Below are 51,520 nucleotides of genomic sequence, written 5' to 3' on the forward strand. Positions count from 1 at the left end.
AGGCATACCAAGGATTGTGCTCCCTGATATGCCTATAATATATTAATACGGTTCTACTCGTACCGTAAGCAGTTTCTCATATATGTATTCTGGTATCTTATCTCTGTATTTTGACACCGTAATTGCAATGTCATATTCTTTGAACTTCTTATAATCTGCAAATGCTTCTTCTATTGTATCCCTATATGGTAAATCAATTATATCTTCTGTACCAAAATAAGTAATCTGTCCGTAATATTTATTGACTTTACCATTATATCTTACTCCAAGAGGAAGCACATTGTTTGGTGTTTCCCCATCTTTATAATGCTTTTTACTGTTGGCAAGTAATGTATTTAAGCCTTGTGGCAGAATACAGATTGTCTCTGGAGAATATACCTTGCTTCCATTACCAAATAAATCCTTGTCTACAGCCATTGATTCGCCTGGTACTTTATAATATAATTCCAAGTATCTCTTGACAAATAACTGCGGATAATCTTTCCATTCTTGACACAATTCAACATCATCATAACACTTGTGCGCACTCTCACTGTTATTTTCACCTTTACATCGACTGGAAATAGAACCATACGCAATCATTGCTTGATTCTTGGCATTGTTGACATACTCAATATATTCCTGCTCATAGTTTAACTCCTGCCATGTAATCTTATCTGCTTTAAGATTTATGAAATCTTTGCCAGTAACATAAATCAGATTTTTATACCAATTATCATCAAAGTCACCATTCTTATGCCAGACCTTACCTCTGCCTCTATATTGTTTCAGAAAGCATTTTGCTACTAACTCTTCTGGACTGGTTTCTCTCTTAGTGGTTTCAACTATGATTTTGCCTGTTAGTTTCCCTCTGATTTTTTCTGGTGTTCGCCACACTTCATAAATAGTATAATGGCATTTTCCTTGCTTATGCTCATAGAATTTGTTCATATTTGGGTTTCTATGGTTATTTACACCTCTTCCGTAATTAGAAATCCAATAGTTTTCTGTCTGCGGTACTCTTACAAATACTTCAAATGCACTGATTAATTTACATTTAATCGGATGCTCTACAGGTAGCATATCTGTTAGTGGTATCTCTGCCAGATTTTTATTTTCATCAAGAATATACTGCATCTTCATTTCTGTATTGTTTGATTCCATTACTTCTCTAATCCTTTCCCATCTGTAATATTTTCAACAGCAGCAATTGTCCTATCAGCCATTGGACACCACTCAGGACTTGTCTCAGGTAAATTATCCTCGCCCAGTTTACCCATCAAATTTACTCTATTTCTATTATCACAATAATACATCTTCTTATTGACAGCATAGCATTTTACATATTCACAATCTTTACATCTCATTACTCTTCTTCTCCTTCTTCGTATTCATCATCTTTATTATTTGCTTCTTCTTTGAGATAATCTCCATACGCTTCGCAAGCACGATTTAACACAGTACCAGATTTAAACTTTGCCTTATATCTTTCTGGAATCTCATACACATTTTTTCCTGTTCTTTCCATTCCAGAACATGCTGTTCTTTCCTTATAAAATTTAGGCTTTACAGTGAAGTATCCTAATAATACCAGTTTATCTCCATTTTCTAAAATATCTGTCATAGTGCGAAGCATATAACGGATTGTCCAGTATGTATTCCAGTAATCTCCACCTATCCTATTTTTTGGTATTCTCTCATATACTTTGAATCTATTATCTTCTCTCATCTTATCATGCACCATTTTGGTAAATTCTGCTTCATATATTGTTTTGTTCATTGTCATTTCCTCCTTGTTTTTGTTCTATGAAATCACCATTTCTTTGACAATATTTTTAAGCACTAAAATAAGCCCACGTACCTGTTGTTATAAAAGTACATGGACTTATTCAGATGTTTAAATGTTCTGTTATTGTTATAGATGTAATGCTATATTCTGTGGTGTAAATTTGGTGTAGTTACACCTGTTTAACACCCGTTTTCCCTTGATTTTACGGGATAAAATCGTAAATGTGATATTATAGTGCATATTATTCAAAAACACAAGTGGTATTTACATTTTTTTGTGAAATTTTGTTGAAATTATAAAAATTATATGTTTTTACTGGATTTTTGGAGATATTTATCACTATGAGATATTTCTATTCTATTTCATAACTCTATGTATTTTCTTATATCTTCTTACATCTTGGTATGTGTTTGGTGTAAAATTGGTGTAGTAAAGCCCTTTTTGACCGTTTCAGAATCAATTTTGTAATCTCGATCATTTCTCCATCAATATTTGCGTAGTACTTTCCTTCATAAAAATATGGGTGTTGAATATACATATCCGTTCCTCCTGAATTTGAAATCTTGTTGCTCGTTTCAAATTCAGAAGGCGGACCTCTGTTTAGGATCATGCCTGCTCCACCTTTATCCTGCCGGGACATCCCCGCAGTTATTGGCCGAGAAATTCAGGCACGAAAAAAAGCCCCAGTAGTTTTTTTCTTAACTACTGAGGCTTTCGTCTCTTTCTTGTATTCAGTTATCTATGCCTTCTTTCATCAGCATAATCATTGTATCAGGATAAAGTTCACAAAGTATCCGCAATACGTTCCCATAAGTTCATGTCATTATTGAAATCGTACATATTTCAGTATAAAAAGTTCACTATTCAAATTCTGATTATTATTTCTCCATATACTCTTCTGCCATATGTACTGCCATAGCACCATCTGCCACTGCTGTTACTATCTGACGAAGTAACTTTGTTCTGACATCTCCTACAGCATAAACACCCGGAATACTCGTTTCAGTGTTTTCACCTGCCACAATATATCCTTTATTATCCAGTTCTATCTGATTATCTAAAAAATCTGTTGTCGGTTTTCTTCCTATACTCACAAACAGGCCGTCACATTCTATAATGTTTTCTTCTCCTGTAACTGTATCTTTCAACCGCACACCAGTCAATCGTTCTCCATAAATCAGTTCATTTACTGTATTGTTCCATCGAAACTCTATATTTTCAGTTTTCATCAGCTGGTCATGGTAGATTTTCGTTGCACGTAATGTATCTCTACGATGAACAATGATGACTTTCTTAGCAATTCGACTTAAAAGAGCAGCATCTGATACAGCAGAATTTCCACCACCAACCACCACCACGATCTTATCTTTATAAAACATGCCATCACAGGAGGCACAATAAGCAACCCCATGACCTATCAATTCTTTTTCTTTAGCGAGACCAAGTTCTCTTGGATTTGCTCCAGTAGCAATCACTACTGTTTTCCCAATATAAATTCCCGAACTAGTTTCTACTCTCTTAAGCTTTCCTGTTAAATCCATATTAAAAACTTCAGCATATTCACTTTTAGCGCCAAATTTTTCCGCCTGTTTTTGCATTTTCTCTGCCAATGAAAATCCGTCAATTCCATTTTCAAAACCAGGATAGTTATCAATCTGCCAGGTCAATGACATCTGACCACCTGCAGATAATTTTTCTAAAACAATTGTATCAAATCCTGCTCTGGCTGCGTATAATGCTGAAGTATACCCTCCAGGTCCTCCCCCCACGATAATCATATCGTAAACATGATTTTCATTCATACAGCAGTCCTCCTTTTATTTTTCCAATGCTTCATTAATAAAATTCTCTATCATTATTTTTGATTCAGGTGCAACAATAGAATCTATTGCCTTTCCATTTCGATATAAAACCAGCGTAGGAATTATCTCAATCTTTTCAGCTTCTGCAATCTGTGGTTCTTCATCAATATTTACTTTTCCAGCAATAAGAATATCGCTGTATTCTTCACTTATTTTTTCATAAGCCGCTCCAATTCTACGGCAATAACCACACCAAGGTGCCCAGAAATCAACCAAAACCGGTTTTTCCTTATGAATTAATTGTCCAAACTTTTCTTTATTTATATTTATAGATGTCATATTTTTCAACTCCTTCTCCTATTTGAACTTAATATACCCCAAATAAGTGCTTGCTTCCGTGATGATATCACAGAAAAGATAATTTACTTTATTACACTTCTTTTTATTTCTATTTATGGCATATGCCAGTTATATAATTGACGCATCTAAAAAAAGCAAGTATACTATGTTCGTAAAGGAGATAACGGTTATGAACTTCGAAAATTGTTTTCCACTATGGAATGACTTAAATACAGCACAGAAAAAAATAATTTCAGACAATTTAATCACACAGTATGTAAAAAAAGGGACAATCATTCACAATGGAAACCTGGATTGTACTGGATTATTACTGGTTAAATCCGGGCAGCTTCGAACTTACATACTTTCAGATGAAGGACGAGAGATTACACTTTACCGTCTGTTCGATATGGATATGTGTCTTTTATCCGCCTCATGTATCATACGCTCCATTCAATTTGAAGTAACCATTGAAGCAGAAAAAGATACTGATCTTTGGATCATCCCTGCTGAAATCTATAAGGGCATTATGAAGGAATCTGCTCCCGTCGCAAACTATACTAATGAGTTAATGGCCACCCGTTTTTCTGATGTCATGTGGCTGATTGAACAAATCATGTGGAAGAGTTTGGATAAGCGTGTTGCTTCATTTCTTTTAGAAGAGACCTCTATCGAAGGAACAAACGAGCTGAAAATCACTCATGAGACGATTGCTAATCATCTTGGTTCCCACAGGGAAGTTATCACTCGAATGCTTCGATACTTTCAAGGCGAGGGTCTCGTCAAACTCTCCCGCGGCAAAATCACAATCCTTGATCCAAAAAGACTGGAAACACTCCAAAGGTCATAAAATTGTTTTTCTGTAACATATAAAGAAGAATCCTCCATTTATCAGAATTATGAAAGTCATTCTAATAAATGGGGGATCTTTTTATATTACGAGAAAATTATAAAAATATTATGATTATTTTTAATAATCCATACCACATGCATATGCCTTTTCAATCAGCGCACGGTCATTGACAACTGCATCATAGAAGCGGAATCCGCCGGAGAAGTTGTATGTTTCATATCCATTTCCTTCCAGAATACGACTGGCAATATAACTTCGCAGCCCACTCTGGCATATCAGGTAAACAGGCTTTCCCTTCTCAATTTCATTGATACGTTCCCTTAGTTCATCTACAGGAATGTTTTTGAATCCATCCATATGCCCCCTGTTAAATTCACCTACAGTTCTCACATCCAGCAACACAACACTTTTATCTCTAGAAATCTTATCCATATCTTCCAGATGCCATTGTTTTAAGGTACCTTTTGCTATATTGTCTATCATGAATCCTGCCATATTTACAGGATCCTTGGCAGAGGAATAAGGCGGTGCATATGCGAGATCCAAATCCTTCAGCTGGGTTGCCTTCAGCCCTGCATGGATTGCTGTTGCCAGCACATCAATACGTTTATCAACTCCTTCATATCCAATAATCTGAGCACCAAGCAAACGATAGGTCTCTTTTTCAAAAACCACCTTCATGGTCATCACTTTTCCACCAGGATAGTAACCGGCATGACTCATAGGAGAAAGAATTACTGTATCTACCTCTAATCCTGACTTTTTGGCATTGGTTTCATTGATACCTGTAGTGGTTGCTGTCATATCAAACACTTTTATAACGGAGCTTCCCTGACTGCCCAGGTAACGACTATCACCGCCACAAATATTATCAGCGATGATCCTGCCCTGTTTATTGGCTGGTCCTGCCAAAGAAATCAGCGCATCATTACCCGTAACATAATGTTTTACCTGAACTGCATCACCTGCAGCATAAATATCCGGTACAGAGGTTTCCATTCTGTCATTCACTACAATACTTTCCTTGATGCCAAGTTCCAGACCGGCTTCTTTTGCTAATACTGTGTCTGGTGTGACTCCGATTGCCAGCACCACCATATCAGCCTGAAGAGATGGATTATCTTTCAACAGGACCTCCACTCCGTTGTCTTTTTCTTTAAATCCTTCTACTGTATAGCCCAGTACCAGTTTTATCCCATGCTTTCTCATTTCATTATGGATCATGGATGCCATATCCGGGTCAAAAGGGTTCATCAGCTGCTTAGGCCGCTGGACAATCGTAACATCCATGCCAAGCTCCCTCAAATTTTCTGCCAGTTCCAGACCAATAAAACCGCCACCTGCCAATACAGCCGATTTTGGATGATTCTTATTTATATATTCCTTTATCCGAAAAGTGTCTTCTACAGTACGAAGTGTAAAAAGTTTATCAATACCTACTCCGGGAAGTCTCGGCTGTGTTGGCTTTGCACCTGGAGAAAGGATCAGCTTATCATAGTTTTCTTCAAATATCTCACCATTCTCCAAATTTTTCACTGAAACCGTTTTACGTTCCGGATGTATGGAGATAACTTCATGATGAATTTTCATGTTAATACGGAAGCGTTTAAAAAAACTCTCTGGTGTCTGTAGTGTAAGTTCTTCCGGGTCTGTGATCACGTCTCCAATATAATATGGAAGTCCACAATTTGCATAGGATATGTATCCGGATCTTTCAAACACAGTAATTTCAGCATGTTCATTCAGTCTGCGTATTCTTGCTGCGGCTGTAGCTCCTCCGGCTACACCTCCTACAATTATTACCTTCATCTTATTTTTCCACCTTTCCTGAGTAAGCTGCAATGCCACCGATATTATTTACTTTAGAATATCCCATTCGTTGCAGTATCCCAGTTGCCTGGCGGCTTCGTGAACCGGAATAACAGTATACAAACAGTGGGATATCCTTATTCTTTGCTACAGAAGCAATATTGTCAAGTTGCTGCAACGGCACATTTTTACTTTCTGGTATATGTCCTTCCTGATATTCCTGCGGTGTACGTACATCCAGCAGAACTGCATCATCAGTCCTTTTATATTCTTCTATGCCTTGATTAATATTCGACTGTTTAAAGAGATCAAAAAATCCCATTAGCACACCTCCCTAAAGCATTTCTAAAATCGCATTCTTAGGTCTCGCCCCTGAAACCTGCTGTACAATCTTCCCATTCTTCATAACCACTAAAGTCGGAATGCTCATAATACTGAACTTATTTGCCAGTTCAGGCTCTTCATCTACATTAATCTTTCCAACTTTAATATCTCTACGCTCACTTGCAATCTCCTCTACAATAGGTACTACCATGCGGCAAGGTGCACACCAAGATGCCCAAAAATCTAAAAGAACGGGTTTATCGGAATTCAGTACTTCGTTCTGAAAATTATTTTTATTGATATTAATAGCAGACATTTTACAGTCCTCCTCATCTTTTTCTTTTTGTAGATTTATTATAGTCTTAATTTCATTTATTTTCCGTGATTACATCAGCATACCTCATTAACTTAACTTCTTGCCATACCATCTACACTTAATATAACACCTGTAATGTAACTCGCCTCATCTGAAGCAAGAAACACAAACGCATTGGCAATATCTTCTGGCTGTCCAAGACGACGCAATGGAATTCTTTCAATCATAGGTTCGATAACTTCCTTTGGCACGGCCTTCATCATATCAGTTTCTGTAATCCCAGGTGCAACTGCATTAACACGAATACCTTTAGGTCCTAGTTCTCTTGCTAATGATACAGTCAATCCGTTTACTGCAAACTTGGACGCAGGATAAGCAAACCCACTTGGCTGTCCAGAAATACTCACCATGGAAGAAGTTGAGAGAATGACCCCCTTGCCTCTTGCCACCATACATTCTGCAGCTACACGAGTAGTATTAAATACTCCTTTTACATTTAGATCCATGACTTTATCAAAAGTCTCCTCTGTATAATCCATAAAAGAGGTGTTTTCTGAAATCCCTGCATTATTTACCAGTATGTCGACACATCCATATTTTTCAGTTGCCTCTTTAAAAGCCTTTCTGACAGACTCCATGCTTGCCAGATTTGGACTAATTCCAGCAACTATTGCATTGGGATATTTTTCTTTTAATTTATCTACAGCAATATCTGCCGATTCCTGTGAACTTGCTGCCAACACAACTGAAGCACCTTCCTTCAAGAATTTATCAGCTGTAGCAAATCCTATACCACGGCTTCCACCCGTAATGATTGCAACTTTATCTTTTAATCTCATTTAGACTACCTCCTTACTTTGTTTGTAGTTACATTATAAGCAAAAGGTAAATCATTTTCTGTGATATCATCACAAACTATCGCAATAAAAAACCCTGTTGCTCACACGCACCAGGGTTTTTGTTTATCTATCCGTATTTAAATAATCAGAATTTTATTCAACTTCTGAAAACTGATCTTTTCCAACATTACATAATGGGCATTCAAAATCTTCTGGAACGTCCTCCCACTTTGTTCCTGGTGCAATACCACCTTCAGGATAACCTTCCTCTTCATCATATTCCCATCCGCAAACGTCACATACATCGATTATATTTAAGAAGATTCATCTACTCTGAGCTGAGCGCTAATTATATTTCTTACATAACTGTTTATTCTTATACATATAAGCATCTGCATCATCCAATAACATCTGCATTGTACACGCTATATCATCGGAGGATAATGCCCATCCGCATGCATAGTCGATTGGTAATTGATTTTCACAACTATTTAATCTCTCTTTTTCTCTTGACAATGATTTTAATATCTCCTTAATTTCCGCCTCGCTCGTATGATAAATAACTGCTATAAACTCATCTCCGCCATATCTTCCAACAAAATCCTTTTCTGGAATGACACTGCACAAAAGCTTTGCGAAATTCAATATCAACTGATCTCCTGCGGAATGTCCCATTGTATCATTTACAGTTTTTAGATTATTTAAATCAAACATTATGCATGCTGTAGAATCTGTAATTATATCTTTTTTATTAAGTAGCTCATTACAGGCATTTTTATTTGGCAGTCCAGTATGGGCATCTACGAATGCTTTTTGTTCCAGCAGTCTGTTTTGCATTGCCATCTGCATTGCCTTTAGAGTCTGCATAATAACCAATATCACCAGACTCAACATATCAAGTGCCGACAAAAGCTCTATGGTACGAATCTTTACAGCGATTTTTTCTGAATAACTTTCTGCGGCAGAGACAGTTTCATCTGCCATCGTAAAATATATTTCACTCATATTAACAATGTCTGTATTTTCGTATCCCTTGTTTCTTACTGCTTCAATTTCTGTTTTCAATTTATCCCAGTAATCACTCTGGATTTGCAATTTTTCCTGATACTCTTCGTCATTGAGTTTTACCAGGTCATAATGTCCATCCTGATATCTCAATCCAAGAAGAATATCATCCAAATATTTAATTAATTCGTCATTTTGGTTTCCTGTAATTTCTAATTTTATTTCGCGCTGCGTAGCTCCACGTACCAGACCGGCATAATTTATTACGCGTGCTGTTCCCTGCAGCCTACTAATCTGAATCATCATAAAAATAATAAGAACTACCAATATCAATATAAGGAAACTCTGTATAATACCTATTAAATTTTTACTTTTCTTGTTTGTCTTCATTTCATAATTTATCTCTAACCTTAAATAATATTCATTTCAATAACTATGCTATTCATTTACTTTCTCTATATTTTGGACAAATACCTTTAAATATAATATCATAATCGTTATGGTAATGATTTTTTAAGAAAAATCGAATTACTTTATTAAAAAAATACCCATAACAAGTATCTTTTTAACAAGATGTTATCTCTGTTTTCCGTTCAAAAACATATTCTGCATCTGATGATAAATCAGAGCGGAATGAATAGCCTAGTCTATCAAATTTCTTAATATCCTCAGGATTTTCAATTCTGTTTTCAGCCATGAACCTAACCATTTCACCACGGGCCATCTTAGCATATGTACCTTTTGTCACCAGTTTATCTCCTGATAACTCACAAAATGTAATCGTAATGTATCTATCCTGTCGTGTCAGATATTTTTCTATGCACTTAGAGTATTCTTTCGATGCCAGATTGATTATAATCCTGCTGTTATCAATCACTGAGCGGTATAATAAATCTCCCCAGTACTCATACAGATTTTTTGTTTCTCCTATTCCAACCTTCGCCTGCATTTCCAAACGATAAGGCGTCACACCATCCCTTGGTTTTAACACACCATAAAATGCAGATATTATTCTCAAATGATTTTGTACATACTCGAACTGACTGTCCTCAAACACAGATGGAGCCATATATTGAAAAGCAATTCCTTCATATGATAAGACAGCTGGGGTAAGTAAATGATAAAGATCCATGTTTTCCAATCTATTGAAGTTCTGTTCTGTAATTTTGTCATTACATTTCCAAATAGTCTTCAGTTCTTCTTTTGACTTACTTTTCAACCAACTTTGTATCTCTGTCGTCTTTTCAATAAATTCAGGCAATCCATCCGGCGCTATGCTGTCAGTATCTGTAATCATCTTTTTAGCAGGGGATAATATTATCTTCATTAATCTAATTCCTTGAGCATATTTTCAGGATCATCTGCAGCCTTGACTTTATCATTTGCCTTTATAATAATCCCCTGTTCATCAATAAGATATGTGGTTCTTACTACTCCCATAGAGACTTTGCCATAATTTTTCTTTTCTTTCCAGACATCATATGCTTCAATAACTTTACGCTCCGGATCTGCTAATAGCGTAAATGCCAGTCCGTATTTTTCTTCAAATCTCTTGTGAGACGCTACAGAGTCCTTGCTTACTCCGAGAATAACAGCTCCCTTCTCAGTAAACTGTGGATAACGCTCAGAAAAGCCACATGCCTGCTTCGTACATCCTGGCGTATTATCCTTTGGATAAAAATATAAGATCACTTTTTTCCTGCATAATCGCTTAATTTATGCACTTCTCCGTTCTGATCCGGCAATTCAAAATCCGGTGCTTTTATTCCTAACTCTAACATTTACTATTCCTCCGCTTTTGTATTTTTCACCTGTTTTCTTGTTCTTTTATTACCCGAAATCATTTTATGACCAGAATAGACTGCCATAATCATGCATATCAGAGAGCCAAATGCAAAGTATTTGTGTGCTGCTTTTAACCCTTTATATCCTGTATAAAAAGTTCCAATCATTGTGATCAATGCTCCTACTGACCAATATTTATGTGCTTTCATGTAATTCCTCCATTTTTTCAGTGTATTCAATTCTAATTATACGCTACCATATTCCTATGTCAATTTGATAATAGAGCATTCCTATAAAATTTTTCAAAATATCATTGTCAAAACTATGTATTGTTATCCTTTAATTTTTCTTTGAAATAATTGACAAAAAGCTTGCTTTCAGGAGATTACTATTTAATCTCTTTTCCATCTATATATAGTTGAAATTTATCAGGATTATTGACAATATCATAGTCCTTTCCGTATTCTACAGGTCTATATTCGGCTGTCATTACCGATTCCCCGTCTTCAATATCCTCTTTCCATAAATAGATGTGCATATCAATGCTCGTCGCATATCCTCTGTCTGTGGAGAATTTTGTCGAATGAAAAGAATCATCCTTGTACATCTGCAAAAGTTTTCTTGCAAACGCTTCTCTATCCTCAATATCTTCCCTATTTGCGACCACGGTTATATTTTCATCCCGATTTACAGAAAAAGTTCCAACTACATCTGGTTCGCCTTCTTTATGACTGGATTCAAATTTCCCATAAATACTTCCTGCAGCAATTATCAAGATTGCTGTTCCTGAAATTACTGCAATTATCTTTTTCTTCATATTTTTAATTTCCTTTTAATTTTTTTACTGCGTAATTGATTACTTCTTCCGGTGTGGGCCTGTCTCCTTTAAGTGTCATTTTCTTCCATTCTTCCTGCACAGCCGGGTCAGGATTATCAAATCCTGCATCTATGGCTATCTGCATTTCTCTGCGTACTTCTTCTGGTGTTGTGTTATACTTTTCTGCAATCTTCTCATATATAGTTTTCTCTCTCATTCATTTTCCTCCGATATATAAGTGGAATTATATCTTGTTCTATAAAATCAATTTAGCATATTTCTGTTGGCATGAAAAGAGACTTTACAACTTAAAATTGGATAAAAAGGACAAAAAAAGAAGAGCTACTTGCTCTTCCCATATAGTAGTAGTAAAATAATATGTCATGCCAGCGCAATATATTACCTAGAATATCGCTATAACAGGAAAGGGGCTGCATTGTGACAGCCCCTAGTTTACTTCATCACGTTGTCTACATTCTGAATGAACTCGTTCCCTGGTTTATTTTAGCATCGGTCTGGATTTTGTTTCATAAAGATAAATTTTGCCACAGAGCGGTCATATGTTTTAATGTGTCCAAACAGCCAGTCGATTACATTTTTCTGTACAAGTTCACTGAACCGATCTGTCGGTCCTTCATACTCCTGAAGGTATTCATACAGTTCCTGAATTGTCTTTCTAAACTCTTCATGTTTTTCATAATGTTTTTCACGCTCTGGATAACCGGATTTTTCCTGAAGCTTTTCCTCTTCTTTAAAATGAAAGTCAGTATATTCATCCAGATAATCCAGCATTTTGATTGCTTTTACTTTGCTGTCGCCATTTTGACAGGCAGTTACAAAGTTCTGGATACGGTCGATCAATTCTTTATGCTGGGTATCAATTGTTTCATTTCCTGTTACTAAATTGTCATCAAAGGTAATGTTTAAATCGTAAGTCATAATTTGACCTCCATTTCTTTTATATGTTCTCTTAGGATCTTTTAATGTCTGGCAGTTTTGTACCTGCATTTTCTGCTTAGTCTTCTACAGGAACGAAAACATCTTTTCCTAATCCGCAGATTGGGCATGTCCAGTCATCTGGAATATCCTCAAATGCAGTTTCTGGATCGATACCAGCGTCTGGATCTCCTACTGCCGGATCATAAATATATCCACATGGTTCACATTCATATTTTATCATAGTCATTTTCCCTTTTCAATGTCGATTTATTTTTGTTACCAAGTTCCTAGCAATTTTTCTAACACTTTGTTTCTTGTATATCTGTATTATACATGATAATTATTCTCTTATCAATAATAGTAATTATTATTATTGTACTTAGCATAAACTGATATTTGAATTGCAAATTTACATATTGTATATATCATGGGAATAGTTGAATAAAAAAATGAACTCTATTCATTAAAGACAGAGTTGCTGGAAATTATTTCTCTCCAACAACTTTTTTCGTCTTTAAGTCCTTGAAACACAATACTGTCCAATCAGATTCATCCAACTGTTATATTTATTCTTTTCACACACCTTTCGGCAAATTTCATTTTCCATCAATACACAGAACATCTTATCATAATCAAATGCCCAAACAGCACCATTCACATGGTTTTCCACTGCTTTTTGATCTATGTTCTTTAAACGTGTGACCATTTTTTCAATTTCTCCATTTCTCAAGTTACCGATATTTTTGCAGATAAACCGAAAGAAATTCAACGTTGCATATTCGTCATGCCAATGGAACTCTTCTGGATTGTTTTTAATTTTACTGACTCGCTGCTGTTCTTTGATTATCTGATCAGCTACACCTTTCATCGAATCTTCGTATCTCATATTACTCACCTACTCTTCCTCAACGCCCAGTGACGGTTTAAATCTTTTATCCTTTGCCTGCGGTACCACGATCTCATAAAAATAAAATCCTAAATACCCAAGTGTCTGCTTCTTCATTTTATAAAAAGAAGTCTTATAAAAAGAAGTCCTGCCTATTCCTAACTCCTGTTGTACTTCCACATCTGTCTTATTATAATGACTGCAAAAACAGGAATGAAGGATTTCGCTGAGCATCACACCATTCGGTGCATAGAACTTAACCAGTGTCATTCCACGATAGATCATATCTGACAAGCCATAAATGATCATCAGCTTATTCATTTCCCGATGCATCTTTGGCACATTCAGCTGATTGTTATAAATGCTCAGATAACTCAACGCATATGCCATATCTTCATTGATTTTCTCCTGGCACTCCATATCCAGTTCTTCTAACACAATCTGATTTTCCAAAATCAATTTTTGATAGCTTGTCATCAGTTCTTTGATATCTGTATAATGTCTCTCCATCGTTACTTCCAGATAATCCTGCGCATGGCTTGCCATCTGGAAGGTAATCTCTTTCATTGATTTAATTGCATAATCTCTGTCTGTCATCAGTTTCAAAATCTCCTTATCATCATCACACTAACTGGCGGTCTTTCAGACCAGTTCGCTTTCCCCATGATTTTGATGGGAAGCAATTACTTACTACAATTTGCAGAAGCGGATATCCAAAAGGCATTGTGGGAGTTGCCTTTGCTGACCGGAATCCATCTTCTTATGTAAAACCTGCAGGAATATAAAGGGAAAGTGACTATCCCTGCAGGTTAATAATCATTAATTTTCTAACAATACTGCATTGATTTTTTCCAATTTGCACACCATGAAGCATGTAATAATCTTTCTTTCTCCGAACTCACTATAAAATACCCTTTTCCAAGTCCACCTCCATATCCTCCAAGAACCTGATCCAGGTCTTTCAGTGCAGCTAAAACATAGCTTCTTGATCTATTTGTGATCTCACATAATTGTTTTAGCGTATGTGGCTCTCTTCTTATTATGAATAATATTTGTCTCTTTAGTAAATCAAACTCTAAGTCCGTTAATTGATTTTTCTTTTTTATTTCCTTTTTGTACTCAATAACACCCATATGGTAGCGTTAATTAAATCTTTTCCATACATCATCCGGATCACACAGCAAAAATTTTGATAATTCTTCTTTAAATGCTCTCCTAGACATATCATCTTTTTTTCTGATTACTGAAAAAGCTCCACAATCTTGATACAAATTTTTAATTTCACTTATTGAAGTTCCTTCATCTTTTAATTTCCTATAAGTCGTACTTCTTGACTGGAACATAATCGCCTGCATATCAATAGCTGTTTTCTTGCCTTTAATTAGTTCAAGTATCTGTTCTACTAAATCATTCATTGTGATTCCTCCTTTTATGACACTATTATAAGGCTAACGTTGAACCTTTTCTTTACGATTCTGTATCATCCTGTATTATTTTCTCTCCATAAACCATTTATCCACTTCATAAAACAAATGGCTTTCCTGCCCCTGTATCATACAGGTGTACATCATTCCTACACCGCCTGCCTTTCTGCTAGCACATCGCTCGATTTTCAAAATTCTGTCGATGTTATATTTTCTTCCATCTTCCCAGGTAAAGAATATAGGAACCAGTTTTCCATCTTTCCGAAACTCTGCCACTACATCTAATCTCAATGTTAGATTACTACACCGAAAAGTGTGTTACTTGTTAAGTTGATTGAACCGCCGTATACGGAACCGTACGTACGGTGGTGTGAGAGGTCGGAATTTCTCATTTAAGAGAAATTCCTCCTACTCGATTACCCTCAAAAGGGATGACGCGCTGACGCTGGCACTCACGGCGGCTTACAAGGAGGGAGCCGCACATGATACAACCTGACCGCCGACAAATTCTGACGATGTTCTCGCAACAGTCAAAAAAATCCAGACCGCCAAATGGGGACAGTCTAACTGTGGTTGCGAAAAAAGACCAGAAGCCACCTACACCAGTGACTTCCAGTCTTAACTTTTACCTATCTTACACCCCGATCAGCCCCTCTCTCCGGCTTATCTTTTCCCTGCTTTTCTTGAATAATCCTCTTATTAATCTCAAGCCGTTCATGAATGGATAATTTCTTCCTTTAATCCGTTTTCCTTTCCTAAAAGTTAACTATTTATTCTAATATACCTCTTACAAGCTCGATTCAAAAACTCATAGTCATGTGTTACAACTATAATAATATATTTTTCTTCTGACAATTGTTTCATCAATTTTTCCACCTGACACATATGCCTAAAATCCAACCCACTGGTAGGTTCATCGAAAATAAGCAGCTTTTTTCACCCATAACTGCCTGGCAAATAGCAAGCCTCTGTCTCTGTCCACCAGATAATATCATCGGATGATATTCTGCATACTCTTCCAAGTCAAATTTTTCAAGTAATTCCCTGATTTCTTGTTCAGAGGCTTCTTCATTTGCAAGCAGACATTCATTTTTCACACTATCTGAAAACAACTGATGATTGACTTCCTGCATGACCATCCCGAACAGTTTGGTCCGGGCCTTTTCCGACAGCTTTTTCCCTTGATACAGAATCTCGCCGCCTTTGGGCTTAAGCAGACCGCACAAGCAATTGCAAAAAGTAGATTTTCCGGCACCGTTTTTCCCTGTGATACCGATGATGTCTCCCGCTCTTGCAGATAAACTAATATTCTGAAAAATCATCTGTTTCTTTCTCTTACATGAAAGGTTACAAATCTGAAGTACTGCGTCTTCTGAGTTTCCTATAATCTCCGGGATCTGTATCTGTTCAGGAACGATACTTCTGAGCCCCATTTGTTTTCGTTTCAGATCAGACAAAGCCTTAAACTCATCTGATGTAAATTCTTGTTCTATACGTCCTTCTTTCATATAAATAATTCTGTCTGCGAATTTCTGGATCCATGCCAGACGATGCTCTGCCACAACTACAGTATGTCCCTTCTCCTTAATTACCTTCATTCTTTCACTCAGCTTTTCCATCGCTGCTATATCCAAATTCGCTGACGGCTCATCCAGCACATAAATCTGCGGATTCATAGCATATACTGATGCAAACGCAAGAAGCTGTTTCTCACCACCTGACATGGAAAATACATCCCGGTCTTCCAGCTTCTCTATATCTAATTCATTTATTGTATTCTTAATTCTTTTTCGTATATATTCCGGTTCCACGCCTCTGTTTTCCAGGCCAAATGCCATCTCAGCATTAGAATTCGTATAAAAAAACTGAGTTCTTGGATTCTGAAAAACAGACTCTACAAGCTCTGCAATCTCATACATAGGCATCTCTGCAACATTTTTCCCGCAAACCGTAATCGTTCCATCTACGCTGACATCCCTTACAAAATGCGGAATCAATCCATTAATCAGTTTTGTCATTGTGGTTTTTCCACATCCACTTTCCCCGCATATCAATACGAACTCCCCATCCTGTATCTCCAGATTTATATCTGACAGAATTCTTTTTCCTTGCATTGTTACATTTACATTTTCAAACTTTATCATTTTCTTTATCCCGCAATCACCACTATAAGTATTCCAAATGTTACCAAAATCATTATCAACCAGTCTGAAATTCCCATGTGAAGTGTTATTTCACTAGTCTTTTTTCCTGGATTCTCGATTCCTCTTGCCACTGCCGCCGCTGCTATTTCATCCGATGTATTGACTGCAGACACGATCAATGGAACTACCGTACACTCCAAGCGGGATGCCCATGAGATATTCTGAAGTTTCATAGCAGCATTTATATGTACGAACTCCTCTTTCAAAGCTGGAAAATATCGAAGTGTCGTAGACATTGCTATGATAAATCCTTGTGGTAGATGCAGTGTATACATGGCAGCGATCATTTTCTGTATGGACGATGTTCGAAGCAGCAACAAACCTGCCAAAACACACGGCAGCATACGCAATGAATAATTAACTAAAACTGGAAACACCATATTCATCCATGCGGGGCACTGCGGAAATACATACATTAGTAAAAGGTGGAAAGAAACAAGTAAAACGATACCTTTACCTGCCGCCTTATATAGTCCATGCACCAGAATAAGTTGGAGAAATATGCCTGAAAGCATACTCCCCTGCTCAGAAGTTTTCTGACAGAACATACCAATATTTGCCATTAAAAGCAGCCACAGCCCAGCTCTTGGATCAAGATGATTGATGACTGTTATCTTATTCATCAGACAATCCCTGCTTTCTTAAAATGTTTACGGAATAAACCTTTAGCAATCAACGCTCCAATCACGCCTCCTATGACTGGAGAGATACAAAGTATAATCAGCATTGGCGTAGAAATCAATCCCGATAAAGACCGGACATATTCTGCAGACATTCCATTTTGCTGAATCTGCGCCAAAAAACTGTCTTTATACACCCATATTGCCAGTGGAGAGCCAAGCATTCCATAACAGAAAAACACAAACGATATCATCATATGTGTAAAACTGTTATCATACTTTGTCACAGACCTGTACAGTTCCGACAATATACATGCAATAGCAAATGTAATCAGTAACAATACTGTAAACTGACCAGTCACGAAATAAAGCAATGCAGTAATTGTTCCCATAATAAATACTGCCCCTGGTTTTCTCACTTTAGCTGTCATAAGCAGGAATGGGATTCCGGTCACAATTCCTGTCACGCCCGGTAACAGCAGCCACAACACTGGCACAAATCCAGTAAACATAGCTGCTAGATTGAGCATAAAATAAATTGCAGAGAAGATTCCTATTGTAATAAGATCCTTTCCTGATAATTTTCTTGATTCTTCCATGTCTTTCGTTCCTCCTTAGCCGATTTTCCAGCCTTCCGACTGAATTCTGATATCTACAAAATCCTTATATTTTCCAGGAACAGCCACAAGCTCTTTGTGGGTTCCCCTCTGAATAATCTGCCCATCATCCACCACCAGAATCTGATCTGCCTGCTCAATTGTCGCCAGTCTGTGTGCGATTGTTACTATGGTTTTTCCTTTTGTAAGTTCCGATATAGCTGCCTGGATCAAATGTTCATTTTCCGGATCTACACTGGCTGTCGCTTCGTCAAGTATAATAATCGGTGCATCTTTTAGAATCGCTCTTGCGATGGAAATGCGCTGTTTTTCTCCACCGGACAGGCTCCCACCCCCTTCACCGATGACAGTATCGTAGCCTTCCGGTAATGCCATAATAAAATCATGGCAGCATGCTTTCTTTGCCGCTTCTACCATTTCTGCTTCTGTTGCATCCGGTTTTCCAAAGCAAATATTATTCCTCACTGTATCATGAAACAAATATACATTCTGAAATACCATGGAAATGTTGGATAACAGACTGTCACAAGTAAATTCTTTCACATCATGTCCTCCCACACGAACACTTCCACTGTCTGCATCATAAAACCGGGCAATCAGATTGCAGATCGTAGATTTTCCGCTTCCGGAAGGACCCACGATTGCTGTAACTGAATACTCCGGAATTTTCAGATTCACATTATGGAGCACCTGTCTTCTCTCCTTCCCTTCCCCGTAAGAAAAATCTACATTCTGAAATTCGATATCATAGTGTGCAATCTCTATCTGCTGTCCATCTGCATCAATGAAGGACTCTTTTGTCAATTCATCCAAATGCTCCAGGGCGTCATCAATGACAGCCAGTACATGAGCACAGTCTGTAATCGGCTCCAAAGAACCAAACACATGAAATGACAGCAGAATCACAAACATCATATAAGTAAAATCCAACTGTCCGGAAAATCCCAGATAAAACGTAGCAATTACGATACACACACTTGCTGTTTTTAACGCCAGCAGATGCAGTGCATTATAAGGAATATATCCCCATTCTATTTTCAGATTAATGTCACGGCTGTCCCTGCATGCTTTTTTCATTGACTCCATAGAAGCTCCTGCTTTTCCAAAGGATTTCACTACAGAAAGTCCTCTGGCATATTCCAGGATTGCTCCGGTCAGATCTCTGTTTGCCGCAGCAAGGATTGGTGCATTTCTTGTACTGTACTTTGAAATGATAAGCAGAAATATCAGAGAAACAGCAGCACCCGTCACTGCAATCAGCCCCACTCTCCAGTTCACACAGGTGAGCCACAAAAGGATGCAGATAAAATTCAGATAACCTCCTACAAAGTTATCAATCATACGGATTCCCATTCCTTCCAGTGTATGAAGGCCTGTCGTGATGGAATTAAGAATCGTACCTGTATTCATATTCTGGAAATATCCTAAAGATACACGTTTCAGTGCATCTCCTACTGCAAGTCTGTCTCTGGCAATCAATTCATAACTGATCGACTCCTGAAATCTTGCTCTCAGATAATCAAACAGAAAGCGCAGAAAAATGAAGAACAGCAGAATCACGATACTTTTCCCAATCCAAACCGTTGAGACAGCTTTTCCCTGTCCTTCGCATTCTACAAGCTTCCCGATCATATATGCAGCCCATACGACAGGCATTGCCGCAAACCAGCCTGAAAAAAAGGAAAAAATAAAACCAATATACAGATTCTTTTTAAAGCTTCCACACCAGTCAATGATTCTTTTTACAGTGCCAAACATGAGTCTTCACCTTCTTTCTGACTTCCCACTGCCCAGTGTCTTGCTCCCACATGAGCCTGCCACATTCGCTGATAAAGCTGACAATTCTGAAGCAGCTCTTCCTGGGTTCCCGCCCCTTCTATACAGCCATTTTTCAAAACAACGATTTTGTCTGCATCTGTGATTGTGGAAAGTCTGTGTGCAATGATCAGCAATGTCTTGCCTTTTGTCAGTTCTTCAATACTCTTCTGAATCTTGTTTTCATTTTCCGGATCCGTAAATGCAGTCGCTTCGTCAAGGATGACGATCGGTGCATTTTTTAATACCATTCTGGCAATAGCAATTCTCTGCTTTTCTCCACCGGACAGGCGTTTTCCTGCCTCCCTAGCCGGGGTATCATAGCCCTGCGGCAGCTTCTCTATAAACTCCTGGCAGCATGCCTTTCTTGCTGCTTCCCGTACCTCTTCATCCGATGCAGCCGGATTGCCGAGACGTATATTTTCCATGATAGAACACCGGAACAGGAAATTATCCTGTGTCACAAAACTGATCATTTCTGAAAGCTGTGACAATGGCATTTCCCTAATATTTACACCGCCTATGGTAATGTCGCCGGATGTCACATCCCAGAATCTTGAAATCAACCTTGCTACTGTAGATTTACCTCCCCCGCTCGGTCCGACCAATGCACTAAAACTTCCTGCCGGCATCGTCAGGTCAATTCCATGCAGCACCTCGTCCTTTTCCTCACCGGTATAAGAGAAATGCACATTTTCCAGTTTCACATCATAGCTGTTGATATTTGCATATACAGAAGGCTCCGGCAATTCTTTCATCGTAAGAAAATCCTGTATGCTTTCGATGTTATATTGCATTTCACGAAGATTTTCAGAGAATACCTCTATTTTTGCAAAAGATGTCACCATGGACATGGACAGCATGACTGCCAGCACAAGCTGTGATATGATCAACTGACCATGCATCGTCAGATACAGTCCCACAGGCAAAGTTCCAAGCAGTGTCGATGGAAACAGGGCGAATGTCATTTTCATGGTGATCCAGGTGGAAGACAGCCATTTCACAACGAATTTCTTATAATCCAGAATTGCTTTTGCATATTTCTCATAAGAGGTTCCTGCCCTGCCAAATGCCTTAATAACCTCTATGCCCTCTATGTATTCCACAATAGTACTGTTCATATGTGCATTGGATTCGTCGTACTGAGTGAAACTTTTTCCGCTGATAATCATGGTAAGTGTCATAAATACCAAAGACAATGGAACGGTTACAAGGGAAGCCAGTGCAATTCTCCAGTCCAGCGTAAGCAAAGCGATAAAGCTGATTACCGGAAGCAGGAGATGTCCGCTTCCTTCCGGAATCATATGAGCAATGGGGGGTTCCATATTTTCGATTTTTTCTACCATAATGCTCTTGATTTCACCAATACTGTGCCCTTCCACATCTCCTAATGGTGCTTTCAGAAACCGGTCTGTCAGGCGGAGCCTTAAACCCTCCAATATGTGATAGGCTGCTATATGTGATATCCATGTGGATGCGGAAAAGCTTACGATTTTTATAGTGTAAAAGAGTAAGGCATACAGACACCATCTTAAAATTTCCTGCATAGGAGCTTGATTCAGATTTCTTATATACAAATCGATTCCACGGTAAATGCAATAATATGGCATAAGTCCACTAATAATACTGATAACAGATAAAATAACAGATATTCCAAGCCTTTGCCCGCTTCCTTCGGTATAGCTCAGCAACACTTTCAGCCAGCTGTCCTTTTTTTCTGATACTTTTTTATTTTCCATCATATGTTTCCTTTTTGAATCGGTACTCTGCCGGAGACAGCCCCATCACACTTCGAAATGCAGATGAAAATTTTCCCGGATTTTCATATCCTACACTTGCGGCGATCTCCTGTACTTCTTTCTCTTTATCCTGTAACAGCATATTTGCAGCCAGATTCATGCGGTACCTCTTCTGATAAGAATAAATAGAATCTCCATAAACATCTTTGAAACATTTTTTCATAGTTGTCAGTGGAATCTCATACATAGAGGAAAGTTCTTCGATGGTAAACCGTGTCTGAGGATTCCCTGTGATCTGCGCATGAATCCCTTTGATTTTTTCCATCTGAGTTTTGTAATAATATGGTCTGACTTCTTTCCTGTCTTCTACGGTCATCGTGTTTAAGTACAACAACAATTCCACGACTTTTATCTGATAATATTCTTTTGCTTTTGCAAGTTCCGGATGTGCCATGTTTTTCTGGTAAAATCCTGAAAGAATTGACCCAAGCTCCTTATCTCCACGAATTACATAAGGTTTCTCTTCGGCACAATACCGGCTTCGAAGTTTCTCAATGGAAACGGAAAATCCATGATACAATTCATCAAGTACCTTCTGAACTTCCACAACTTCCATGAAAATACTGACTCCGTGATAATGCTTCAGCGGATAATAAGTTGTCCCTTTATGATTCTCTCTGTTATCCAGACGAAGTTCATTTTCCTGCATAATGCTGAACACGCCTGGCTTTACCTCCATCTCAATTCTTCCCTCCCGGCAATGGTCAATACAGAATATTTTTCTGTCATTCTTCAATTCAAATTCAGATACACACTGTTCCATATGCATGTCTGAAAAACAAATCATCACTCCGGGCAGTACTCGGTAAATCGTCATCACTCCTTCTCCTGTCGCATCATTCAGTATAAGAATCGAACAATTCTCATTCTGAATCACAGGTTTCACATTACTTCCAAGGCTTGCAATTTCATTCACATTCAAATTTCTTCTCATTCCCTTCATATAGCTATATTTTCTTCGTTAGTCATTTCTAACTTTTTATATCTTACCATGAGAATTAAGCTTTATCCATACCCGAATGGACCTTGGCAATCCATTTGGACAAAAAATAAAGTTCCAGACTTATTATCTGAAACTTTATTATAAATCCAGCATCATTGCATTACTTCACACAACGGAAATATACCATAGAACCGTCAACATGGATATCCGTTTCTTTATATAGTTTTTGAAGGATATCTCTCAGCTCTTTCTCCGTCTGAAATGGTGGAGAAAACCACCCTTTCTTTGCAAGAATATTTTTTACCAGCCAATCTGTCCGTTTCGAATTTCCCCTGATATAAAAACAGGCAATGAAATCGCCGCCTGGTTTCAAAATACGCCATATTTCATGAAATGCTTTTTGCTTATCAAGAAATGCATGAAAACCATTCATACTGACAACGGTATCAACAGATTCATTCTCCATTTGCAGATTTCCCACATCACCCTGAATACATTTGATATGTGCATGACTACCAAGTCTTTTTCTGGCTTGTTCAAGCATATCCATGCTGTAATCAATACAAGTAATATGTGTATTTTTCAGAGAACTCCATTTGTTTTCCGTAAATACAGCAATTCCAACCGGAACATCAAGAAGATTTCCTGAAAAGTCATCAGGAACATATGATAAAACTTTTCGCGCTATATCATTATCATCAGTGCCACTCCAAAATAACTTAATATACAGTTTGCTGAAAATATTTCTTTGCGTAAGAACATCGTCATATATATTTTTTGATGTTTCATAAGCATTTTGTATTTTGTCTGCCATATTACCCTCCAAATTTAATTTTAATTCTAAAAGCTTAAAACTATCGTTCTCTAATCTTCCTGACATTACGATTCATGAGGTGTCTTCCAATATGTCTATAAGCAAATGCTTTAAAGGCTGAAATTTCTTGATGATGTTCCTTCAACAGTTCATCTGGACAATCATAAACACCAAAATCCTGATTGATTCCCTCGCTCTGAATATAAGTATTGTTCCTATCAAACTCAATAATGAGATTTCTGAAATCCTTGACTGCTACTCCATAACCGCAAAATGCACCTGTACATTCCGAATTTTGTTCCTGTAACTTCTTTATGTAGGTTTTATCCAAAATGAAAGCTTCCAGTTCGTACCACTGATTTTCGAAATTAATTTCTACCCAGCTATGGAAAATACTTTTTGGAGCATTACGGTAAACAAACCCTGTCATAGCCCCTTTCTGCAATCTTTTATCAATCGTAAAACCATGTACTCTGCATGGAATATTGCAGGCACGTAAAAGTGCCATAAATAAAGTTCCTTTTGTATTACATTGTCCATAACCATCTGCAAGTACTTTTGAAGCTGAAATTCCGTCATCAATATTATATCCAAATAAAACATCATCTCTTACATAGTTGTAGATTGCCTTAATCCTTTCAAATTCACCCATTTCCTTCCATTTCATATTTTGAATAAGTTTTTGAATTGCCGGATTAGAAAAATCAACCATTCGTGTTTCCCTAAGATACTTATCTTTCATTTCCTATCGCCTTTCCCATAGGTTTTCTCACAACACAATGCATTCGCATACCTTTACGAATTTCAAATTTTTCTACTTTTAATCCTGCTTTTTTGCAACATTTTATGACCACATCTCTTGTTGGCACCTGGACATCTCCATGTCCGCATATATTTGCCAACGGCATTTCCAATATATTCATTAGCCATACCAATACTTTATTGTCACTGGTCACATCTCTCAGTATCAATCTTCCATTTGGACGAAGACATCTTTTCACACTGTCAAAAAATGCCTGTGGATCCGGATAATGATGGAAGCTCATAGAACAAATAATTGCATCAAATGAATCCTTTTCAGAAGGAAAGTTCTCACAGTCTCCTACAACAAATGTTGCATTTGGAATATTTTTCTTTTTTGCCTGTTCAATTATGGCAGGAGTCAGATCCAGTCCTGTATAATGTCGGTCTGGATATTTTTCTGCTAATAAAGAAATCATCGGAGCAGGTCCGTAGCCTGCATCTAATAAATCTCTAAATGACTCCTTCTCTAATTCTTCCAGAATATCCGGATAATCTTTCTTGCACATTTCGTAAATACCAGCATGGCTACTTTCATATCTTCCTGCTGCTTTTGTAAATTCTTTAATTGACAATTTTTTATATTCTTCATTTTTCATGCTTTTTCTCCAATCACTGTACCTTTTTCGCCTTGCATCCGCATTTCTTCATTTTTTTTATATAAGCATAAAACTGCTTATGCAATTCCCTCATTTCATCTGGTGCCTTCATAGCATGTTGATACATAAATTTATCTCCAAAACTGCTTCCAAATGTAACTACCAGCATAATCGCTAAAAATGGCAAGGGTAAAAAGCGAAAAATATTCATTTTCCATGGTGACAGTTTACCATTTTGTTTTCGCAAAAAAATAAAATTTCTTTTCAGCCTTTCTGCTGTTTTCCTCATGATTTTCCATTCTTTTTCTACTTTCTCCGGATTGTCTGATTCATAATACGCATCCGCAATTGGTACCACCATAGCAAGATGACAAAGCTGCCATAGATGCATATCCGTTACTTTCTGGTATGGTATATGAGCATGCCTCAATATCTCTGAAAACTGCTTAGTTCTTTCGGATTTATTTCCTGATATTTCTGCAAATGTTGTCGGCTGAATCAACCTTGGAGTAAGTGCTGCATCAAGGATACCATCATCATTTATACTTCCGCCTGCTCCTGGAAAAGCCGGTAATATTCTTCCTTTTCCGACAATGTCTTCCCATTTATTGTAACTGTCCAGTGAATTTATCATTGTAACAATCGTATTACTTTTATTATTTTTCAATTCAGTTAGTGCTTCACACAGCTGGTTTTCCCGGACAGTAAGCAAGACAAAATCATAAATATCATCGTTTGGTAGTTCTCCAAGAATCCTAATCTCTGCCTTTATTACTTCCTGATTTTTCTTATATTGCAATCCATTATTTCTTAAAGCCTCAAGTCTTTTACCTCTGGCATAAATATTTGTATCATAACCGGCTTCTGCAAATAAAGCCGCATACAAGGATCCAATCACACCAGCACCATAAATCAATATTCTCATAAGAATCATTCCTCTCCTCTTACCCCAGTGCCACATCCAGAATCATCATCAAACTAAATCCAACCGCAAAGAAAAGCGTACCAATATTCGAGTGCTGTCCCTGAGACATTTCCGGAATTAGTTCTTCAACCACGACATATAACATAGCTCCTGCTGCAAAGCTGAGTAAATATGGTAATGTCGGGATTACCAGCTGTGCGACAAGAATCGTCATTACTGCTCCAACCGGTTCAACGACTCCTGAAAGTACACCTCCCAGAAATGCCTTTCTCTTACTTTCACCCTCTGCCCTAAGCGGCATGGATATAATCGCTCCTTACGGGAAATTCTGGATAGCAATTCCAAGTGATAAAGCAAGTGCACTTGTTGCTGTAATCTGTGCATTTTCAGCAAGAAATCCTGCATACATAACACCAACTGCCATACCTTCAGGGATATTATGTAATGTAACTGTCAACACCATCATCGTAGTACGGCCAAGTTTGCTTTTCGGTCCCTCTGCCTGATCACTTCCAACATGAAGATGTGGAATCAAATGATCAAGTGCGAGTAAAAACAATATACCAATCCAGAACCCAACAACTGCCGGAACAAACGATAAAGTTCCCATATTCTCAGATTGTTTAATTGCCGGAATCAGAAGACTCCAGATTGAAGCAGCAACCATTATACCTGCTGCAAACCCTGCAAGTGCACGTTGTAGTAACTTTCTAAGTATTTTTCTCATAAAAAACACGCATGCTGCACCTAGCGTTGTTCCAACAAATGGAATCAGTATACCTTCAAAAACATTCATTAGCATTATGTATTCCTCTGTATAGTCAAAAGTACTTTCACATCGTTCTGTTGTTAGTTTTAACTAACTGCTATGTATAAAAGAAACCGTGCGAAAAGCAAACTGTAATTTCACACGGTTTTACTTATGTTTAAGTATATCACTTACGAAATCATATAACAATATAATTCTTTTAACAATTTACAAAAAGCCGGAGGTCAGTGTTACTGTTCACTCCGTTCACAGTAACGAAAATATAAAAATTATATGTTTTTACTGGATTTTTGGAGATATTTATCACTATGAGATATTTCTATCATAGAAGATTTTGAGAGTCTTATCAAACAATATGAAGATCATTCAGTTCACAAATCACCAAAAAATTAAAAACTTTTTAGCGCAACAAAGCCCCCAGGATTAACTCCCGAGAGCGTTTATGCTACTCATATTAAATTGTGATCACATTATTCAAGCAATCAGATTATTAATGGATTCTAACTTATATACAGTAAACGGATCAGTGAAAATATTCATTCATATGATTTCCCCCCTTTAGATAAGCGGATTAATTCTATTTAATAGCTTCATATCTTTTGCAAGTTCCCAATTTTGCATCAGTTCATCCTGAAAGAAAATCATTGGATACCTGCAAAAGTTCTTCTTCGCGGAAATTTATTTTTTTCAATTGGTAAAAAAGCTATACAATTCCAGGTATTCCTTTTCTGTTTCCTCGAAAGCCCGTACCGTATAATCTATTGTAATATGAATCTCCGGTGCTTCCCTTTCCTGGGGTTCATTTAGCAGGTGTGTAAGGTCAAACCAGAGCATATCATCATCGATTTCTTTTAATAATTGTTCTTCTTTTGCGTTTAATGGGCTCCCAAGATATTTCTGATAGATCAGATCCAGCAGATTTTTCTCCTGCTCTTTATATCCTGAGAGGGTTTTCTTGAATGGTCTTGGCACATCAGATAAATAACATTCGCTGGCATCGTGCAGAAGGCAGGCAAATGCCACACGCCTGGAATATCCTCGCGCAAGGGCTTCTCTGGCACAGTTGATGCAATGCTGACCTACTGAAAAAAAAGTTTTTACCTGTCCGTTTCCGCGGCAGATTAAAGATAAGGCATGTGCAATATCTTCGATACAGATCATATCCGGATCCGGATGTAATGGATCTATATGTTTGCCTGTGTATGTTGTAATACAATTGTTATTCATGATCTTTCACCTCGTTCTTTTATGTAACCGGAATTCTTGTAACAGCAAAGTGGATGGTCTTGTACGACCCCTGTCGGAAGACTTTATTATGTTATAGGTGTTATAAAAACATTGCGGAGAATTTTCTATAACATAAAACGGATACAATTAATGATAACTGTATCCGTTTTATGTTGACTAACTGTTGATATTCTGAAGCAGTGAATTCATCTCCTGATACAGAAGTTCTTTCGTAGCAGCTCCCATTACAATTGAAACAAAAGTTTTTCCGTATGCATTCTGTGTAAGGATTGCAAGACAATTGCCGGCTACTTCTGTTGTTCCGGTTTTACCACCGAGAATTGTAACATCTTTTGGGGCTGTTGCCTCTCCGGTAAGATAATGGTCTGTTGCGGTAAGCGTGGTGCTTTTTTCTGTTCCGTCTGAGCCTGTATAGGTTACTGTATAAGACGGCAACTCTGTAATTTCTGTAAATTCAGGGTAGGTGAATGCTTCATTCAGCATCAGATAAATATCATATGGTGTTGTATAGTGATTTTCATCCTGCAGTCCATGTGGATTGGAAAAATGTGTTCCTGTACATCCAAGCTTTGCGGCATAATCATTCATCATCTGTACGAAGTTCTCTGTACTGCCTCCAACATATTCCGCAATGGCAGAAGCTGCATCATTGCCGGAATATACAAGCAGACAGTGGAGAAGCTGATCAAGGGTAACCTGATCGCCGGCTACAAATCCGCAGACCTGTGATCCATCCTCCAGTGTAACATTATCCTGAGTGATCGTGACAGTGTCATTCAGTTTTCCACTCTGTAATGCAAGCATTGCTGTCATGATCTTGGTAATACTTGCAGGATACACCTTATCATAAATGCCGTTTGCATACAGTACTTTATGATTACTCAGACTGAACAGCAACCCTTTCTGTCCATCTTCCAGCTGGGCATTCTTAATACGATCAACATTTCCTTTGGGGGAAACGCATAATTTCTGGGCGAAAGATTCTGTTCTCATATTTTCCTTAGCTGCAAGGGCATTTGTGAAAACTTCAGAAGAATCAAAAGCCTGTTCAGGAGTACCAAAATAATTTCCGCTTAATATATTCCATCCGTAAAAAACACCGCCGGCAGCTGCAAGAATCACAAATACACCAACCAGAATCCTGAATATATGTTTTAATCTCTGACGCTTTTTATGATATTTTGTACGTAGCAAAGCCTGATGCTCCTCTGTTTGTCTGGATGGCATCTGCGATTTCGGCAGTTTGACTGTCTGAAGCGGTCTGGAAGGTTTGTGTCTGTGCGGAGCTGTAGATTTGTATGGAACAGCAGATTTCTTTTCCGGTATTTTACCGGAAGATTTCTTTTTTGTTCTCATAAGTAATCCTCTCTTCTGTCAATTTCTTTTTGAATAATTTCTTTATTGTATGTGCTGCTCTGAAGTCCTACATTGAGTACAAGCCCCATACCAATATACAGACTTACCAGCGAAGTCAGTCCATAGCTTACAAAAGGAAGGGGAGTTCCCGTATTAGGCGCAAGACCTGTTGCAACACAGATATTAATGAAGCTCTGTAGTGCGATCAGGCCGCCGATTCCACAGCAAAGAACCTTTCCTGACAAATCTTTTGCCCGAAGACTCATCCGGATACATTCAAAGGCAATTGCCAAAAGTAGCAATACAATTATCACGCATCCAATAAATCCGTACTCTTCACCTGCAACAGCAAAAATAAAGTCTGTCTGATTCTCTGCCACGAAGTTTCCCTGATTTACAGAAGTTGTACTGTTATCACCGCTTAATTTCTTACCAACCAGTTCCCCTGAAGCAATTGCAGTTTTAGAGTTATTCTGCTGTTCAATATCATCCGAGTATTCTTCGTTTTCCGGATACAAAAAAGACATGATACGACTTCTCTGGTAATCCTTGAGCAGTTTCTGATCCGGCTGGACAACAATTGATAAAAAAATAATGGTCAATGGAACAGCAATAAGCAGTGCTCCTCCGATGATCTTATAGCTTAAACCTGCAATATAGATCATAATACAGAAAATTACTACAACAGTAATTGTATTTTTCAGGTCCGGCTGTTCCAGGATCAGGAACAGAGGTACTGCCAGTAACACGCCGGATAATGCCAGCGTTTTAAGTGTATTCAGTGTTTCCTCATGATCCATAAAAAATTTTGCAAAGAATACGATCAGGATAATTTTTGATAATTCTGTCGGCTGAAATCGGAAAGATCCGATACCGATCCATCTGGCGGCACCGTTAGCACTGTCACCCGCAATACGCACAACGATCAGCATGATAATATTAAATCCATACATGATCCACTGAAAGTTCATGATCCATGAGTAATCCAGCAAAGAAAGGATCAGCATGACAATAAGTCCAAGTATTACTCCGGCAAACTGCTTTGATCGCAGGTCCGATGCTGCTGTGCCTACCAGTGTAACTCCTATCAGGCTGATCGCCAGCAGGAAAATGATCAGTCTGAAATTGTAAAATCTTAATTTATATTGCTTTAACATAATTTATCTGTCCTTTTTAGTAACTGTGAAGATACCAAACGGTTATCCTTTTTGTTTAAAACAGGAATATACGCATGGAGTACTGCAGGTTCCTGCGTAATCTGGATTTTTACCTGTTCTTCATCAATAGTAAGGTATTTTTTTACGGTATGTATCATATCATTCCGCAACATTTTCATCATCTGTGGAGAGCAGTCGATACGTTCCGAGATCAGCAGAAGCTTCATGCGGTCTCTTGCATATCCGGCTGAACGCTTCTTTTCTTTAAAAAAAGCTTTCACACAGATTCCCCCTTATAAATACAGGCTACTTTTTGAAAAAACTACCTATTTTTCTTAATAACCCCTGCTTCCTGTTAATGTCTGCAAACGGAATCTCTTCACCTAAAAGGCGTTTACAGATATTCATGTATTCTTCTTCTGCCTGAGAAGATTTCCCGGAAAGAGGCTCCCCCTGATTTGTGGCAATCACAATCTGTTCATCATCCAGAATTGTTCCGATCAGATCAACAGCAAGGATATCCGTTACATCATCTACGGACATCATATCACCTCTTGCAATCATATCCGGCCGCAGGCGATTGATGATCAGGCTGATATCTCTGATCTCGTTGGCTTCCAGGAGTCCGATGATCCGATCTGCATCACGTATCGCAGAAACCTCCGGCGTGGTAACTACCAGGGCTTTATCAGCACCTGCGATCGCATTTTTAAATCCCTGTTCAATTCCTGCCGGACAGTCCAGAAGAATATAATCAAACTGTTCTCTCAGATCGTCGGTCAGTTTTATCATCTGTTCCGGAGACACAGCGGATTTGTCTTTTGTCTGCGCAGATGGCAGAAGACATAATTCCGGATGTCTTTTATCCTTGATCAGAGCCTGTCGCAGACGGCAGCTTCCGTTAATGACATCCACCAGATTATAGACAATCCTGTTCTCCAGGCCCAGAACAACATCCAGATTCCGCAGACCGATATCTGTATCAACCACAACAACTTTTTTGCCCAGCATAGCCAGACCTGTTCCGATATTGGCGACAGTTGTGGTTTTTCCTACTCCGCCTTTGCCGGAAGTAATCACAATGACTTCACTCATAGTTACAATTTCCTCCCTGAAAAAATTTCCATTCTTCTGGTATTCTCCTGTATGGTAGTTTCAGTCATTCGAAGTGTCACTGGTATCACTTGCCGCAACACCGGTAAGAATAGACTTTTCATCAGTTAATTCAAAGATATATTTAAAAATATCATCAGCTGCAAGACACGCATTACCGGAAGTATATCCATTCTCAATACGCACTGCAATCGCATATTCAGGATCTGAAGCCGGGGCATATCCCACAAACATACCATGGTTTGGATGATAAACATTTACCTCGGCTGTACCGGTTTTACCTGCCACATCCACGCCAAGTCCGTCAAACTGTCTGTGAGTCTGTACTACCCGGTACATTCCGTCGTGAATATCATCCCACACATTCTGTGATACATCAACTGTATTAATGATATCCGGCTCATATTTTTTTAAAGTATTACCCTTGGAATCTGTCTGTCTGTCAAGTAAAGTCAGATCATAAACATTTCCACTGGTAGCGATCGCTGTTGCATAACGTGCCAGCTGACTGGTGGTATAAGCATTGGTACCCTGTCCGATATAAGACGGGACTGCGTAGGAATCTGACACATGAGGTGCGGATTCTGTGATCTCGATACCTGTTTTCTTATCCAGACCAATCTCTGAAGCATATTTTTGCAGTACACTCAGGCTTCGGTTTTCTGAAAAGTTTCCGTCTGCATCCTGACCAAGTTTAAAACCAACCATGTTGAAATAATAGTTACAGGACTGCTCAATCGCCTCCCTGATCTCGATCTCTCCATGTCCCTGTTTGTTCCAGCAGTTGATCGGAGGTGTTACAAGATCAAAGGAGCCGGTACAGTTAATGTATGTTCCGTCATCGATCACTCCTTCAGACATTCCGGCAATTGTAGACAGAATCTTAAATGTAGAACCCGGTGCTGCTGTCTGTTGAGTTGCTTTATTGAAAAACGGACTGGATTTATCTGTAGATAATTTCGCATAATAATCCGTATCCATGTTATTTACCAGACGGTTATTGTCATATCCCGGGTAGGATACGCATGCAAGAACATCCCCTGTTTTGACATCTGTGATTACTGCAGAAGCAGAACATGGCTCCAGCGCAAGCTGTGCAGGTTCTATTTCGAGAGTATAAATTTTATTGATCATAAAGTCATAAGCTGTCATGGAGCCGGAGGCCAGTGCCTCGTAACTGCCATCATCTTTTGATAAAACTCCCTGTTCATACAGCACCAGACAGATCTCGCTTCCGGAAATGGTGTCCTCCTGAAGCATATACTTATACAGAAGTTTTGAGAAATTGGTGTCTGTTTTAAGATAATCGATCAGATAATCTGTAAGAGCCTGATATACTTCATCGGAATCCAGATAATCTCCTTCTGTAGAAAATTTGGAAATATCGATCCAGTTCTGACTTGCCGCATATGTCAGATAATCTTTCAGACTGATATCTTTATCGGTTGTCCATTTCTGATAAGTACTGTCAGAGGTATCAATGGCATTCTTTGAGATAACCCCCAGCGTATCTCTGAGAAGATCATCACAGATATAAGTAAGGTATTCCTGGATCTGATCATCTTCATCTTTTACGGCCGGTGGATTCTCAGCTGTCAGCCTGTTAGTTATTGTATCAAAAACCTGTTGCTGTTTCTGTTGAAATTTGGCATATAATTTTTTTTCTGTATCGGAAGCGTTGGCATCACTGAATTTACTGATATCAATGACACTGTTGGCAATCAGGGCATTATATACATCATAGATCGGTATCTTGATCTGTGCAGCATCATTTACACTGAAATCATAGGTTTTGGCTGCTTCAATCTTGGATAAAAGGATTCCGGCAACTCTCTGTTTCAGGATCTGGTAGATAGCGGACTGCCAGCTGCTGTCTATGGTAAGATAGGTGTCATTACCTGCGACAGGTTCTACTCTCGTGCTGTCGTCAATCTTAAGTACTTTACCAAGGTTATCGACAGTGACAGTTTCTTCACCGTCTGTTCCCTGAAGAGATGTTTCCATATATTTCTCAATTCCCGATTTACCGATGATCGCATCATTTGAATAATCAGGATTCTTCTGTCTCAGTTCTTCAAGCTCTTCTGAAGAAGCCTGTCCCGTATAACCAAGAATTGGTCCCATGCTTGCATCATCAATGTATTTGCGGACAGAATCCTCTACAATGTCAATTCCCTGAAGCTCCGGCTGATTTTCCCTGATTGCAGCTACAGATTTTTCGCTTATATTTGAAGCAATCGTAACGGCCATGTACTTCTTGAAACTGTTAGTGCTCAGTGCATAGCGGATTTTGGAAAGCTCAAGTATATCCTGCTTTGACAGGTTCTCCGGAAGTCCATGGGATGTCAGTTCTTCTTTGGTATAAGCATTATCGCCGTAAAGAACAATGGAAAATCCCTCTTTTCCGCTCATAAACTCGATCATCTGATCTGCAGTGGCATTTTTCTGTTTTTTTGTCAGGTTATCAATCAACGGTTCTCCGTAAATATCCGCACGAAAACGGTTCAGAGTAAATCCCTCATCAACATCAAAAGCATAATTCCCGCTCTCATCCAAAACAATATGGAAGCCGGTACTGATGGAATCCCCGTTGGACTCAAGGATTTTCAGGACTTTATAGGCAATCCCGTTCAGTGTAAGATTCTTTTCTCTGGTAGAATCATAAGTTCCATTATCCTCAAAGGTAACAGAATAAGCCAGCACATTTGTTGCCAGCTCCTCACCATTTCTGTCATAGATATTGCCACGCGTACTTTTGATCACACGTTTTTTTGTTGTTCTTGATTCAAATTTGCTGATATAAGCCTCTCCCTGGATGATCTGCAGTTCAAAAAGCTGACGGACCAGAGAGGCTGACATAAATACAAAAACCAGTACCAGTACTGTGGTACGTTTTATTCGTATCTTTTTAAAAAATCTTTTTATTTTAGTACCCAAATAGACTCACTTTCCTTCATTGATGGATTCTTCATGAAATGATAATTAATATAATGAAATACCCGGTAAACAATCAGTGTAAGGATCACTGTATAAAAAATCTCCGGTAAAATAATCCGGTATAAATAGGTTCCGAGCCCCAGACGTCCCCTGAGCAGAAACTGCAATGCATAGACAGAAAGTCCGTACAGTAAATCCCCGATACCTGCAAGCATAACCGGAACCTTTATGTCATCATCATAGCAGATCCTGTGGGCATATCCGCTTAAAAAGCCAATATACATATAGATCAGAGCGTAGAAACCAAACACAGAGCCATAGAACATGTCTACCAGAAATCCACAGAAAAATCCTGTCCACAGTCCACTTTTTCTTCCGCGCATCAGCCCCATGGATATACACAGGATCAGGATCAGATTCGGCGTGATAGAACCAATGGATATCACATGAAGAAGAGTACACTGAAGAAGAAAACTGATCAGGATCATAAAAAATAACGCTATCTTACTCTTCATTTGCAGTCGCCTCCTGAGCTGCCTGAGCATTGTCATTAACAGAATCCTGTTTATTTACTGTAATGACAAGTACATTTTTCAGATGCTGGAAATCTACAGGTGTGACAATGGTACCTGTTTTGGTCAGATTGTTGCTGTTTTGTTCCACCTCACTGACGTATCCGATAAACAGTCCCTCTACATATTTCTCACTGATATTGGAGGTAACGATGCGTTCCCCCACTGTTACTTTATTATTCTGGTCATACAACTGGCTGAAGCTTAATTTACCCTCATCGATGAGTTCCAGATCTCCTTCCACCACACAGTTATCCTGTGTGCTGACAGTCATGGCACTGACATTGCTGCTGTCATCGATAATGGAACGTACAGTCGCCCAGTGAGTTCCGACCTCTGTCACGATCCCGACCAGACCTTTATCTGCAAGTACATTATTATCCACACGAATGCCGTCTGCAGATCCCCGGTTGATCATAAAGGTATCATACCAGTTGCCCGGATCTTTGGATATGATTTCTGCAGCAATCTTTGGATATTCGGTATACTGCTGGTCAAGATTATACATCTGCTGTAATCTTACATATTCTGTCTGATCCTGGATCAGTTTATTGTTCTGTTCTGTGAGACTGTCTATCTGTGCCTTTAAATTTTCGTTCTCACTGAGGATTTCTTCTTTATCACGCATACGGTCCTGCATTCCTTTCAGAACTGAACTGATCCGATTGATGCTGTTTTCAAATGGAACGATCAGTATCCCGGCGGCATCCTGCAGCGGTGCAGTGGTTACGCCGGATGAAAAAGTGGCAGCAATACAGCTGACGCAGAAGATCGACATAATGACCAGAAGATGTTTACTTTTTAATTTAATCCTAAAATGTACTTTCTTTTTCAGGTTTTTCATTGATGCACCCCTAAAAATTATAGTTTTCTCTGCGTAACCGGTACTGCCCATTCACGCAGTTCTTTATTTCTGATTATTTTCTCCAGACCTGTAACTGCCGAGGTTTCATAAAAATCTGACAGATTAAAGGTGAATCCTGTATAACTGGCAAGGTATTTATCAATATAAGGAAGTCTGGTACTGCCTCCGGTTATGTAAATCCCCTGTTTCGCAATATGGTAGGAAATCTGGGGAGGAATTCGCTCCAGAAATGTTTTCATCTCTGCTGCAATCTCATTCAGACAGTTCATGATACCGTCATTTACCACATAAGAAGAAATGATTTCTTCTCTTGGCAGTCCGGAAATACAGTCAATTCCTACAACCTTACGTACTTCCTTTTTCGGATCACTGAGACGTCCCATGACCATCTTAAGCCTCTTGGCAGTCCTTGTGCCAATCTGCAGATTATATCTTTTACGTATTTCACTGCAGACAGATTCATTCATCTGTCTGCCTCCCAGCGGTATTTTCCTGCTGATAATGATCTTTCCTCCGGTGATGATCGATACTTCTGTACTCTGTGCACCGATATTTACGATCATATTTCCTTCCGGATCTTTCAGATTGACACCCATGGCAATGGCATCTGCAATGGGTGCCTCTACCATAAATACGCGATTTTTCTTTAACCAGTGACCATTCGCCACATGAAAATATGCCCGTTTCTCAACCGCAGTCATATCCAGAGGAACAGTAAAATACATTGTTGCGCCAAATCCCAGGATATGATCGATCTTTCGGATCATACTGTAAAGAACAATCTCCTGAAGTTCCAGATTAGCGATCATGCCAAATGTCATTGGCGAAGTAACCGTAATATCTGTGGGGGATTTCTCAAACATATCGTATGCTTCATTTCCCATTGCAATGATCGTGTGTCCCTTGGACGCGATCATATTTTTCTCGATATAAGTTTTGTTTCTGAAAAAAGAATAGACTTTTACGGAACTGCTTCCCAAATCTATTCCATATGTTTTCTCAAATAGCATATTCTGCCCCTTTGTTGTTGCCTTATTCTGTACATGTATTCCATAATCCTTCTTCTCTGAAGCTGCAGTATCTCTGATCCCCGATCACAATATGATCCAGCAGATGTATTCCCAGCAGTTCCCCCGCCTGATAAATCCTGGCTGTGATCTGTAAGTCATCCGGACTTGGTGTAGGATCACCACTTGGATGATTGTGTATCAATATCAGACTGACTGCATGGCGGCGCAGGGCTTCCATGAAGATTTCCCTTGGTGTTACCAGCGAACCGGTTGCAGTTCCCCGGGTCAGTATCTTATCTCCCAGAAAATGTCCTTTCACATCTGACATCATACAGATCACCAGTTCCTGCTCTTCATGGCGGAGTTCTTCCATATAATAAGCTGCTATGGAGGAGGGATTGTTCATAACTATCTGCGGTCTGGCAGCAGCCTTGGCAATTCTTTTGGAAAGTTCTCCAATGCATTTTAACTGTACTGCTTTTACCTGTCCGATTCCATGAATCTTCATAAGATCCTGTACAGATACATGCATAAGCCCCATAAGGCCGGGATAGGAGGACGACTCCATAAATTTCAGGATCTCCTGTGCAAGTGCCAGTGAATTCTTTCCTGAAGTGCCGCTGCGCAGGATTACTGCCAGCAGTTCAGTGTCATTTAATGAACCCTCACCCTGCATAAAGCATTTCTCATACGGCCGCTGTTCCCTGGGAAGCTGCTTCATAATATTATTTGCATTATTCATAAGTCTGCCTGTGCTCTCTAAAGCCTCTGGGCAAATTGCAAATTATATTCTAGCATAAAAGAGGAGAGATGTACACTCTCCTCTCTGATTTTTATGTGAACTTTATAGTTACTGGGTTACTGTTCACACACCACTGTCCCGCGAGGTGTTTTGGCATGAATATGCCAAAATCCCGAGACATACAAGCCAAAATTCCATTGCCGCAGGCAATCTGGAATGAATTTTGGCTACGTTACTGTGAACGGAGTGAACAGTAACGTTACTGGGTTACTGGTTATCGGTAATATCCCGCTTAAGAGATCAATTATTTTTTATAGCCGCATATTTTCGGCATACAGTCTCAGCAACTTTGATTCCATCCATGGCAGCACTTGTGATTCCGCCTGCGTAACCTGCACCTTCGCCACATGGATAAATTCCTGCCATATTTGCTGTGAGCTCCTGATCACGTACGATTCTTACGGGAGAAGAAGTACGGCTTTCAATGCCACTGAGCAGTGCATCCTCTCTGTCAAATCCGGAAATTCGTTTTCCGAAGGCTCTGACACCTTCTTCAATAGAATCGCCTACTGCTTTTGGCAGAACAGAGCGTACATTTGTCAGTATATATTCTCCCTTCATACAGGGAGTAACCTCTCCTAATGCTTCACTTGCCTGATTTTTGCAAAAATCACCAAACAGCTGAACAGGAATTTTTCCTTCTCCGAGCTCCCATGCTTTTTTCTCCAGATCACGCTGAAATTCTACGCCGCCAAGAACTCCTTTATCCGGGAAATCTTCTGGTGTGACTGTGACGATCATGGCACTGTTTGCATTTCTGGAATCACGTGCCTGATAGCTCATTCCGTTCACTGCGAGACGACCGGGTTCAGAGGATGCATTTACAACATATCCGCCCGGACACATACAAAAAGAATAAACACCTCTGCCATTTGCACACTTATGAGTTACTTTATAGCTGGCTGCACCAAGTAATTCATTCTCAGGCTCTCCATAAAGATCCATATTGATCATTTCCTGAGGATGTTCAATACGCAGCCCCACTGCAAATGACTTTGGCTCCATATAAACACCACGTTTCTGTAACATTTCAAAAGTATCTCTTGCACTGTGTCCTGGTGCCAGTACACAGACCTGTGCAGGGATTCTCTTATCATTGTTGATCTCAATTTCTTTTAATGTATTGTTCTCAAAAATCAGATCTGTCACCTTGGAACGGAAGCAGAATTTTCCTCCCATTTCTTCGATTTCATGACGCATTTTTTCAACAATACCAACCAGCACATCCGTTCCCAGATGTGGCTTCTGCTGATAAATAATTTCTTCCGGTGCGCCGGCAGCTACGAAACGCTTCAGTACCTCATGATTACGTCCGTAAGGATCTTTTACCAGCGTGTTCAGCTTTCCGTCGGAAAAGGTGCCGGCGCCGCCCTCTCCGAACTGTACATTGGACTCAGGGTCAAGAACACCATTTTTCCAGAAATTCTCTACTGTTTTCTGACGTTTCTCAGCCTCTTCTCCGCGTTCAAGTATTATTGGACAATATCCGGCCTTCGCAAGATACCATCCGCAGAAAAGCCCTGCAGGACCACTTCCCACAATAACGGGAGAATGTAAAAGAGGTGTCTCACCCGGAGAGGGAAATTCATATGGTTTCTCTTTTGTTAACATAATGTTGTTATTGTTAACTTTTTTGGCAAGTTTCTGTTCATCTCTGATCGTTACGTCTACAGTATATACAAAGATTTTGTCATTTTTGTGTCTGCAGTCCAGAGATTGCTTTTTTATCTCGTAAGTAAAACTGTTTCCGGGATTTTTTAATGTTTTTGCAATCTTTTTTTCGAGCTGTGCCTTTGTATGTGTGATTGGAAGTTTCAGCTGTGAAATTCGAATCAATTTTTCTCCTCCTTTGCTGCATTTTTGCCGGCCACTGCGCCGCTGCTCCATGCCCATTGCAGATTATATCCGCCGCATGTACCGTCAATATCCAGAAGCTCCCCTGCAAAATACAGACCCCTACAGAGCTTTGACTCCATGGTTTGAGAATTTACCTGTGAGGTATCTACTCCCCCGGAGCAGACCTGTGCCTGTGAAAATGACATACCATCCTGCACTTCAAGAGGAAATTCCCTTATGGCAGAAACCAGTTGTTTTTGTGATATAAGGATTTTGATAAGCTTTTCCGGGAAAAGTCCCACCAGAAGTTCTTTTTCTTTTTTATAGGGACATGCCTTCTTTCGTGCATACAGAAGTTTCTTTAATTCTTCTTCTGACAGCTCCGGCATGAAATTAATGCGGAGCTCTGCTTTATGTCCTTCTCTGACTGCACGTACTGCATAAGTGCTGAGCTGAAACACTGGGATTCCGGAGATTCCGTATTCTGTAAGCTGTAGCTCGCCATGTTCAGATTTACAGAATTTCCCATCTGTAAAAAGAGAAATCTCTCCTTCTGTACGTACGCCTGCCCATGCCTTAAAAGAAGAACCTTTACACTTCAGGGCAGTAAGTGCCGGATAAACCGGGACAATGCGGTGCTGAAAGCTCTCTGCCAGCATATATCCGCTGCCGTCTGAACCTGAAACAGAAGATGCCCGGGATCCATTGGCAAGTATCAGTGCATCTGCATCATAGTGCCATCCTTTTGTCAGGATTTGGAAATTCTTTCCATTTGTCCCGGTTTTTATTTCTGTAACCTGTTCGTTTGTCTTTATTTTCACACCCAGACTGGCAGCCTCCATACACAGTACATCTACAACACTCTGCGCCTGATTGCTTCTCGGATAAAGATAGCCGTTCCTGTTTAAAGGATAGATTCCTATCTCTTTGAAAAACTCAATGGTATTCTCGACAGAAAACTCTCTGAGTGCATCTTCGACAAATTCCGGATGTTCGCCTCTGTATGCATCATCCGGTCTTGCAAGATTGGAAAAATTACATCTGCCGTTTCCTGTAGCACAGATTTTCTTTCCGGGTTTCTCGTTCTGTTCCAGAACAGTGACTGCTGCCCCGTTTCGGGCCGCCATGATCGCTGCCATCAGTCCACAGGCTCCTGCTCCTGTGATCACTACTTGTCTTTTTTTCATAAAGTTACAAGTCCTTTATCAACCATTTTCTGCAGGGACATCAGAACACCCAGTTTTGCATGTTCCCAGGTAAGTCCTCCCTGAAAATACACTGCATATGGAGGCTTCATCGGACCATCTGCAGAAAGTTCGATAGAAGAACCCTGCACAAAAGCACCTGCTGCCATGATAACCTGACTGTCATATCCGGGCATATCCCATGGCTCCGGATCTACATAACTGTCAACCGGTGCTGCTGCCTGAATACCCTTACAGAACGCGATCAGACCTTCCGGTGTACCAAGACTTACCGCCTGAATGATGTCCTGACGTGGCTCTGTGGAATCCGGGATTACCGGGAATCCAAGTTTCTCATAAATATTTGCCGCAAACACAGCTCCCTTTAACGCCCCCTTGGTAACCATTGGTGCAAGGAAAAATCCCTGGAAGAAAGAACGGTTGACTCCCAGAGTTGCGCCTACCTCACTGCCAAGTCCGGGACAGGTCATTCTGTAAGAAGCATTCTCCACGCACTCCTTAGTACCTGCAATATAACCGCCGATAGGCGCAAGTCCGCCGCCCGGATTTTTGATCAGAGAACCAACGATCATATCAGCTCCCACATCACTTGGCTCAATGGTATCTACAAACTCACCGTAGCAGTTATCCACCATACAGATCACATCCGGTTTAATACTCTTTACAAAAGAGATCAGTTCTCCAATCTGCTTTACAGAGAAAGACGGACGTGTCTGGTATCCTTTGGAACGCTGGATCTCCACAAGACGTGTTTTTTCATTGATTGCTTTACGGATGCTGTCATAATCAAAGGTTCCGTCTTCTAACAGTTCCACCTGACGGTAACTTACTCCATATTCTGCGAGAGAACCTTTTGACGGGCGGATGCCGATTACCTCTTCCAGAGTATCGTAAGGCTTTCCGGCAGGTGCCAGAAGTTCATCACCCGGACGGAGATTACCGAATAAGGCAATGGCCAGCGCGTGAGTTCCGCATGTGATCTGCGGGCGTACCAGACAGGCTTCCGTATGGAAAGTATCTGCATAAACCTTTTCAAGTGTTTCCCTGCCAATATCGTCATATCCATAACCGGAAGAACTTCCGAAGCATTCTGCGCTTACTTTATTTTTCTGCATGGCAAGAAGCACCTTCATCTGGTTATATTCTGCCGTTTTATCAAATTTTTCAAATCTTTCTTTTAAAGATTCCTCAATCTTATGACCAAAGTCATAAACCTCTGAAGAAATCCCAAGCTGTGCGTACATTTCTTTCATAATTTGTTTCGTCCTCATTTCTGTTTGCATTATTATCTTTATTTTATCTCTGAATTTCACTTATTCTGTATCAGTGATTTTTAAGAAAAATTCGGTTATAAAATTCCTCTGTCCCTGCATACCTTCAGCATTTCATCAAGGATTCTGTCTTCATTATAGTCAAATTCATCCTTATTCATCCAGATGGTATCCTTCTCCCTGCGAAACCAGGTCAGCTGGCGTTTTGCAAAATGTCTGGTATCTCTTTTCAGGATCCTGACCGCTTCCTCTAACGGATACTCGCCATCCAGATATGCAAGGATTTCTTTATATCCAAGTCCCTGCATGGAAACCATCCCCCTGTGGTATCCCATATCTTTTAACTTCTGCACTTCCTCAAGGAGTCCCTCTTTTAACATCTCATCAATACGGTCATCAATCCGTTTATAAAGAAGTTCCCTTGGTACATTCAGCACAAAATATGCCAGATTATAAGGAGTTTCGTGTTCCTTCTGCTCCTGATTATGTGCGGAGATCGGCGACTGGTTCTGATGATAAAACTCCAGTGCCCTGATCACACGTTTTACATTATTGGCGTGGATTTCCCCGGCACTGACAGGATCAACATCCAAAAGCATCTGATGCAGATATTCATTTCCCTTCTCTGCAGCAAGCTGTTCCAGCTCCTGACGGTATCCGTCTTCCTGCTCTGCCTGAGTAAAATCAATATCCTTTGTAATAGCCTGTATATAAAATCCGGTTCCTCCTACCAGAACAGGAATTTTCCCCTTGGCATAAATTTCTTCCATGGCAGCTTTTGCCATCTGCTGGAATTTCACGATATGAAATTCTTCCTGAGGCAGCAGTTCATCTACCAGATAATGCTTTACTCCCTGCATCTCCTCCGGCCGGATCTTAGCTGATCCAATATCCATATATTTGTAGACCTGCATGGAATCAGCAGAAATGATCTCTCCGTTTACTGCTTTCGCAAGAGCAATGGATAGATGGGTTTTTCCTGCTGCCGTCGGTCCTGTAAGAACGATCAGTGGCTTTTTCATAATAGCTCCTTATATATAAACTATACAATACGTTTAAATTTCTTTTCCAGTTCTGTTTTAGTCATGGAAATAATCGTCGGTCTTCCATGAGGACAGTGATAGGGATTCTCCAGTGTGAGCAGTTCATCAATCAAGGCATTTGCTTCCCGGTCGGACATCTGGTGATTTCCCTTTACCGCAGCCTTACATGCCATGGTGGCCAGTCTGGAAGCAAAGATTCCAAGTGGATCTTTATCCTTCTCAGAAGCAAGATTGTCAAGCATTTCCAGAAAAAGTTCTTCCTCCGTAAGACCGTACAGATTGGCCGGGACTGCATTGATACAGTATTCCTTACCGCCAAATGGTTCAATCTCAAATCCAAAATCCTCGAAATACTTACGGTTAGCCTTAAGAAGAGCTTCTTCCTGAAGATTCAGGGATACGATCAGCGGCGGGCTGAGGTACTGGGATTCTACTGTCTGCTCACGAAACCTTTTTACGAAACGTTCATAATAAATCTTTTCATGTGCCGCATGCTGGTCGATAATAAAAAATTTATCCTCAAACTGAACAAGCCAGTAAGTATCAAAAATCTGTCCGATCAGCTGATGACGGCTTCGGGATTCAGGAGCAAGAAGTTTCTCTTCAAACAATTCTAACTGTTGTGGCTTTTGCTGTTTCTCTACTTCCTGTGACATATTTACCTGCATTGCGTCAGGCTGTTTTTCATGTATATTTTTATCGTTTATTGTTCCTTCGAAAAGCTTCTCCTCTGCTTTTGTAAAAGGATCTTTTGTCTGATAAATCTTTTGCTCACGTACTGCCTGTTCCGCCATAGTGATAGTTCCTCGCGGAAGTGTTGAATAAGAAGAAATCTGTTTTTTATCCATAGCAGTATCTGGTGCAGATACTGTCCTATCATTGCCTTTTATTGACACATTCGAAGTACGATTAACTGTGTTCGCTACTTGTGTTCGATACTCCGGCATTTCAGCACGACGTTTCATTTCAAATGGCTCCGGTACATCCCCCGGTTTCACCACAGACGACAGTTTCTTTACCGGTTCTTCTTTTCCAAAAGGTACTGTCTGGATCATTTCTCTTGTAGTAAGCGCCTTATGAACTGTCTCATAAACGGCATCGTAAACTTCCGTTCCTCTGGCAAACCGTACTTCCATCTTACTTGGATGTACATTTACGTCCAAATCATTTCCCTCCATCTGAATATGAAGCGAAACAAACGGAAACTTATGTTGCATAAGAAACCCCTTATAGGCATCCTCGATTCCCTTTGCAATGATCCTGTTTTTTACAAAGCGTCCGTTAATATAGTAATTCTCAAAAGTACGGTTGCCTCTGGAAATCTCCGGTTTTCCCACAAAACCCTCAATCTTCATGAAATCATTCTCGTAGGATACTTCAAGAAGTGCTTTGGTAATATCTCTTCCATATATATTATAAATCACATCTTTTATATTGTAATTACCGGATGTGTGAAGCTTCACCTGTTTATTCTGGATATATTTAAAAGAAATCTCAGGATGGGACAATGCCAGCTGTTCCATCAAAGTGCTGACATAATTTCCCTCCGTAGTATCTGATTTCAGGAACTTGCTTCTTGCAGGTGTATTATAAAAAAGGTTTCTCACCAGGAAAGTAGTTCCTTCCGGAGCCCCCATATCCTCTAAAGACTCCTGTACACCACCATTGATCACATAGCGGACTCCGCTTAATGCAGATGGGGTCTTTGTGATCAGTTCCACCTGTGCAACAGCGGCAATACTGGACAAAGCCTCACCGCGAAATCCAAGAGACGCAATGTGTTCCAGATCCTCAACCTTCTCAATCTTACTGGTGGCATGACGCAAAAATGCCAGGGGTACCTGATCTCTTTCCATACCCCCGCCATTATCTGTGATACGTATCATCTTTTTGCCGCCGTCTGTGATCTCCACTGTTACAGCAGTTGCTCCTGCATCAATTGCATTCTCCACAAGCTCCTTCACAATGGAGGACGGACGTTCCACTACCTCACCGGCAGCGATCTTATCTATGGTCTGCTGGTCTAATACTGCAATTTTTCTCAACTTTTATCACCATCTGTTCTTAATCTTGTTCTGTAGGTTATAAAGTGTATTCATTGCCTCGATAGGAGTCATGTTTCCCATATCAAGACCCTTGATTTCTTCTATGATGTCATCATCTTTAACGGTATCAAACAGGGACATCTGTGCCATATCCATCTGATCATATACCGGCTTCTTCTTTTTCGTCGTGGTTAAATCCTTTACTGCTGCCGTAATATCCGCATCACTGAGCTCCTCTACCAGTTCCTTCGCACGCTGGATTACAGAATCAGGCACACCTGCCAGCTTGGCAACCTGAATACCATAGCTCTTATCTGCACCACCCTGAACAATTTTACGTAAGAATACGATATCGTCTCCTTTTTCTTTAACTGCAATACAGTAGTTATTCACTCCTGGGATTTTTCCCTCCAACTCGGTAAGCTCATGATAATGAGTTGCAAATAAAGTCTTGGCACCACAGAGCTTGGTGTTGCTGATATGTTCGATTACCGCCCACGCAATGGCAAGTCCATCGAAAGTACTCGTACCACGTCCAATCTCATCAAGGATCAGAAGGCTTCTTGCAGTTGCATTTCTCAAAATATTGGCAACTTCTGTCATCTCCACCATAAATGTACTCTGACCACTTGCCAGGTCATCTGATGCACCTACACGTGTAAAGATTCTGTCAACAATTCCGATGTTTGCTTTTTCAGCAGGGACAAAGCTTCCAATCTGTGCCATCAGTACGATCAGGGCAGTCTGTCTCATATATGTAGACTTACCTGCCATATTTGGGCCTGTGATAATGGATACTCTTTTTTTATGGTTGTCCAGATATGTGTCATTTGCAATAAACATATCGTTCTCAATCATCTGCTCTACAACCGGATGACGGCCATTCTTGATGTCAATCACACCTGTTGTGTTTGTTTTTGGACGCACAAAATGATTTCGTTCTGCAACCAGTGCAAGAGAAGCAAACACATCTAATGCGGCTACTGCCTTGGCTGTTTTCTGAATACGCACAACCTCTTTACCGACAGTATCACGTACATTACAGAATAATTCATATTCCAGCGCATAAAGCTTGTCCTCTGCACCAAGAATTAAATCTTCCAATTCCTTCAATTCCTGTGTAATGTAACGTTCTGCATTAGAAAGTGTCTGCTTACGAATATAGTTGTCAGGTACCTGGTCTTTAAATGTATTGGTAACCTCCAGTGAATAACCGAATACACGATTATATTTAATCTTCATTGTCTTGATACCGGTACGCTCACGTTCCCTTGCTTCCAGTTCGGAAAGCCATTTTTTGCCATCTGTTCTGGAACGGCGGAATTTATCTACATCTTCATTATAGCCCTCTTTAATAATGCCTCCATCCTTCTGTGCAAGAGGCGGATCTTCCACGATGGCACGTTTAATCAGATCTGTTACATCTTCCAGAGAGTCCATATCTTCATAAATTTTCTGAAGCAGGGGAGTCTTAAATTCTTTTAATACCTGTTTTATATATGGAAGCATTTCCAGTGAAGAAGCAAAAGCGATCAGATCCCGCGGATTAGCTGACTTATAACTGATACGGCTGATCAGTCGTTCCAGATCATAGACAGGTCCCAGATATTCCCTGATCTCGTCGCGAAGCATTCCATTTTTATTTAACTCTTCCAGTGCTTCCAGACGTTGTTCGATTTCATCTCTGTCGATCAGTGGCTGCTCCACATAACTGCGGAGAGTTCTTGCCCCCATTGCTGTTTTTGTCTTATCCAGTACCCAGAGAAGAGAACCTCTTTTCTGTTTCTCCCTCAGGGTTTCCACAAGTTCCAGATTCCTGCGGCTGGAACTGTCAATAAGCATATATTTCTCTGCTGCATAGGGACGGATAGTTGTCATATGGGACAAGGCTGTTTTCTGGGTTTCTTTCAGATATAAGAAAAGAGCTCCTGCAGCAATGATCCCGCAGTCATAATCACCAACGCCCAATCCCTCCAGAGAACCTACATGAAAATGATCTTTTAGCGTGCGGCGGCACAACTCGTCATCGAAATACCAGGAATCCAATGAAAAAACACAGATCCCAAGACGGTTCTTCAAGTCATCTGTATCTATATTAGACATATAAAAAGAATCATTACAGATAATCTCTGCAGGAACAAATTTATTGATCTCATCAAGAAGTTTCTGAGGTTTGTCCACCTCAGTAAGGAAACAGTCACCTGTTGTAATGTCTGCAATAGCGCATCCGAAATGTTCTTCCATAGACACAATAGACATCAGGTAATTATTCTTTGTCTCATCAAGAGCAGCAGCATCCAGTGTGGTTCCTGGGGTTACGATCCTTACAACCTCACGCTTTACCAGTCCTTTGGCTTTTTTAGGATCCTCTACCTGCTCACAGATCGCTACCTTATGTCCTCTCTCGATCAGACGATTAATATAAGTCTCCGCAGCATGATAAGGGACACCACACATGGGTGCCCTCTCCTCTAATCCGCAGTCCTTTCCTGTAAGGGTAATCTCCAGTTCCCTGGTGACAAGTAATGCATCATCAAAAAACATTTCATAAAAATCTCCCAGACGGTAGAATAAAATGCAGTCTTTATATTGTTCCTTTGTCTTGCAGTATTCCTGCATCATCGGACTCATTGCCATTTAATTGTTATCTCCTATCTTCATAACAGCTCACTGCTGTTTTTTATCTCGTATATATTGTATTTTTGACATCTTAAGATTTTAACATGAATAAATAGAAGATGCAAGATAGAGTATAAACATTTATTCTATCCCTAAAATGAAGCGCTGGAAGGATAACTGGGACGCAATCTCGCCGATCTTTAAATTTTCAACGACGGTCAGAACGGTGATTTATACTACAAATGCTATTGAATCCCTGAATTCTACCTACCGGAAACTGAATCGCCAGAGAAGCGTATTTCCAAGCGATACAGCTCTATTAAAGGCACTGTATCTTGCTACATTTGAAGCTACAAAGAAATGGACCAGTACGATCCGCAACTGGGCACAGGTGTATGGTGAACTGAGTATTATGTACGAAGGACGCCTCCCAGAGTAACGAATAAACGGGCGAATAAGACGGGCGGAAAACCGCCTGCTCTTGACATGCCATTCAACAACTGTTATATATAAAACAAGAGTGAGAAGCCTGATTTTCAGGCTTGCCACCCTTGCATATCATAGAAGAATCTTATTTACAGACTTTTTCTCACAGTCTCCCTTTTCATCAGGAAACTGTCATTACTTTTCCCATAAACAGTATTTCGTCATTGCTCCTGTCATAGATCAGGAAGGCAAAAGGACGAGTGAGTTCCACATTTTTGATAACTGGTTCTTTCTCCTCTACAGCTGACATACATTCCATGATAACTGCTGTCACTGCTGCTGCTTTCGTGCCGTTTTCATCCAGTTCCAGTTTTGTTTTCTGCAGTATCGTATCTACATTTACATTTTTGTCTGCAATACCGGAGAAATCAGCGTTGCTGGAAAATATATTATCAAGCCCCAGGCTTGAGAGTATGTCATTTAGGATGGCGGTAGTCTCAAAATCAAGTTTTGGCATCTTACATTGTACTTCGTCATACTCTGGCTGAGATTTCAGAAGTCCACCAATATCCAGATCCTCAAGTGTAAAATCGCCTTCATCGACAGGCAGGATTCCGACAAAACTCAGTCCGTTTGCATACTCTCTGCCAAATGCTGTTGCCTTATCATTTTCATAATACCTGTCTCCGGCACAGGTCATGTATTTTGTCTTTTCATTGTTTCCAAACTTCTCTTCTGTATCAGAAACATTCCAGGGTTCTCCACTCCATCCGGACTCAAAATATAGTGAATTAGTTAAGCACAGTCCGGTAGTATCATTGATCAGATCCGGGGTTATGATTTTCGGGATCAGCCCTTCCGTATTTTTGTCACACCAGGAATTAATGATACCGCATGTTTTCTCTGCAGCGGAAAAATCTACATTTTCCACTTCAGCCCCAAAACCGTTCGTTACTGAATTTTTAAATTCTTCCTGTAATGTCAGATTATTATCCACCCAGACTGCATCTGCAATCTTTAATTTTGACTTATATCCGTAACTCTCATCTTCAGTATTATATTCTTTAATCTTGTTCAGATATTCCTTTGCATAAGATGCAAAATCATCGGTTCCCAGGTAATTACATAGAACTTCTTTTGTCTCTCCTTTTGCACCTTCTGCGATCATGCCCAGCGCAAAATTAAGGCTTGTGGGACTGAACATAATATTTTCTCCATTGACTGCCGCAGAGATTTGGTCTGTCATTTTTACGGAATTCTGTAATGTCACGGCTTTGTCGATACTGGCTCCTTTATTACCGGACACCGTGTCTTCATTGCTGCTTTGGATTTCACTGGCTTCTGCGGAACCGGCATATATGCCGACAGTTGGCAGTGCGACAGTCATAGCTGCCAGTATTCCGATTAAGAGTTGTTTTCTTATCATAAGGCATTTCCTCCTCTGGCATTTTCTTTAGTTTAACATATTTTTCTTTCGGTTTTGTAATCTGTGGAAAATAGAATACCGTGAATTATGTCCTCACATGACTGAAGTCACGTGCTTCCAGACGCTTTAGGCGTCAGACTAAATATCGGCGGATACGCCTGTAACTTAGATTTGCGCAGATATGCGCTTTTTTCCATGCCAGATATGGCAGGTCCCCACATTACAGGTAGTCCGCTGTATATCTGCCTGCATCTATGCAGCCATTAAGAGTCCCATCTCAGAACTGAGTTCTCTTAGATCTGCATAAACACATGAGGTTCTACGCTTTACTGCAGGGACTTTTGCCTCCAGCAAAGACCTTTCCGTTGCCGGAAGGGGTTTTAAAAGTTCACGGATAAAATATCTGGCCCCGATATTATAAGAAGCTGACAGGTCACAGTTATATCTTTTTCCCGTCTGAAATGCGCAGAGGCTGTGATTTCTCCAGTCACGCAGGACTATCCCTGATCCATCATACGCAAGCCTGCTCGTATTCCATGCACAGATCCTGGATATGCGCATCCCTTTCCTGTGTGCCTGATGTTCACACCGTTTCTGGATATCCCGTTTTCTCCAAAGCTGCAGTTTCTGCCTCTTACTTCCCGATATCTTTCCGTTCATTTCCAGATACTCAAATACGATCACATCTGCATGATTCTCCCATGCATATTCTGCAACTGCCCCTGCGATCTTTCTGCTTAATTCTATATTCAGACGTCTGGTGTATGCCCACCTTTCTCCTGCCTGCGCAGATCCATGTTCCCTCTGGAATCTCCGGATCCGTCCCAGTGTGCGGTACATACGGTCTTTTTCACTGGGGAAGTCAATAAACTTTCTCCCCAGGACAGTTCCGTCTGCCCGCATGATGGTACAGACTGCATCCGTATTGATTCCCAGATCCACGCTGCAGATGATCTGTTCCCTTACAGGTGTCTGAGTAAGTGCCACTTCTTCTGTATAGGAAAAACGCAGGAAATATTTATGGTGTCTTTTTTCCAGTGTCGGGGCTGATGCTTTTTTTCCATACCAGTTCCTGCGCAGGTATTCCATATCCGTATGACTCAAACACACACGGAACCATCTCCAGTCATGCCCGTCATACAGTTTCAGGTATGCCTCATCTTTTCCCTCTGTCCCTTCGCGGTACATCACATCCCGGTAAAAGACCGGCATGGCATGGTTTTCACAGGTAAAATTCGGTTTCCCGGAGAGTTCTCCCGCTGCCTCCCACTGTTCCATCCGGCTTTCATAGGACGATACACTTCCCAGTGCATGCTGGATGGCAGCTCTCCTGAGATAAGAAGGCATCTTCGGAAAACGGATGTCAAAATCAAAGTGGGCATGGTTCTTTTTCGTTGTGTGAATCAGATGTTCTGCTGCATTAAAGCGTTTTTTTGCTTCCGGGATCATTTTCAGTTCTGCCCACACCTGTTCATAGATTTCCGTCAGATAGCTGACCGCCTGACGATAGATTTCCAGTGTCTGGCGGATTGGGATATTCTGTTTTCGTATTTCCACACCATAACTGGATACCGTCTGCATTTTCTTCTCCTCTGAACTGTTTTTTTATTTTGTGCTATGAACAAATTGTACCATAGATATCGCATTCTGTAAACATACGTTCTTTTTTTAACAAAAAAATTGCGCGTCTAACTCATCACGGTTAAATGTATTTTTAAATTCTACCTTGCAAGAGTAAATTCTATACCTGTAGAATTTACTTCTGCATGGATTTTTC

General features: G+C 39.8%; 51 protein-coding genes and 3 pseudogenes. 2 read left to right on the top strand and 52 right to left on the bottom strand.

Features of this window, described 5'->3' with window-relative positions; all coding sequences use genetic code 11:
- Positions 1-42: 42 nt before the first annotated feature.
- The 5 genes from ACESZG_RS05500 to ACESZG_RS05520 all read right to left on the bottom strand — a co-directional run bounded on the left by ACESZG_RS05500 (position 43) and on the right by ACESZG_RS05520 (position 3,909).
- On the bottom strand, positions 43-1,143 hold the full coding sequence (locus ACESZG_RS05500) for a hypothetical protein (RefSeq protein ID WP_368210938.1): 1,101 nt from the start codon (positions 1,141-1,143) through the stop codon (positions 43-45).
- A complete protein-coding gene (locus ACESZG_RS05505) occupies positions 1,143-1,346 on the bottom strand; it encodes a hypothetical protein (RefSeq protein ID WP_368210939.1) in 204 nt (67 codons plus the stop codon). The genes ACESZG_RS05500 and ACESZG_RS05505 overlap by 1 nt, the downstream gene beginning before the upstream one ends.
- Positions 1,346-1,759 carry an HU family DNA-binding protein gene (locus ACESZG_RS05510; protein WP_373217709.1) on the bottom strand — a complete coding sequence of 138 codons (414 nt, stop codon included), beginning with the start codon at positions 1,757-1,759 and terminating at the stop codon, positions 1,346-1,348. Before ACESZG_RS05510 ends, ACESZG_RS05505 begins: the two co-directional genes overlap by 1 nt.
- 887 nt (positions 1,760-2,646) lie before the next feature.
- On the bottom strand, positions 2,647-3,570 hold the full coding sequence (trxB, locus tag ACESZG_RS05515; protein ID WP_026648815.1) for a thioredoxin-disulfide reductase: 924 nt from the start codon (positions 3,568-3,570) through the stop codon (positions 2,647-2,649).
- Positions 3,571-3,585: 15 nt separating this feature from the next.
- Positions 3,586-3,909 carry a co-chaperone YbbN gene (locus tag ACESZG_RS05520; RefSeq protein WP_118614358.1) on the bottom strand — a complete coding sequence of 108 codons (324 nt, stop codon included), beginning with the start codon at positions 3,907-3,909 and terminating at the stop codon, positions 3,586-3,588.
- A gap of 166 nt (positions 3,910-4,075) precedes the next feature.
- On the opposite strand from ACESZG_RS05520, the gene ACESZG_RS05525 reads away from it, so the two are divergent.
- Positions 4,076-4,759 (top strand): Crp/Fnr family transcriptional regulator, encoded by a 684-nt coding sequence (locus ACESZG_RS05525; RefSeq protein ID WP_117449800.1) that lies wholly within the window; start codon positions 4,076-4,078, stop codon positions 4,757-4,759.
- A 120-nt stretch (positions 4,760-4,879) separates the two neighbouring features.
- On the opposite strand, the gene ACESZG_RS05530 is transcribed toward ACESZG_RS05525, so the two are convergent.
- The 45 genes and pseudogenes from ACESZG_RS05530 to mutS all read right to left on the bottom strand — a co-directional run bounded on the left by ACESZG_RS05530 (position 4,880) and on the right by mutS (position 47,894).
- Positions 4,880-6,571 (bottom strand): FAD-dependent oxidoreductase, encoded by a 1,692-nt coding sequence (locus tag ACESZG_RS05530; RefSeq protein WP_118614876.1) that lies wholly within the window; start codon positions 6,569-6,571, stop codon positions 4,880-4,882.
- A 1-nt stretch (position 6,572) separates the two neighbouring features.
- On the bottom strand, positions 6,573-6,893 hold the full coding sequence (locus tag ACESZG_RS05535; protein ID WP_005421613.1) for a rhodanese-like domain-containing protein: 321 nt from the start codon (positions 6,891-6,893) through the stop codon (positions 6,573-6,575).
- 12 nt (positions 6,894-6,905) lie between these two features.
- Positions 6,906-7,211: a thioredoxin gene (gene trxA / locus ACESZG_RS05540; RefSeq protein ID WP_005421612.1), complete on the bottom strand. Its 306-nt coding sequence runs from the start codon at positions 7,209-7,211 to the stop codon at positions 6,906-6,908.
- Between the two features lie 92 nt (positions 7,212-7,303).
- Positions 7,304-8,050: an SDR family NAD(P)-dependent oxidoreductase gene (locus ACESZG_RS05545; RefSeq protein WP_019161209.1), complete on the bottom strand. Its 747-nt coding sequence runs from the start codon at positions 8,048-8,050 to the stop codon at positions 7,304-7,306.
- Between the two features lie 153 nt (positions 8,051-8,203).
- A complete protein-coding gene (locus ACESZG_RS05550) occupies positions 8,204-8,362 on the bottom strand; it encodes a rubredoxin (protein ID WP_081017100.1) in 159 nt (52 codons plus the stop codon).
- A gap of 33 nt (positions 8,363-8,395) precedes the next feature.
- Positions 8,396-9,445, bottom strand: a complete 1,050-nt coding sequence (locus ACESZG_RS05555; protein WP_173702516.1) for a GGDEF domain-containing protein — start codon at positions 9,443-9,445, stop codon at positions 8,396-8,398.
- 175 nt (positions 9,446-9,620) lie between these two features.
- Positions 9,621-10,382, bottom strand: coding sequence for a peroxide stress protein YaaA (yaaA, locus tag ACESZG_RS05560; protein ID WP_008708186.1), 762 nt, complete (start codon positions 10,380-10,382; stop codon positions 9,621-9,623).
- Positions 10,382-10,836: pseudogene (gene bcp, locus ACESZG_RS05565) on the bottom strand (thioredoxin-dependent thiol peroxidase). The gene yaaA and the pseudogene bcp overlap by 1 nt, the downstream one beginning before the upstream one ends.
- Before the next feature lie 3 nt (positions 10,837-10,839).
- Complete coding sequence (locus ACESZG_RS05570) at positions 10,840-11,049, bottom strand: DUF6219 family protein (RefSeq protein ID WP_008708189.1); 210 nt, start codon at positions 11,047-11,049, stop codon at positions 10,840-10,842.
- Positions 11,050-11,228: 179 nt separating this feature from the next.
- A complete protein-coding gene (locus ACESZG_RS05575) occupies positions 11,229-11,657 on the bottom strand; it encodes a hypothetical protein (RefSeq protein ID WP_008708191.1) in 429 nt (142 codons plus the stop codon).
- A gap of 4 nt (positions 11,658-11,661) precedes the next feature.
- The gene (locus ACESZG_RS05580) at positions 11,662-11,874 is read right to left on the bottom strand and encodes a sporulation initiation factor Spo0A C-terminal domain-containing protein (RefSeq protein ID WP_026648209.1); all 213 of its coding nucleotides are present in this window, start codon (positions 11,872-11,874) and stop codon (positions 11,662-11,664) included.
- Between the two features lie 287 nt (positions 11,875-12,161).
- Positions 12,162-12,596, bottom strand: coding sequence for a bacteriohemerythrin (locus ACESZG_RS05585; RefSeq protein WP_008708195.1), 435 nt, complete (start codon positions 12,594-12,596; stop codon positions 12,162-12,164).
- Positions 12,597-12,672: 76 nt separating this feature from the next.
- Entirely contained in the window at positions 12,673-12,837 is a 165-nt protein-coding gene (gene rd, locus ACESZG_RS05590; RefSeq protein ID WP_020993356.1) for a rubredoxin, read from the bottom strand.
- A 273-nt stretch (positions 12,838-13,110) separates the two neighbouring features.
- Positions 13,111-13,482: a hypothetical protein gene (locus tag ACESZG_RS05595; RefSeq protein ID WP_008708198.1), complete on the bottom strand. Its 372-nt coding sequence runs from the start codon at positions 13,480-13,482 to the stop codon at positions 13,111-13,113.
- Between the two features lie 9 nt (positions 13,483-13,491).
- Complete coding sequence (locus ACESZG_RS05600; protein ID WP_173720959.1) at positions 13,492-14,079, bottom strand: hypothetical protein; 588 nt, start codon at positions 14,077-14,079, stop codon at positions 13,492-13,494.
- Between the two features lie 230 nt (positions 14,080-14,309).
- Positions 14,310-14,615: a hypothetical protein gene (locus ACESZG_RS05605; protein WP_173720960.1), complete on the bottom strand. Its 306-nt coding sequence runs from the start codon at positions 14,613-14,615 to the stop codon at positions 14,310-14,312.
- A gap of 9 nt (positions 14,616-14,624) precedes the next feature.
- A complete protein-coding gene (locus tag ACESZG_RS05610) occupies positions 14,625-14,897 on the bottom strand; it encodes a hypothetical protein (protein WP_173682644.1) in 273 nt (90 codons plus the stop codon).
- Between the two features lie 75 nt (positions 14,898-14,972).
- Positions 14,973-15,197, bottom strand: coding sequence for a hypothetical protein (locus tag ACESZG_RS05615; RefSeq protein WP_173720962.1), 225 nt, complete (start codon positions 15,195-15,197; stop codon positions 14,973-14,975).
- A gap of 572 nt (positions 15,198-15,769) precedes the next feature.
- Entirely contained in the window at positions 15,770-17,050 is a 1,281-nt protein-coding gene (locus ACESZG_RS05620; protein ID WP_373217716.1) for an ABC transporter ATP-binding protein, read from the bottom strand.
- Positions 17,051-17,055: 5 nt separating this feature from the next.
- Entirely contained in the window at positions 17,056-17,733 is a 678-nt protein-coding gene (locus tag ACESZG_RS05625) for an energy-coupling factor transporter transmembrane component T (protein ID WP_173720964.1), read from the bottom strand.
- Positions 17,733-18,329: an MptD family putative ECF transporter S component gene (locus tag ACESZG_RS05630; RefSeq protein WP_117449263.1), complete on the bottom strand. Its 597-nt coding sequence runs from the start codon at positions 18,327-18,329 to the stop codon at positions 17,733-17,735. The genes ACESZG_RS05625 and ACESZG_RS05630 overlap by 1 nt, the downstream gene beginning before the upstream one ends.
- A gap of 15 nt (positions 18,330-18,344) precedes the next feature.
- The gene (locus ACESZG_RS05635; protein WP_368211233.1) at positions 18,345-20,105 is read right to left on the bottom strand and encodes an ABC transporter ATP-binding protein; all 1,761 of its coding nucleotides are present in this window, start codon (positions 20,103-20,105) and stop codon (positions 18,345-18,347) included.
- The gene (locus ACESZG_RS05640; RefSeq protein WP_368211235.1) at positions 20,090-21,904 is read right to left on the bottom strand and encodes an ABC transporter ATP-binding protein; all 1,815 of its coding nucleotides are present in this window, start codon (positions 21,902-21,904) and stop codon (positions 20,090-20,092) included. Before ACESZG_RS05640 ends, ACESZG_RS05635 begins: the two co-directional genes overlap by 16 nt.
- A complete protein-coding gene (locus ACESZG_RS05645; protein WP_368211237.1) occupies positions 21,891-22,877 on the bottom strand; it encodes a helix-turn-helix domain-containing protein in 987 nt (328 codons plus the stop codon). The genes ACESZG_RS05640 and ACESZG_RS05645 overlap by 14 nt, the downstream gene beginning before the upstream one ends.
- 187 nt (positions 22,878-23,064) lie before the next feature.
- On the bottom strand, positions 23,065-23,718 hold the full coding sequence (locus tag ACESZG_RS05650) for a class I SAM-dependent methyltransferase (protein ID WP_368211239.1): 654 nt from the start codon (positions 23,716-23,718) through the stop codon (positions 23,065-23,067).
- A 40-nt stretch (positions 23,719-23,758) separates the two neighbouring features.
- Positions 23,759-24,460 carry a transglutaminase family protein gene (locus ACESZG_RS05655; protein ID WP_015527132.1) on the bottom strand — a complete coding sequence of 234 codons (702 nt, stop codon included), beginning with the start codon at positions 24,458-24,460 and terminating at the stop codon, positions 23,759-23,761.
- Positions 24,450-25,118, bottom strand: a complete 669-nt coding sequence (locus tag ACESZG_RS05660; protein ID WP_368210837.1) for a class I SAM-dependent methyltransferase — start codon at positions 25,116-25,118, stop codon at positions 24,450-24,452. The genes ACESZG_RS05655 and ACESZG_RS05660 overlap by 11 nt, the downstream gene beginning before the upstream one ends.
- A gap of 13 nt (positions 25,119-25,131) precedes the next feature.
- Entirely contained in the window at positions 25,132-26,043 is a 912-nt protein-coding gene (locus ACESZG_RS05665; protein WP_173720970.1) for a ketopantoate reductase family protein, read from the bottom strand.
- Between the two features lie 19 nt (positions 26,044-26,062).
- A pseudogene (locus ACESZG_RS05670) lies at positions 26,063-26,845 on the bottom strand (ZIP family metal transporter).
- Between the two features lie 654 nt (positions 26,846-27,499).
- Positions 27,500-28,039 (bottom strand): hypothetical protein, encoded by a 540-nt coding sequence (locus ACESZG_RS05675; RefSeq protein ID WP_368210838.1) that lies wholly within the window; start codon positions 28,037-28,039, stop codon positions 27,500-27,502.
- Between the two features lie 177 nt (positions 28,040-28,216).
- Positions 28,217-29,416 (bottom strand): serine hydrolase, encoded by a 1,200-nt coding sequence (locus ACESZG_RS05680; protein ID WP_347044567.1) that lies wholly within the window; start codon positions 29,414-29,416, stop codon positions 28,217-28,219.
- Complete coding sequence (locus tag ACESZG_RS05685) at positions 29,413-30,573, bottom strand: FtsW/RodA/SpoVE family cell cycle protein (RefSeq protein WP_025578412.1); 1,161 nt, start codon at positions 30,571-30,573, stop codon at positions 29,413-29,415. Before ACESZG_RS05685 ends, ACESZG_RS05680 begins: the two co-directional genes overlap by 4 nt.
- Positions 30,567-30,854 carry a cell division topological specificity factor MinE gene (gene minE / locus ACESZG_RS05690; RefSeq protein ID WP_020993911.1) on the bottom strand — a complete coding sequence of 96 codons (288 nt, stop codon included), beginning with the start codon at positions 30,852-30,854 and terminating at the stop codon, positions 30,567-30,569. Before minE ends, ACESZG_RS05685 begins: the two co-directional genes overlap by 7 nt.
- A gap of 25 nt (positions 30,855-30,879) precedes the next feature.
- Positions 30,880-31,668: a septum site-determining protein MinD gene (gene minD / locus ACESZG_RS05695; RefSeq protein WP_008703173.1), complete on the bottom strand. Its 789-nt coding sequence runs from the start codon at positions 31,666-31,668 to the stop codon at positions 30,880-30,882.
- Between the two features lie 60 nt (positions 31,669-31,728).
- On the bottom strand, positions 31,729-34,623 hold the full coding sequence (locus tag ACESZG_RS05700; RefSeq protein ID WP_373217720.1) for a penicillin-binding transpeptidase domain-containing protein: 2,895 nt from the start codon (positions 34,621-34,623) through the stop codon (positions 31,729-31,731).
- Positions 34,608-35,138, bottom strand: coding sequence for a rod shape-determining protein MreD (gene mreD / locus ACESZG_RS05705; protein WP_008703177.1), 531 nt, complete (start codon positions 35,136-35,138; stop codon positions 34,608-34,610). The genes ACESZG_RS05700 and mreD overlap by 16 nt, the downstream gene beginning before the upstream one ends.
- Positions 35,128-36,039, bottom strand: a complete 912-nt coding sequence (gene mreC, locus ACESZG_RS05710; RefSeq protein WP_020993912.1) for a rod shape-determining protein MreC — start codon at positions 36,037-36,039, stop codon at positions 35,128-35,130. The genes mreD and mreC overlap by 11 nt, the downstream gene beginning before the upstream one ends.
- A 17-nt stretch (positions 36,040-36,056) precedes the next feature.
- Positions 36,057-37,070, bottom strand: coding sequence for a rod shape-determining protein (locus ACESZG_RS05715; protein ID WP_008703181.1), 1,014 nt, complete (start codon positions 37,068-37,070; stop codon positions 36,057-36,059).
- Positions 37,071-37,092: 22 nt separating this feature from the next.
- Entirely contained in the window at positions 37,093-37,812 is a 720-nt protein-coding gene (radC, locus tag ACESZG_RS05720; protein WP_008703183.1) for a DNA repair protein RadC, read from the bottom strand.
- 300 nt (positions 37,813-38,112) lie between these two features.
- A complete protein-coding gene (locus ACESZG_RS05725; protein ID WP_144137142.1) occupies positions 38,113-39,708 on the bottom strand; it encodes an NAD(P)/FAD-dependent oxidoreductase in 1,596 nt (531 codons plus the stop codon).
- On the bottom strand, positions 39,705-40,895 hold the full coding sequence (locus ACESZG_RS05730; protein ID WP_118341867.1) for an NAD(P)/FAD-dependent oxidoreductase: 1,191 nt from the start codon (positions 40,893-40,895) through the stop codon (positions 39,705-39,707). Before ACESZG_RS05730 ends, ACESZG_RS05725 begins: the two co-directional genes overlap by 4 nt.
- A complete protein-coding gene (locus ACESZG_RS05735) occupies positions 40,892-42,166 on the bottom strand; it encodes a methionine gamma-lyase family protein (RefSeq protein WP_008703188.1) in 1,275 nt (424 codons plus the stop codon). The genes ACESZG_RS05730 and ACESZG_RS05735 overlap by 4 nt, the downstream gene beginning before the upstream one ends.
- A gap of 95 nt (positions 42,167-42,261) precedes the next feature.
- The gene (miaA, locus tag ACESZG_RS05740; RefSeq protein WP_026648692.1) at positions 42,262-43,206 is read right to left on the bottom strand and encodes a tRNA (adenosine(37)-N6)-dimethylallyltransferase MiaA; all 945 of its coding nucleotides are present in this window, start codon (positions 43,204-43,206) and stop codon (positions 42,262-42,264) included.
- 20 nt (positions 43,207-43,226) lie between these two features.
- Positions 43,227-45,272: a DNA mismatch repair endonuclease MutL gene (gene mutL / locus ACESZG_RS05745; protein ID WP_373217724.1), complete on the bottom strand. Its 2,046-nt coding sequence runs from the start codon at positions 45,270-45,272 to the stop codon at positions 43,227-43,229.
- Positions 45,273-45,278: 6 nt separating this feature from the next.
- Complete coding sequence (gene mutS, locus ACESZG_RS05750; RefSeq protein ID WP_373217733.1) at positions 45,279-47,894, bottom strand: DNA mismatch repair protein MutS; 2,616 nt, start codon at positions 47,892-47,894, stop codon at positions 45,279-45,281.
- 154 nt (positions 47,895-48,048) lie between these two features.
- Here mutS and ACESZG_RS05755 point away from each other — a divergent pair.
- Positions 48,049-48,330: pseudogene (locus ACESZG_RS05755) on the top strand (transposase); the annotation flags it as partial.
- Positions 48,331-48,498: 168 nt separating this feature from the next.
- Here the strand turns inward: ACESZG_RS05755 and ACESZG_RS05760 are convergent.
- Positions 48,499-49,743 (bottom strand): serpin family protein, encoded by a 1,245-nt coding sequence (locus ACESZG_RS05760; protein ID WP_055058777.1) that lies wholly within the window; start codon positions 49,741-49,743, stop codon positions 48,499-48,501.
- 252 nt (positions 49,744-49,995) lie between these two features.
- Positions 49,996-51,324, bottom strand: a complete 1,329-nt coding sequence (locus ACESZG_RS05765) for a transposase (RefSeq protein ID WP_055154010.1) — start codon at positions 51,322-51,324, stop codon at positions 49,996-49,998.
- Between the last annotated feature and the right edge of the window lie 196 nt (positions 51,325-51,520).

It is taken from the genome of Blautia sp. Marseille-P2398 (assembly GCF_964240315.1).
Taxonomy (GTDB): domain Bacteria; phylum Bacillota; class Clostridia; order Lachnospirales; family Lachnospiraceae; genus Blautia_A; species Blautia_A wexlerae.

What these genes read in the sequence shown, in the direction of transcription:
- ACESZG_RS05735 (WP_008703188.1), bottom strand. Translation starts at nt 42,166, where the DNA reads ATGAAAGAAATGTACGCACAGCTTGGGATTTCTTCAGAGGTTTATGAC.
- mreD (WP_008703177.1), bottom strand. Translation starts at nt 35,138, where the DNA reads ATGAAGAGTAAGATAGCGTTATTTTTTATGATCCTGATCAGTTTTCTT.
- ACESZG_RS05610 (WP_173682644.1), bottom strand. Translation starts at nt 14,897, where the DNA reads ATGAATGATTTAGTAGAACAGATACTTGAACTAATTAAAGGCAAGAAA.
- ACESZG_RS05680 (WP_347044567.1), bottom strand. Translation starts at nt 29,416, where the DNA reads ATGAGAACAAAAAAGAAATCTTCCGGTAAAATACCGGAAAAGAAATCT.
- ACESZG_RS05640 (WP_368211235.1), bottom strand. Translation starts at nt 21,904, where the DNA reads ATGATGGAAAATAAAAAAGTATCAGAAAAAAAGGACAGCTGGCTGAAA.
- ACESZG_RS05760 (WP_055058777.1), bottom strand. Translation starts at nt 49,743, where the DNA reads ATGATAAGAAAACAACTCTTAATCGGAATACTGGCAGCTATGACTGTC.
- ACESZG_RS05570 (WP_008708189.1), bottom strand. Translation starts at nt 11,049, where the DNA reads ATGAAAGCACATAAATATTGGTCAGTAGGAGCATTGATCACAATGATT.
- ACESZG_RS05660 (WP_368210837.1), bottom strand. Translation starts at nt 25,118, where the DNA reads ATGAAAAATGAAGAATATAAAAAATTGTCAATTAAAGAATTTACAAAA.
- ACESZG_RS05595 (WP_008708198.1), bottom strand. Translation starts at nt 13,482, where the DNA reads ATGAGATACGAAGATTCGATGAAAGGTGTAGCTGATCAGATAATCAAA.
- ACESZG_RS05555 (WP_173702516.1), bottom strand. Translation starts at nt 9,445, where the DNA reads ATGAAGACAAACAAGAAAAGTAAAAATTTAATAGGTATTATACAGAGT.
- ACESZG_RS05655 (WP_015527132.1), bottom strand. Translation starts at nt 24,460, where the DNA reads ATGAAAGATAAGTATCTTAGGGAAACACGAATGGTTGATTTTTCTAAT.
- ACESZG_RS05510 (WP_373217709.1), bottom strand. Translation starts at nt 1,759, where the DNA reads ATGAACAAAACAATATATGAAGCAGAATTTACCAAAATGGTGCATGAT.
- ACESZG_RS05545 (WP_019161209.1), bottom strand. Translation starts at nt 8,050, where the DNA reads ATGAGATTAAAAGATAAAGTTGCAATCATTACGGGTGGAAGCCGTGGT.
- trxA (WP_005421612.1), bottom strand. Translation starts at nt 7,211, where the DNA reads ATGTCTGCTATTAATATCAATAAAAATAATTTTCAGAACGAAGTACTG.
- ACESZG_RS05600 (WP_173720959.1), bottom strand. Translation starts at nt 14,079, where the DNA reads ATGACAGACAGAGATTATGCAATTAAATCAATGAAAGAGATTACCTTC.
- ACESZG_RS05630 (WP_117449263.1), bottom strand. Translation starts at nt 18,329, where the DNA reads ATGGAAGAATCAAGAAAATTATCAGGAAAGGATCTTATTACAATAGGA.
- ACESZG_RS05665 (WP_173720970.1), bottom strand. Translation starts at nt 26,043, where the DNA reads ATGAGAATATTGATTTATGGTGCTGGTGTGATTGGATCCTTGTATGCG.
- mutS (WP_373217733.1), bottom strand. Translation starts at nt 47,894, where the DNA reads ATGATGCAGGAATACTGCAAGACAAAGGAACAATATAAAGACTGCATT.
- rd (WP_020993356.1), bottom strand. Translation starts at nt 12,837, where the DNA reads ATGATAAAATATGAATGTGAACCATGTGGATATATTTATGATCCGGCA.
- yaaA (WP_008708186.1), bottom strand. Translation starts at nt 10,382, where the DNA reads ATGAAGATAATATTATCCCCTGCTAAAAAGATGATTACAGATACTGAC.
- ACESZG_RS05500 (WP_368210938.1), bottom strand. Translation starts at nt 1,143, where the DNA reads ATGGAATCAAACAATACAGAAATGAAGATGCAGTATATTCTTGATGAA.
- ACESZG_RS05715 (WP_008703181.1), bottom strand. Translation starts at nt 37,070, where the DNA reads ATGCTATTTGAGAAAACATATGGAATAGATTTGGGAAGCAGTTCCGTA.
- radC (WP_008703183.1), bottom strand. Translation starts at nt 37,812, where the DNA reads ATGAATAATGCAAATAATATTATGAAGCAGCTTCCCAGGGAACAGCGG.
- ACESZG_RS05650 (WP_368211239.1), bottom strand. Translation starts at nt 23,718, where the DNA reads ATGGCAGACAAAATACAAAATGCTTATGAAACATCAAAAAATATATAT.
- trxB (WP_026648815.1), bottom strand. Translation starts at nt 3,570, where the DNA reads ATGAATGAAAATCATGTTTACGATATGATTATCGTGGGGGGAGGACCT.
- minD (WP_008703173.1), bottom strand. Translation starts at nt 31,668, where the DNA reads ATGAGTGAAGTCATTGTGATTACTTCCGGCAAAGGCGGAGTAGGAAAA.
- ACESZG_RS05525 (WP_117449800.1), top strand. Translation starts at nt 4,076, where the DNA reads ATGTTCGTAAAGGAGATAACGGTTATGAACTTCGAAAATTGTTTTCCA.
- miaA (WP_026648692.1), bottom strand. Translation starts at nt 43,206, where the DNA reads ATGAAAAAGCCACTGATCGTTCTTACAGGACCGACGGCAGCAGGAAAA.
- ACESZG_RS05675 (WP_368210838.1), bottom strand. Translation starts at nt 28,039, where the DNA reads ATGAATAACAATTGTATTACAACATACACAGGCAAACATATAGATCCA.
- ACESZG_RS05605 (WP_173720960.1), bottom strand. Translation starts at nt 14,615, where the DNA reads ATGGGTGTTATTGAGTACAAAAAGGAAATAAAAAAGAAAAATCAATTA.
- ACESZG_RS05765 (WP_055154010.1), bottom strand. Translation starts at nt 51,324, where the DNA reads ATGCAGACGGTATCCAGTTATGGTGTGGAAATACGAAAACAGAATATC.
- ACESZG_RS05730 (WP_118341867.1), bottom strand. Translation starts at nt 40,895, where the DNA reads ATGAAAAAAAGACAAGTAGTGATCACAGGAGCAGGAGCCTGTGGACTG.
- ACESZG_RS05635 (WP_368211233.1), bottom strand. Translation starts at nt 20,105, where the DNA reads ATGTTTGGCACTGTAAAAAGAATCATTGACTGGTGTGGAAGCTTTAAA.
- ACESZG_RS05685 (WP_025578412.1), bottom strand. Translation starts at nt 30,573, where the DNA reads ATGTTAAAGCAATATAAATTAAGATTTTACAATTTCAGACTGATCATT.
- ACESZG_RS05575 (WP_008708191.1), bottom strand. Translation starts at nt 11,657, where the DNA reads ATGAAGAAAAAGATAATTGCAGTAATTTCAGGAACAGCAATCTTGATA.
- ACESZG_RS05585 (WP_008708195.1), bottom strand. Translation starts at nt 12,596, where the DNA reads ATGACTTACGATTTAAACATTACCTTTGATGACAATTTAGTAACAGGA.
- ACESZG_RS05505 (WP_368210939.1), bottom strand. Translation starts at nt 1,346, where the DNA reads ATGAGATGTAAAGATTGTGAATATGTAAAATGCTATGCTGTCAATAAG.
- ACESZG_RS05625 (WP_173720964.1), bottom strand. Translation starts at nt 17,733, where the DNA reads ATGAATAAGATAACAGTCATCAATCATCTTGATCCAAGAGCTGGGCTG.
- ACESZG_RS05520 (WP_118614358.1), bottom strand. Translation starts at nt 3,909, where the DNA reads ATGACATCTATAAATATAAATAAAGAAAAGTTTGGACAATTAATTCAT.
- ACESZG_RS05535 (WP_005421613.1), bottom strand. Translation starts at nt 6,893, where the DNA reads ATGGGATTTTTTGATCTCTTTAAACAGTCGAATATTAATCAAGGCATA.
- mreC (WP_020993912.1), bottom strand. Translation starts at nt 36,039, where the DNA reads ATGAAAAACCTGAAAAAGAAAGTACATTTTAGGATTAAATTAAAAAGT.
- ACESZG_RS05620 (WP_373217716.1), bottom strand. Translation starts at nt 17,050, where the DNA reads ATGATAAAGTTTGAAAATGTAAATGTAACAATGCAAGGAAAAAGAATT.
- ACESZG_RS05580 (WP_026648209.1), bottom strand. Translation starts at nt 11,874, where the DNA reads ATGAGAGAGAAAACTATATATGAGAAGATTGCAGAAAAGTATAACACA.
- ACESZG_RS05530 (WP_118614876.1), bottom strand. Translation starts at nt 6,571, where the DNA reads ATGAAGGTAATAATTGTAGGAGGTGTAGCCGGAGGAGCTACAGCCGCA.